This is a genomic window from Halosimplex salinum, from assembly GCF_003730195.1.
GTDB lineage: Archaea > Halobacteriota > Halobacteria > Halobacteriales > Haloarculaceae > Halosimplex > Halosimplex salinum.
This window is the reverse complement of record NZ_QWGG01000004.1, coordinates 1-57671: the sequence shown is the minus strand read 5'-3', so window position 1 is coordinate 57671 and position 57671 is coordinate 1. Positions and strand designations below refer to the sequence as shown.

The 57671-nt window shown below is 63.5% G+C and carries 48 protein-coding genes, 2 tRNA genes and 2 pseudogenes (1 of these 52 running past the window's edge); 24 read left to right on the top strand and 28 right to left on the bottom strand.

The genetic code is table 11. The annotated features are described in order from the left end of the window. The 8 genes from D1409_RS11545 to mbhE all read right to left on the bottom strand — a co-directional run. Positions 1-673, bottom strand: partial view of an SAM-dependent methyltransferase gene (locus tag D1409_RS11545; RefSeq protein ID WP_123537145.1) — the 5' portion only. The gene continues 95 nt to the left of window position 1, outside the view; 673 of the gene's 768 nt are visible here — the first part of the coding sequence; its start codon is at positions 671-673; its stop codon lies beyond the left edge, outside the window. 84 nt (positions 674-757) lie between these two features. Next, a complete protein-coding gene (gene mnhG, locus D1409_RS11540; protein WP_123537144.1) occupies positions 758-1120 on the bottom strand; it encodes a monovalent cation/H(+) antiporter subunit G in 363 nt (120 codons plus the stop codon). Further along, positions 1117-1407 carry a monovalent cation/H+ antiporter complex subunit F gene (locus tag D1409_RS11535; RefSeq protein ID WP_123537143.1) on the bottom strand — a complete coding sequence of 97 codons (291 nt, stop codon included), beginning with the start codon at positions 1405-1407 and terminating at the stop codon, positions 1117-1119. The genes mnhG and D1409_RS11535 overlap by 4 nt, the downstream gene beginning before the upstream one ends. Next, positions 1397-2050, bottom strand: coding sequence for a Na+/H+ antiporter subunit E (locus tag D1409_RS11530; protein ID WP_123537142.1), 654 nt, complete (start codon positions 2048-2050; stop codon positions 1397-1399). The genes D1409_RS11535 and D1409_RS11530 overlap by 11 nt, the downstream gene beginning before the upstream one ends. Before the next feature lie 42 nt (positions 2051-2092). Next, a complete protein-coding gene (locus tag D1409_RS11525) occupies positions 2093-3733 on the bottom strand; it encodes a complex I subunit 5 family protein (RefSeq protein ID WP_123537141.1) in 1641 nt (546 codons plus the stop codon). Then, positions 3730-4098, bottom strand: coding sequence for a sodium:proton antiporter (locus D1409_RS11520; RefSeq protein ID WP_123537140.1), 369 nt, complete (start codon positions 4096-4098; stop codon positions 3730-3732). The genes D1409_RS11525 and D1409_RS11520 overlap by 4 nt, the downstream gene beginning before the upstream one ends. Further along, complete coding sequence (locus tag D1409_RS11515; protein WP_123537139.1) at positions 4095-4571, bottom strand: MnhB domain-containing protein; 477 nt, start codon at positions 4569-4571, stop codon at positions 4095-4097. The genes D1409_RS11520 and D1409_RS11515 overlap by 4 nt, the downstream gene beginning before the upstream one ends. Further along, the gene (gene mbhE, locus D1409_RS11510; RefSeq protein ID WP_123537138.1) at positions 4568-6997 is read right to left on the bottom strand and encodes a hydrogen gas-evolving membrane-bound hydrogenase subunit E; all 2430 of its coding nucleotides are present in this window, start codon (positions 6995-6997) and stop codon (positions 4568-4570) included. The genes D1409_RS11515 and mbhE overlap by 4 nt, the downstream gene beginning before the upstream one ends. Before the next feature lie 436 nt (positions 6998-7433). On the opposite strand from mbhE, the gene D1409_RS11505 reads away from it, so the two are divergent. From D1409_RS11505 to hpt, 6 genes are all read left to right on the top strand, one after another. Next, positions 7434-7904 (top strand): type IV pilin, encoded by a 471-nt coding sequence (locus D1409_RS11505; protein WP_123537137.1) that lies wholly within the window; start codon positions 7434-7436, stop codon positions 7902-7904. Positions 7905-8189: 285 nt separating this feature from the next. Next, a complete protein-coding gene (locus tag D1409_RS11500) occupies positions 8190-8768 on the top strand; it encodes a DUF7344 domain-containing protein (RefSeq protein ID WP_123537136.1) in 579 nt (192 codons plus the stop codon). A gap of 264 nt (positions 8769-9032) precedes the next feature. Next, the gene (locus tag D1409_RS11495) at positions 9033-9605 is read left to right on the top strand and encodes a type IV pilin (protein WP_123537135.1); all 573 of its coding nucleotides are present in this window, start codon (positions 9033-9035) and stop codon (positions 9603-9605) included. 86 nt (positions 9606-9691) lie between these two features. After that, positions 9692-10180 (top strand): hypothetical protein, encoded by a 489-nt coding sequence (locus tag D1409_RS11490; protein WP_123537134.1) that lies wholly within the window; start codon positions 9692-9694, stop codon positions 10178-10180. Next, positions 10177-12132 (top strand): hypothetical protein, encoded by a 1956-nt coding sequence (locus tag D1409_RS11485; protein ID WP_123537133.1) that lies wholly within the window; start codon positions 10177-10179, stop codon positions 12130-12132. Before D1409_RS11490 ends, D1409_RS11485 begins: the two co-directional genes overlap by 4 nt. Positions 12133-12180: 48 nt before the next feature. After that, complete coding sequence (gene hpt / locus D1409_RS11480; RefSeq protein ID WP_123537132.1) at positions 12181-12750, top strand: hypoxanthine/guanine phosphoribosyltransferase; 570 nt, start codon at positions 12181-12183, stop codon at positions 12748-12750. 27 nt (positions 12751-12777) lie between these two features. Here hpt and D1409_RS11475 read toward each other — a convergent pair whose 3' ends face one another. Together D1409_RS11475 and D1409_RS11470 are read right to left on the bottom strand one after the other, a co-directional pair. Further along, a complete protein-coding gene (locus tag D1409_RS11475; RefSeq protein ID WP_235853547.1) occupies positions 12778-13020 on the bottom strand; it encodes a hypothetical protein in 243 nt (80 codons plus the stop codon). 10 nt (positions 13021-13030) lie between these two features. Further along, positions 13031-13855: a M48 family metallopeptidase gene (locus tag D1409_RS11470; protein ID WP_123537131.1), complete on the bottom strand. Its 825-nt coding sequence runs from the start codon at positions 13853-13855 to the stop codon at positions 13031-13033. A 529-nt stretch (positions 13856-14384) separates the two neighbouring features. Between D1409_RS11470 and D1409_RS11465 the strand changes: the two genes are divergently transcribed. Next, entirely contained in the window at positions 14385-14663 is a 279-nt protein-coding gene (locus D1409_RS11465) for a HalOD1 output domain-containing protein (protein WP_123537130.1), read from the top strand. A gap of 296 nt (positions 14664-14959) precedes the next feature. On the opposite strand, the gene D1409_RS11460 is transcribed toward D1409_RS11465, so the two are convergent. The 3 genes from D1409_RS11460 to D1409_RS11450 all read right to left on the bottom strand — a co-directional run bounded on the left by D1409_RS11460 (position 14960) and on the right by D1409_RS11450 (position 16391). Continuing rightward, positions 14960-15034 (bottom strand) — tRNA-Met (locus tag D1409_RS11460). Between the two features lie 69 nt (positions 15035-15103). Beyond that, positions 15104-15631, bottom strand: coding sequence for a GtrA family protein (locus D1409_RS11455; protein ID WP_123537129.1), 528 nt, complete (start codon positions 15629-15631; stop codon positions 15104-15106). Continuing rightward, a complete protein-coding gene (locus D1409_RS11450; protein ID WP_123537128.1) occupies positions 15624-16391 on the bottom strand; it encodes a glycosyltransferase in 768 nt (255 codons plus the stop codon). Before D1409_RS11450 ends, D1409_RS11455 begins: the two co-directional genes overlap by 8 nt. A 155-nt stretch (positions 16392-16546) precedes the next feature. On the opposite strand from D1409_RS11450, the gene D1409_RS11445 reads away from it, so the two are divergent. Continuing rightward, entirely contained in the window at positions 16547-18973 is a 2427-nt protein-coding gene (locus D1409_RS11445) for a DUF2298 domain-containing protein (RefSeq protein WP_123537127.1), read from the top strand. A 15-nt stretch (positions 18974-18988) separates the two neighbouring features. Here the strand turns inward: D1409_RS11445 and D1409_RS11440 are convergent, their stop codons facing one another. Beyond that, positions 18989-20032, bottom strand: coding sequence for an Mrp/NBP35 family ATP-binding protein (locus tag D1409_RS11440; protein WP_123537126.1), 1044 nt, complete (start codon positions 20030-20032; stop codon positions 18989-18991). A gap of 171 nt (positions 20033-20203) precedes the next feature. Between D1409_RS11440 and D1409_RS11435 the strand changes: the two genes are divergently transcribed. From D1409_RS11435 to D1409_RS11410, 7 genes are all read left to right on the top strand, one after another. Further along, positions 20204-21433 (top strand): PKD domain-containing protein, encoded by a 1230-nt coding sequence (locus D1409_RS11435; protein ID WP_123537125.1) that lies wholly within the window; start codon positions 20204-20206, stop codon positions 21431-21433. A 21-nt stretch (positions 21434-21454) separates the two neighbouring features. Further along, positions 21455-22267: a hypothetical protein gene (locus D1409_RS24505; RefSeq protein ID WP_164471653.1), complete on the top strand. Its 813-nt coding sequence runs from the start codon at positions 21455-21457 to the stop codon at positions 22265-22267. A gap of 97 nt (positions 22268-22364) precedes the next feature. After that, complete coding sequence (gene cofD, locus D1409_RS11430) at positions 22365-23357, top strand: 2-phospho-L-lactate transferase (protein WP_123537124.1); 993 nt, start codon at positions 22365-22367, stop codon at positions 23355-23357. Continuing rightward, a complete protein-coding gene (locus D1409_RS11425; protein ID WP_123537123.1) occupies positions 23354-24202 on the top strand; it encodes a tRNA-dihydrouridine synthase in 849 nt (282 codons plus the stop codon). Before cofD ends, D1409_RS11425 begins: the two co-directional genes overlap by 4 nt. Beyond that, on the top strand, positions 24199-25038 hold the full coding sequence (locus D1409_RS11420) for a triphosphoribosyl-dephospho-CoA synthase (protein WP_123537122.1): 840 nt from the start codon (positions 24199-24201) through the stop codon (positions 25036-25038). The genes D1409_RS11425 and D1409_RS11420 overlap by 4 nt, the downstream gene beginning before the upstream one ends. Then, a complete protein-coding gene (locus D1409_RS11415) occupies positions 25035-25631 on the top strand; it encodes a DUF447 domain-containing protein (RefSeq protein WP_123537121.1) in 597 nt (198 codons plus the stop codon). The genes D1409_RS11420 and D1409_RS11415 overlap by 4 nt, the downstream gene beginning before the upstream one ends. 430 nt (positions 25632-26061) lie before the next feature. Continuing rightward, positions 26062-27018: an AAA family ATPase gene (locus D1409_RS11410; RefSeq protein WP_123537120.1), complete on the top strand. Its 957-nt coding sequence runs from the start codon at positions 26062-26064 to the stop codon at positions 27016-27018. Between the two features lie 55 nt (positions 27019-27073). On the opposite strand, the gene D1409_RS11405 is transcribed toward D1409_RS11410, so the two are convergent. From D1409_RS11405 to D1409_RS11390, 4 genes are read right to left on the bottom strand one after another with little or no spacing between them, the layout of a single operon-like run. Next, positions 27074-28753, bottom strand: a complete 1680-nt coding sequence (locus D1409_RS11405) for a DUF7519 family protein (RefSeq protein WP_123537119.1) — start codon at positions 28751-28753, stop codon at positions 27074-27076. Beyond that, positions 28746-30218, bottom strand: a complete 1473-nt coding sequence (locus D1409_RS11400; RefSeq protein WP_123537118.1) for a DUF58 domain-containing protein — start codon at positions 30216-30218, stop codon at positions 28746-28748. The genes D1409_RS11405 and D1409_RS11400 overlap by 8 nt, the downstream gene beginning before the upstream one ends. Then, the gene (locus D1409_RS11395; RefSeq protein WP_123537117.1) at positions 30215-30880 is read right to left on the bottom strand and encodes a DUF7269 family protein; all 666 of its coding nucleotides are present in this window, start codon (positions 30878-30880) and stop codon (positions 30215-30217) included. Before D1409_RS11395 ends, D1409_RS11400 begins: the two co-directional genes overlap by 4 nt. Further along, on the bottom strand, positions 30880-33741 hold the full coding sequence (locus tag D1409_RS11390; protein ID WP_123537116.1) for a transglutaminase domain-containing protein: 2862 nt from the start codon (positions 33739-33741) through the stop codon (positions 30880-30882). Before D1409_RS11390 ends, D1409_RS11395 begins: the two co-directional genes overlap by 1 nt. A 433-nt stretch (positions 33742-34174) precedes the next feature. Here D1409_RS11390 and D1409_RS11385 point away from each other — a divergent pair. The 3 genes from D1409_RS11385 to D1409_RS11375 all read left to right on the top strand — a co-directional run bounded on the left by D1409_RS11385 (position 34175) and on the right by D1409_RS11375 (position 36325). Beyond that, positions 34175-34248, top strand: a tRNA-Phe gene (locus D1409_RS11385). Positions 34249-34492: 244 nt separating this feature from the next. Beyond that, positions 34493-35449: a winged helix-turn-helix transcriptional regulator gene (locus D1409_RS11380; protein WP_123537115.1), complete on the top strand. Its 957-nt coding sequence runs from the start codon at positions 34493-34495 to the stop codon at positions 35447-35449. Continuing rightward, positions 35450-36325: a hypothetical protein gene (locus D1409_RS11375; protein WP_123537114.1), complete on the top strand. Its 876-nt coding sequence runs from the start codon at positions 35450-35452 to the stop codon at positions 36323-36325. Positions 36326-36700: 375 nt separating this feature from the next. On the opposite strand, the gene D1409_RS11370 is transcribed toward D1409_RS11375, so the two are convergent. Continuing rightward, positions 36701-38878 (bottom strand): Eco57I restriction-modification methylase domain-containing protein, encoded by a 2178-nt coding sequence (locus D1409_RS11370; protein ID WP_235853546.1) that lies wholly within the window; start codon positions 38876-38878, stop codon positions 36701-36703. A gap of 773 nt (positions 38879-39651) precedes the next feature. On the opposite strand from D1409_RS11370, the gene D1409_RS24500 reads away from it, so the two are divergent. The 3 genes from D1409_RS24500 (at position 39652) to D1409_RS11360 (ending at position 43059) form a co-directional block, all read left to right on the top strand. Then, positions 39652-40089 (top strand): hypothetical protein, encoded by a 438-nt coding sequence (locus D1409_RS24500; protein ID WP_164471652.1) that lies wholly within the window; start codon positions 39652-39654, stop codon positions 40087-40089. 251 nt (positions 40090-40340) lie between these two features. Beyond that, positions 40341-42614 carry a phospholipase D-like domain-containing protein gene (locus D1409_RS11365; RefSeq protein ID WP_123537112.1) on the top strand — a complete coding sequence of 758 codons (2274 nt, stop codon included), beginning with the start codon at positions 40341-40343 and terminating at the stop codon, positions 42612-42614. Positions 42615-42696: 82 nt separating this feature from the next. Beyond that, positions 42697-43059: a hypothetical protein gene (locus tag D1409_RS11360; RefSeq protein WP_206425041.1), complete on the top strand. Its 363-nt coding sequence runs from the start codon at positions 42697-42699 to the stop codon at positions 43057-43059. A 206-nt stretch (positions 43060-43265) separates the two neighbouring features. Here D1409_RS11360 and D1409_RS25735 read toward each other — a convergent pair. From D1409_RS25735 to D1409_RS25225, 7 genes and pseudogenes are all read right to left on the bottom strand, one after another. Beyond that, positions 43266-43407 (bottom strand): annotated as a pseudogene (locus D1409_RS25735) (TATA-box-binding protein); the annotation flags it as partial. A 143-nt stretch (positions 43408-43550) separates the two neighbouring features. Then, complete coding sequence (locus tag D1409_RS11350) at positions 43551-45194, bottom strand: ATP-binding protein (RefSeq protein WP_123537110.1); 1644 nt, start codon at positions 45192-45194, stop codon at positions 43551-43553. Further along, on the bottom strand, positions 45194-45859 hold the full coding sequence (locus D1409_RS11345; RefSeq protein ID WP_164471651.1) for a hypothetical protein: 666 nt from the start codon (positions 45857-45859) through the stop codon (positions 45194-45196). The genes D1409_RS11350 and D1409_RS11345 overlap by 1 nt, the downstream gene beginning before the upstream one ends. A 73-nt stretch (positions 45860-45932) precedes the next feature. Next, complete coding sequence (locus D1409_RS11340; RefSeq protein WP_123537109.1) at positions 45933-47198, bottom strand: DNA double-strand break repair nuclease NurA; 1266 nt, start codon at positions 47196-47198, stop codon at positions 45933-45935. Continuing rightward, positions 47198-49909 (bottom strand): AAA family ATPase, encoded by a 2712-nt coding sequence (locus D1409_RS11335; RefSeq protein WP_123537108.1) that lies wholly within the window; start codon positions 49907-49909, stop codon positions 47198-47200. Before D1409_RS11335 ends, D1409_RS11340 begins: the two co-directional genes overlap by 1 nt. Beyond that, complete coding sequence (locus tag D1409_RS11330) at positions 49906-51423, bottom strand: metallophosphoesterase family protein (protein ID WP_123537107.1); 1518 nt, start codon at positions 51421-51423, stop codon at positions 49906-49908. The genes D1409_RS11335 and D1409_RS11330 overlap by 4 nt, the downstream gene beginning before the upstream one ends. A gap of 48 nt (positions 51424-51471) precedes the next feature. Then, positions 51472-51843 (bottom strand): hypothetical protein, encoded by a 372-nt coding sequence (locus D1409_RS25225; RefSeq protein WP_206425040.1) that lies wholly within the window; start codon positions 51841-51843, stop codon positions 51472-51474. A 70-nt stretch (positions 51844-51913) separates the two neighbouring features. Between D1409_RS25225 and D1409_RS25730 the strand changes: the two genes are divergently transcribed. Then, on the top strand, positions 51914-52126 hold the full coding sequence (locus D1409_RS25730; protein WP_123537106.1) for a KTSC domain-containing protein: 213 nt from the start codon (positions 51914-51916) through the stop codon (positions 52124-52126). A 52-nt stretch (positions 52127-52178) separates the two neighbouring features. Beyond that, a complete protein-coding gene (locus D1409_RS11315) occupies positions 52179-54065 on the top strand; it encodes an ATP-dependent nuclease (RefSeq protein ID WP_164471650.1) in 1887 nt (628 codons plus the stop codon). Positions 54066-54248: 183 nt separating this feature from the next. Here the strand turns inward: D1409_RS11315 and D1409_RS11310 are convergent, their stop codons facing one another. After that, on the bottom strand, positions 54249-55046 hold the full coding sequence (locus D1409_RS11310) for a hypothetical protein (protein WP_123537104.1): 798 nt from the start codon (positions 55044-55046) through the stop codon (positions 54249-54251). Between the two features lie 103 nt (positions 55047-55149). Between D1409_RS11310 and D1409_RS11305 the strand changes: the two genes are divergently transcribed. Beyond that, positions 55150-57279, top strand: coding sequence for a DUF262 domain-containing protein (locus tag D1409_RS11305; RefSeq protein WP_206425039.1), 2130 nt, complete (start codon positions 55150-55152; stop codon positions 57277-57279). Between the two features lie 286 nt (positions 57280-57565). Here D1409_RS11305 and D1409_RS11300 read toward each other — a convergent pair. Then, positions 57566-57671, bottom strand: a pseudogene (locus D1409_RS11300) (IS5/IS1182 family transposase); the annotation flags it as partial.

Below are 57671 nucleotides of genomic sequence, written 5' to 3'. Positions count from 1 at the left end.
CGCGGCAGGCCCGCGCCAGTTCGGCCGGGGCGTACAGGCGCAGGTCGTACACCATCTCTCCCTCGTAGTCGTACCCCTCGTCGGTCGCGGCGAACACGCGCCGCGTGGTCTCCATCCGCGCGGTCTCGGGGTCGTAGTCGACCGACTCGACGACGTATCGGTCGTCGTCTTCGGGGACGCCCGCCGGCCGGAAGTCGGCCAGCACCCCCTCGCGGTCGACGAGTTCGAGCACGAGCGCGCCGTCGTCCGCCGTCCGCTCGCGCATTCCCGCCAGCACCGCCCGGTTCGTCTCCTCGTCGTAGTAGCCGAAGGATGTCCAGAGGTTGGCGACGAGGTCGTACGCGCCCTCGCGCTCGCCGAGGTCGCGCATGTCGCCGCGCTCGAACGCGACCGAGTCGGCCACCCCGCGGTCGGCGGCGCGCTCGCGGGCCCGGTCGAGATAGGACTCGGAGATGTCGATCCCGCGGACCGCGACGCCGCGGTCGCCGAGTTCGACGGCGTGGCGGCCGATGCCGCAGGCCACGTCGAGAGCCGTCTCCGGTTCGACGCTGTGGTCGGCCAGGAGCGCGAGCAGGTCGTCCGTCTCGTCGGCCGCGTCCTCGACCCGGGCTTCGAGGTGGGGGCGAAAGACCTCCGATCGCTCCCGGTAGGCGACATCGGTCCAGTGAGTCATACCCGTGGATCGAGGGTCGCGGTGAAAAGCGACCCGGCGGTGTGTGACCGGTTGACGACCGACGAGCGAGCGACGGTCGAGTCCTCAGTCGTCGTCGCGCCGGGCGTCCTCGTCGTGCATCGGGACGGTCCCCGGCCAGTCCGCGCCTTCGCGGAACGGGACGCCCATCTTCTGGGCGGCCCGCGAGATGACGTGGGCGCCGGTGGGCGCGGTGAAGAAGAGGAAGACGATGCCGACCAGCGAGGTGAGGCCGTCACCGACCGGGCCGTAGTAGACGGTGGTCGCGAGCAACATCGAAGAGGCACCGAGCGTGGCCGCCTTGCTCGTGGCGTGCATCCGGTTGTAGACGTTCGGGAGTCGCAGGAGTCCGACGGTCCCCACGAGGAGGAAGAAACTCCCGACGACGACGAGCGCGGTCACGACGACGGCCTGGACTGTCGAGATCATTCGATGATGTCACCCTCGGTGATGAAGCGCGCGACGGCGATGGTGCTGATGAACCCGATGATGGCGAGGACGAGGCTCACCGTGACGAACAGGCCCTCGCCGGTCTGGAGCGCGAACAGGGCGGCGATGGCGACGACGTTCGTGCCGATGGTCTCCAGTCCGACCACGCGGTCGGGGACGGTCGGCCCGCGGATGACCCGGTAGCCGGCGAGGAGGGTCACGACGGAAGCGAGCACGAGGCCGCCGAGAACGGCCGTCTCCAGGAACGCGGGGACCTCACTCGCCATCGGTCCCACCTCCCGCGTCCGCCGGCTGTTCGGCGGCGTCGACCGTCGCGTCTCCGGAGCCCGTTTCGCCGTCGATGGACGGGTCGTCCGTCCCCGGCGACGCCGCGACACGGTCCGGGTCGGGGATGGGGTCACCGGGGTTGCGGTCCTCGTCGAATATCCGGAGGGCGTAGTCCTCCCAGCTCCGGATGGGGTCGACGACGGACTCGTGGTCCCGGCCGTCGATGGCGTGGACGTACAGTGTGTTGCGATCGGCGTCGTAGTCCATCGCCAGCGTCCCCGGCGTGAGCGTAATGCTGTTGGCGATGGTCGTGATGGCCAGGTCCGTCTCGACGCGCAGCGGGAGTTCGATGACGTCCGGGTTGATCGGCATCGACGGCGCGAGCACCCGGTAGGCCACGTCGACGTTCGCCGTGAGGAGCTCCCACACGAAACGCGTGAAGTAGGCGGCCACGTACGGGAGTCCGCGCAGCCGGTCCATCAGCGCCAGTTCCGGCAGGTAGAACCTGCGGAACGCGTAGGCGACGGGGAACCCGATGGCGAGGCCGATGATCGCCTCGCCGACGACATCCGCCGGCGTGACGCCGCGGACGAACAACCAGGCGACGGCGAGGCCGACACCGACGCCGATCCAGCGTCTCATGAGTCCACCTCCAGCGCGGAGCCCGAAGACGGCTCCGGTCGCTCACTCATGGGCGACCACCTCCGGGTCCACGGCGTCGACGTACCCCTCGCTGTCGAGGGCGGCCTCGGCCGCGGCCTCCGCGAAGGAGTACACCGGGTCGAAGCCGACGCCGATCGCGACGACCACCAGCGCGAGCGCGGCGACGACGCCGACGAGGACCGTCGACTGCTCGCCGCGTTCGACGGCGGGCGTGACGTCGCCCCAGAACCCCTTCGTCCACGCTCGCGAGAGGTACGCGATGGTGAATATCGCGCCGACGAGTGCACCCGCCAGCGCCAGGCCGGCGCCCGGTGCGCCGGCCGCGAGCGCCTGACCGCCCGTGTCGAAGACGAGTAACTTGCCGAAGAATCCCGACAGCGGCGGGATCCCGACTAGCGCGAGCGAGCCGACGAAGAACGACCCCGAGAGCACCGGGTAGCGCGTCGTCAGTCCGCCGAGCCGGTCGAGTTCGATGGTGTCGGCGGCGTCGAACACCGTGCCGCTGACCATGAACAGGAGCGACTTCGCGACGGCGTGGTTGAGCGAGTAGACCAGCGCCGCGATCACGCCGAGCACCTGCAGGTCGGTCGCCGCCGCCCCGAACGAGTGGTCGCCGATCGTGGCGACGACCGCCAGGGGCAGGACGATGAAGCCGACCTGGCCGATGCTGGAGTAGGCGAACACGTCGTCGAGGTTGTCGCGGCTCACGGCGCCGACGCCGCCGACGAGCATGCTCGCGAGCGCCATGAGGAAGAGGACGGGGCCGAAGAAGGCGAGGAACGACTCGCCCGAGAGGCCGGGGAGGCCGAGACCGCCGTCGACGACCCCGGCGGCGAACACCGTGAAGTAGAGGCGGACGATGGCGTAGACGCCGACCTTCTTGGTGACGCCGGCGAGGAACGCGGAGATCGGAGCCGGCGCGGCGCGGTAGGCCGGCGGCACCCAGAACTGGAACGGGACGATACCGGCCTTCAGCGCGAAGACGAGCAGGAGGATGGCCGAGAGGCCGAGTACCGGCGCGGGGTCGATGCCGAACGCCGCGGGGTCGGCGAGACGGCGGGTGATGTCGGCCATGTTGAGCGTCCCGGTCGTCGCGTAGATGCCGCCGATGGCGACCAGCATGAGTGCGCTCCCGACGAGATTGAGCACCGTGTACTGGAGCGCCGCGGCGGTCTGGCGCGGGCCGCTGTAGAAGACGACGAACACGTAACTGGGCATGAGCATCACCTCGAACCAGACGAAGAGGTTGAAGATGTCTCCGGTGAGGAAGGAGCCGGAGACGCCCAGCAGCATGAAGTGAAAGAGCGGGTGGTAGGAGACCCGCTGGCCCTCCTCGTCGACGTACGCGACCGAGAAGATCAGGATCGCGACCGTCGTGAGCGCGGCGAGCGCGAGCATGAACACGGCGAGCGCGTCGGCGACGAGCGTGATGCCGAACGGTGCGGGCCAGGCCGACAGCTGGTAGGTGAGCGTCCCGCCGGAGAGGACCCGGGTCGTCAGGACGATGACGCCGACGCCGTAGGCGCCGATACCGAGCAGACTGAGGACGCGCTGGAGGCGGTCGTACCGGCGCGTCCCGAGCGTCAGGACCGCGGTGACGAGCGCGGCGAGCATCGGCGCGACGACGACGTGCGTCGTCGACACGGCGAGGTCAGCGCTCATTCGACGGTCACCTCCGTCAGGTCGAGGGTGTTGTGTTCCTGGTAGAGCCGGTAGGTCAGGACCAGGGCGAACGCGGTCGTCCCGAAGCCGATGACGATGGCCGTCAGCACCAGGGCCTGGACCAGCGGGTCGGTCACGCAGTTGGCGCCAGCGTCGGGGACCGAGCAGGCGACCGGGTGCTCGCCGCCGTGGCCGAGGATCGGCGACTGGCCGGTGAGCCCGCCCATCGTGACGAGGTAGACGTTCGCGGCCTGACCGATGATCGAGACGCCCCAGACGACCCGGACGACGTCTCGGCGGAGGATCAGGTAGGTGCCGAGCGCGAACAGGAGCCCGAGGACCGTCGCGAGGATGACCTGGGTCATTCCGAGCCCACCTCCGCGAGGATCGTCAGGAGCGCCCCGACGACCACGGCGTACACCCCGAGGTCGAAGACGAGCGCAGAGGCGACCTCCAGTTCGTGATAGATCGGGAGCGGCTCGACGAACGCGACCGCCTGCGTGAGGAACGGGTACCCCAGTGCGATCGCGGCGATCCCGCTCCCGACCGCGACGGCGAGGCCGACCGCGAACACGGTGCCGTACTCGCGGATGATGCCGGACTCGGTCTCGTAGCGCGTCCCGGGGTTTCGATCGAGCAGTTCGGCTTCCAGGTAGTCGAGGCCGAAGATGACGTAGACGAGCGCGAAGGCCGTCACCGTCAGGACGCCGGCGATGAACCCCCCGCCGGGCAGGTTGTGCCCCTGGAAGAGCAACGCGAGAGCCGTCACCAGGATGAGCGGGACGACTAGTCGCGTCACGGTGCGTGCGATAACCGTCGGTTGTCTGTCGAGACTCACTGGATCTCACCTCGTTCTCGCATGGCGATCAGCGTGATGACCGACAGCGCGGCCATCGCGACCACGGATATCTCGCCGAGCGTGTCGAACGCACGGAAGTCGACGAGGATGACGTTGACGATGTTGCCCCCGCCCCCCGCGTCGGCGAATATCGGCCCGTGCTCTGCCGGAACACCCCCGTTCTCGACGAAGTACTGAGCGATCACGTCGTCTGGCCCCGCGGCCGTCGAGAGCAGTACCGTCACCGTCACGGTGAGGCCGACCGCGCCCGCGACGACGGCGTCGCGGGCCGCCCGGAGCCGGTTCGCAGTCCCGTAGAACGCGGGGAGCTTGTCCAGCACCAGCAGGAAGATGACGAGCACGAGCGTCTCGATGACCAGCTGGGTGAGCGCCAGGTCGGGCGCGCTCCCGAGGATGTAGAAGATGGCGACCATGAACCCGACGATCGAGAGGGTGAGGACGCCGGCGATGTGCGACGGCGCGGCGGCGACGGCGACCGCACCGACGACGGCGACCGCGAGCACGACCACGAGCGCGGGCCCGAGTCCCGCGAAGGCGAGTCCGGGGACCGCGACGCCCGCGGCGGCATAGGCGCCGAGCGTCAGTGCCGCGAGCGCGAGCGACAGCGCGAGCGCGTACGTGCGAAGGTTCCCGGTCTGGATCACGTCGATGGCCGACGAGCGGTCGAGTCCGGCCACGGTCCCGTCGTAGTACCAGTTCGGGCGGAGGTAGTCGACGTCTCGGACCGCGCGGACGCCGTCGCGGATGCCGTCGAAGAACGGGTAGGCGACCGCGCCGACGCCGATGGTGACGGCGCTCATGATCAGCCACGGCGAGACCTCGGTCGGGAGGTAGTAGGAGAAGCTGTGCTCGCCCTCGCCCGCGTGGGCGAGCGAACTCTCCATGACCGTCCCGACGAACCGTTCGAGCGGCGTGAAGTGCACGCCGAACGTGCCCGCGACGCCGCCGAGGCCGACGACCAGCGCGAGTCCACCGAGCACAACCGCGGGGACCGTCATCGCCAGCGGCGGGGCGTGGACCTCGCCGAGCGCGTCGGGCTTGTCGCCGAAGAACAGCATCAGGAACCTGATGGAGTAGAGGAACGTGAAGATGCTCCCGAAGACGGCGACGGCGGGCAGGAGCCACCAGAGGACCGAGCCTCCGTCGGCGACCGCGTGCTCTGCGGTGTAGTAGACGGCGTGGAAGAGGAACTCCTTCGAGTAGAACCCGTTGAACGGTGGGACGCCCGCCATCCCGAGTGCGGCGACGGTGGTGACGGCGGCCGTCAGCGGGAGGTCGCTCGCGAGGCCACCGAGTTCGTCGATGGCTCGAGTCCCCGCTTCGTGAGCGACGATGCCGGCCACGAGGAAGAGCGCGGCCTTGAACAGCGCGTGGTTGAGGATGTGGAAGGCACCGGTCTCGGCGCCGAGGTAGCCGGACATGCCGTAGCCGGCGACGATCAGGCCGAGGTGCGAGGCCGTCGAGTAGGCCAGCAATTCCTTGATGTCGCTGGCGGCGACGGCCAGGATGGCGGTTATCGTCATCGTCGCGAGCCCCAGGATCCCGAACACGAGCGTCCACTCGTCGGTCAGGAGCAACGGTCGGAAGCGGCCGACGAGGTAGACGCCGGCCTTGACCATCGTCGCGGAGTGGAGGAATGCGGAGACGGGCGTGGGCGCCTCCATCGCGTTGGGGAGCCAGATGTGGAAGGGGACCTGTGCGGACTTGGTCGCGGCGCCGACGCCGACGAGCAGGAGGACGGGGACGAACAGTCCCTGCGCGCGCAGCGCGCCGACCATCGTGTCGGCGTTAGCGAGGATCGACCCTTCGCCGGCGAGGCGGAACGCGGAGTCGACGGCGGGGACGCCGGTGGCGACGACGTGGAGCAGGAGGAAGCCGACGAGCATGAACAGGCCGCCGGCGACCGTGATGAGCATCGACTTGCGGGCGGCGTACTGCGAGGCGTCGGCGTCCTGGTAGTGACCGATCAGGAGGAACGAGGAGACGCTGGTCAGTTCCCAGAAGACGAACAGCGCGATCAGGTCGGCGGCGAACGCGACGCCGAGCATCGACCCCATGAACGCGAGGAGCGTCGCGTAGTACTTCACCTGGCCGGGCTCGCCGTGCATGTAGCCGCCGGAGTAGGTGAAGACGAGGACGCCGACGCCGCTGGCGAGCGTCCCGATCAGGAGCGCCAGTCCGTCGACGTAGAACGCGAGCGAGACGCCGTAGGTGGGGATCCACGGGACCGCGACGGTCCCCTGGGTGCCGAACAGGCTGGCGACGAGCGCCAGTGACGCGGCGGCGACGGCCGCGGCGAAGTAGGCGGTTCGCTCTCCGAGGACACGGTAGACCAGGGGGGCGAACGCCGCACCGAGGAACGGCAGTGCCAACAGCGCCAGCAGCGCGGACGAACTCGGTTGCACACCCGTCTTTGTAGTCAGACGCGACTTAATGCTTCCCAACTTCGGTCACGGGAACCCATCTCGTCGCCCGATCCGTCACTCAGGCCCCGTCTCTACGAGCGGTCCGTCAACTGAAGTCCGTCGAAGCGGACGGTTCGTCCTCGAACCGGTCACCGGACTCGACTGCCACGCCCGAACGGCGGCTCTCCGTCGCACCGAGGGCTGTCTCGCCGGCTCGTAACGCTCCGTTCAAGCCCGCCGATACGTCTGAAAATCAATTTTGATACGATTCAGCCGGGCCTTGAATTTACGATTTTGATAATACGGTAGTGACCCTTATGTAGCGCGCTGGGAGAGTGACGGGTGACACGCACCGACCGCCGTCGGGTCGGACCGCAGACGCGGTCCGGCGGCGAGAAAGGGGCCCGGCCCCGCGCATCGGGCGTGACGACAAACAATGCAACTCAATCAACTGTTCACGGACGACGACGCGGTGTCGCCGGTCATCGGGGTCATCCTGATGGTCGCTATCACCGTCATTCTGGCGGCAGTCATCGCGACGTTCGTCCTCGGACTCGGCGACCAGGTCAGCAACACGTCTCCGCAGGCGTCCTTCAGCTTCGAGTGGAACGGTGCTGCAGGGGAAGAAGCAGATCTGAAGATCACGCACAACGGCGGCGAGACGATCCAGGCGCAGAATCTCTACGTTCGTGGCTCCGACGGGACCGTGAGCGGTGGGACCGACGCCAGCTTCGGGCAGACGTGGGACACGTACAACAACCCGGCCGGCGCAACCTCCGAAATCCAGGCCGGTATGCAAGCGACCGTCAACAACGTCGACTCCGACGCCGAAGCGAGCCTCGTTTGGCAGGACGCGACCGGCGAGAGCTCCTCCACCCTGAAAGAGTGGACTGGCCCGACGGCCTGAGCGGGTGACCATTCGGCACCGACGCTCCGGGTTCGCGCACAGGCCGACACCCGGTCGCTGAACGGAATCGATTCATCTTTGATACTGAGGGTGCGGACACTACTATCGAACGTGATAGTCATTGACTTGTCCAGCGATTCTGTTCAGTTAGTCGTCACGAACCGCATACGACACATCGGAACGTGACAACTGCTCCGAAACAGTCTTAGCGGATGCCCAGTCTAACACACATCATCACGCGAACAGGGCGGCCGAGTCGTTGGTCGCGAGACGGAGTCAGACATCATGAGTAACGAGACGAGACGGCTTCCGGCACGGGGGGACGGCGAACTGTCCAAGGGCGAGATATTCGACGTCCTGCAGAACCAGCGGCGTCGATACGTCCTCGAGTATCTCAAGCGATACGAGGAACCGGTCGCGTTGAGCGACCTCGCCACGCAGGTCGCCGCCTGGGAGTACCAGACGCCGGTAGAGGAGGTCACGAACGAGCAGAAGAAACGCGTCTACACGACGCTCCAGCAGACCCACCTCGGTCGGATGGAGGAGGCAGGCATCGTGGAGTACGACTGCGACGAGAACCTCGTCGCGCGCACCCCGTACACGGAGGAGATGACCGTCTACCTCGAGATCGTTCCCGGCTCGGAGTTCCCGTGGCGGGAGTTCTACCTCTCGCTCGGGTCGATCAGCTGCGCGGTCGTCGCTGGACTCTGGACCGGCCTCTTCCCGCTCACGATCCTCACCCCGCTGGAGTGGGCGACCGTCATCGCCGCCGCGTTCACCGTCTCGGCCGCCTACCACACGTACTGCGGCGCGGACATGCAACTCGGCGACGACGAGTACGTCCCGGACGAGTTCGACCGCTGAGGCCACGCCGCCCGGACACTGCGAACTGACTTCGACTGTCCTCTGTCCGACAGTTCCACTCTCGCCCCCCGTCTCAACCCGCCACTGACTCCAATTTTCCGTCCTGATATTCGGAGATAACTCTCTCAAGACTGGTTTGACCGCGTTCTCGCCAGTGAACGGTGGTCGGGGTTAAGTATCGATACTGTGAGTTGTGCTGATAGCATTCCCGGCTCTCGGGCGCGGTCGACTCTCCGACAGGACCGGGATGTGGCACACACAACGATGCAACTCAAACAACTACTCGACGACGACGACGCGGTGTCGCCGGTCATCGGCGTGATCCTGATGGTCGCCATCACGGTCATCCTGGCCGCCGTCATCGCCTCGTTCGTCCTCGGTCTGGGGAATCAGACGAGTCAGGGCGCACCGACAGCGACGATCGGCATGGACTACACAGAGATCGATGAAAACAGCGGTAGCGGAATGGACAATTGGGGAGTCGTCAAAGTCTCGCACAACGGCGGCGAATCCATTTCGGAAGACGAAGTGTACGTTCGTGGAACCGGATTCAATGCGAGTGGAACACACTGTTCAGCCTCTGATGGGAACCTCTGCACTCCGCCGGGAGCCTCTGACATATTAGAGGACTACATCATCAACGAAGGTGGTAGCCAGATTCACCACATCGACAGTGGCGTCTGGAACGGCACCGCGAGCGGTGACGACAGCAAGCTAGTCTCCGGTGACCGTGCCGGTGTTTACGTCGCCTCCGACTACGAGATCAGCGTCGTCTACCAGTCCCAGGAGGGCGACACCTCCTCGACGCTCAACGAGCAGGCCGGCCCCGACGCCTGAAACCTCGGTTCTCTGCGGTTTTCCGTTTCGACGATCCGCCAGCCGCGGCCAACGGCTTTATCCCGGTCGGGGGCGGTGATTCGTCAATGAATCGGGCCAGGGTGCTCGTCTACGGCACTGCGGCGGTGATCCTCGCCGTTACCCTCGTCTCCGGCCCGGCCGTGGGCTTCGTCGATCTGACGACCCCGCGATACGACACGAGCGGCCTCGGGGAGGGCAACGCCACCGTCGACCGAATCGACGCGCCGGACTCCGTGACGCTCGAACGCGGCTACCAGTCGGAGTCGTACTACCTCACAGTCCCCGACGCGAAGATCCGACTCGCGTCGCTCTCCGGGAAACCGACCGTCGCCTACGGCGTCGATATCCCGGCCTTCGGCTACTCGCGGTCGACCACGCACTTCCTCTCCGAGGGGACCTCCGGCTGGGTCGAACTCTCGCTCCAGTCGGACACGCTCGGGAGCGATACGGTGACCGCCGACGCGTACGAGGGGACGATATCGATCGTCCTGCGCGACAGCAGCGGAAAGACCGTCCTCTACGAGGAACCAGTCACCGTCGAGGTGGTGCGATGAGCACCGGGCGAGCGTGGCGGATCGACCTCGACGCCGCGAGACACCGGGCCGGGGCCGTTCGGACGCTCCTCTGTCGCGTCGTCGTCGGAGACCGACTCGGTCTCGCGGTCTTTCTCGGCGCTCTCGTGGCGATCGGGCTCACCTGGCGGATCGGGTTTTTCATCAGCGACAGCTACACGCTCGCGAACGCGCTGGTCGCGCTCGCCGACGGCAGTCTGGTCGTCGAGGAAGCGGTGTACGGCACGCTCGAGTCTCCGGGGATGGTCGTCCACGACGGGCGATACTACGGTCGCAACTACGGGCAGGTCGCGGCCGCCCTCCCGTTGCTCTGGGCGCTCCGTGGCGTGACGACGGTCGCCGACCTCGGGCTCGTCTTCGCGGCGCTCTGGTCGCTCGTCGTCCTCTCGCTCGCCGTGCAGGTCGGGCGACTCGTCGGCCGACCGTCGCTGTGTGCGGTCGTCGGTTCGGGCGTCGCGCTCGGCGCGTTCGCGCTCAACGCCGCACTCGCCGAACCGGTCGCCGCGCGACTCCTCCCCGTCGCGGCCCTCCAGCTCGGGACGGTGCTCGCGGCCGCGCTCGTCGCGACCACCGTGTACCGACTCGGAACGCGTCTGCACGACAGACGCGTCGGCGTCGCCGCCGGCGCGACGGCGGTCGCAGCGACACCCGTCGGGTTCTGGGCCGCGATTCCGAAGCGCCACGTCACCGTCACCGCGCTCCTCCTCGGGGTCGTCTACGCGTTCTACCGGAGCCGTGCGGACCGGGACGGGGGAACCGACTCGCTGCTCACGACGGCCGGGTTCCGCGGACTGGCCTACGCGCTCGTCGGCCTGTGGACCTGGATTCACGCGGGCGAGGCGTTCGTCGTCTTCGTCGCGCTCGTCGCGGTCGACGTCCCGACGGCTCCGTCGAACGACCGCCGCACGCTCGCGGTCGTCGGTGGCGCCTTCCTCGCGTCGCTCCTCCCGTTCCTCCTGACCAACGCGGCCATCTCCGGCGACCCGTTACGAGCCCCCCGAATGCTGACTCCGGCCGCCGAAGCGACCGGCGGCTCCGCGTTCGGCGGTGGATCGGGCGGGACCGACGGCGCCGGCGGGACAGCGGGAGGAACGGCTGTCCTCCCGCCCGTGCTCGGCGGTGTCCTCGCGACGGTCGCCGACCGTCTGGCACTGCTCTTCGAGCCGTTCGTCGCCGGTGCTCGGTCCGTTTTCGCGGACCCGGAATCGCTCTACGAGACGTTCGTCCGCGCGGGGTACGACGAGTACATCGGCCGTCACGACAACGACCAGGCGATCAACCTCTCGGTCCTCGAATCCGCCCCGCTCGTCGCGGGTGTCGTCGCGATACTCGCCACCGGGGCTACCCGCGCGACCGCCGCGGTCCGCCGCGACACCCGAACGCCGCTCCGAGAGCAGTTCGTCAGTGCAGTCCGAACCGCCCGCTCCTCGCCGACCGCCGCGACCGATACGTTCGTCGCGCTCGTCGCCGTCCTGTTCGTGCTCGTCTACATGCCACGCCTGCCGCTGTTCGCCCAGGTGACGGTGCGGTATCTCCTGCCGGTGTACGTCCTCGCCGTCTACGCGCTCGTCCGGCAGGACTGGGTTCGCCGAACGCTCGGAGTCCGCGGACGGGCGGCGCTGTGGAGCTACCTCGCGGGGGTGTTCCTCGGCGCGCAACTCTTGTTCGTCGTCGTCGCCGTCTGGACGGTCGGTCGCGGTGGCGCAGTCCAGTTACACGCCGTCGCCGGGCTCGCAGTCGCCGTCGTGTTCGGGGTCACCGCGACCGCGAGCGCGCTCGACGACCGGTTCGACGGTCTGACGGCCGTCCTCAGCGGGATCACGGCCGCGCTCGGGACGAACCTGATCGCCCTCTCCGCACTCGTCTACTTCCAGTACGGCCCGTACGCGCTCCCTGCCGTCGACTGGCTCGCCGATCTGCTGGCGGCGGCCTGACGGGCGAAGCTAGTCAGGCTTTTGGCCCCTGGTTTCCATTCCCCGGGCATGAATCGTCTGAAGCAGTCGCTGCTCGATGCCCCCATCGTCGAGAAAGAGGGGTACCACTACTTCGTCCACCCGATCAGCGACGGCGTGCCGATGCTCCGGCCGGAACTGCTCCGCGAGATCGTCATCAAGATCATCCGCAAGGCGGAGCTGGAGAACGTCGACAAGATCGTCACGCCCGCCGCGATGGGGATCCACATCTCCACCGCCGTCTCGCTGATGACCGACATCCCCATCGTCGTCGTCCGCAAGCGCCAGTACGGGCTCGAAGGCGAGGTCGCGCTCTCGCAAGTCACCGGCTACTCCGAGTCCGAGATGTACGTCAACGACGTGTACGAGGGCGACCGCGTGCTCGTGCTCGACGACGTGCTCTCGACCGGCGGCACGCTCTCGGGGATCACCGGCGCGCTCGACGAGATCGGCGCCGACATCGTCGACATCGTCTGCGTCATCAAGAAAGACGACGGGCAGAACAAACTCGCCGACGCCGGCTACGAGGCCAAGACGCTCATCAACGTCGTCGTCGAGGACGGCGACGTCGTCATCGTCGACGAACAGGGCGACGGATAGCCCGCCTTCTCCGCGGTTTCGTTCGCCTCACAGCGCCGCTGCGACCGTCCAGCCGAAGTAGAGCCCGGCGAGCACGAGCGCGACGCCGACGACCTGGACGAGTCGCCGCGTCCGGTCCTCGAGGCCCGATTCGGTGCCGTACTCTCCGCCGCGGTCGCCGGGGACCCGACCCGCGGTGTGCGCGCGGACGATAGACTCCGGTGCGGCGAGCAGGACCGCGCCGAGACCGATGCCGAGCACCGCCGCGAGCAGGGTACGATAGTCGATCACGGCGACTCACTCAGTTCCGCAGGCGCTCGATGCGCTTCTCGATCGGCGGGTGCGTGGCGAACAGCCGCGCGAGGCCGCTCGTATCGCCGAAGATACACAGCGCGCTGACCTCCTGGTCGATGGCTGACTCCTGGGCGCGCTCGTTCTCGCTGCTGATCTTTTCGAGCGCGCGTGCGAGCGGTTCGCCGCCGCCGATGGCCCCCGCTGCGTCGCTGTCTGCGACGTACTCGCGATATCGCGAGATGGCCATCACGAACAGCATGACGAACAGCTGGACGATCTGGCCGACGACGAGTGCGAGGAAGAAGTCGGCGATGTCGTTGTCGCCCGTCAGCAGGACGACCCACTGGGCGACGATGGCGACGATAGACGCGATTCCCTGGCCGAGCACCATCATCACCACGTCGCGATTGCCGATGTGTGCCAGCTCGTGTGCCAGCACGCCCTCGACCTCGTCGTCGTTCAGCGTCCGGAGCAACTCCTCGGAGACGACGACCGTCCCGGCGCCTTTCCGCCCGACGGCGAAGGCGTTCGGCACGCCCATCCGGGCGATCATCAGTCGCGGCTTCTCGATCCCCATCTCGTCGGACAGCGCCTCGACCTGCCGGTGTATCTCCGGGAACCGGTCTTCCGACAGGTCTTCGGCCCCGACGCTACGGAGCGCGGCCCACTTGCCGATCTTGTACTGGACGCCCACGAAGAGGACGCTGAGGGCGATGATGATCGGGTACGGGAGCCCGAACGCGGCGTACGCCACCATCGCGGCGGCGGCGTACAGCGCGAACAGGATCGACCCGACGACCGCCATTCGCGCGACGAGACTTGGATGACGCATACGTGATGTGTCTGCTCGCCCTCCCGTAAGAACCCTCCGCATATCCGTACTCGACCGGACGCACGCGCAGCCGTTCCTGTTCTCTATCCGATCTGTCTGCGCTGCTGTCTCCCGCGCGCGAGCGAATCGCCTTCGTCACCGCTATCCCGAAACCGGAGCGACCGCCGTGCTCGATCGGCCTGGTCGGCGGCGACTGGTCCGTTTCGGCGGAGTCTCGGGCGTTCGACGCCGCCCGCCGGAGGGGTTCGTATTACAGATCGAAGACGTGTCCTACAATCTCGGCGAACCGGGGGACGGCGCCGCAACTATCCGTTTACTATCACGTGTGATGTCATGTTTACAGAATAAAGCTAATAACTCTGACAGTGGTATAGCGACTGCTAGAGACTGGAACGCGCGGAGAAGGACGCTTGGTAGGACATGTCGTGCTTCTCCCTCCGACGACAAAAGCGTTGTCCAGGACGAGTGGCGACGCCGTCCCGGAGCGGCCCACGCGTGCCGGCGTAACGCGAACCCACCCACCACACCCATGAACAGACCGAACGACGACTGCCTGACCGACGTCGTCATCGACGCTCGACCCTCGTCTACCGACGAGTTCGGAACGACCGTCGTGACGAGTATCGCCGACGAACTCGGCACCGAGCCCGAATCGCTACCGCCGATCCGGGAGCGTATCGACCCGGACCTGCTCAACCAGCTGTGCGACGCCGAGGGGTCCTCCGTGAAGACCCTCTCCTTCGAGTACCTCGGATACGAGGTCGTCGTGACCAGCGACGGCGTCATCCGACTCTGCTCGCTCGCTTGAGAACGGACGCTACGACTCACGACCCCCGCCCGACTCGGTTCACTCCTCGTTCGCACTAGTTCGGTGAAGCTCGCGAGCCGATAGTGCAGTTGTCGAGTCTTCGGTTCCGCGATGCGGTGCTCGCTGTGTAGTTCACGGCAAAATCATAGCGGGAGGTAGATTTGAACAACGCCCAGACGTGCTCGCTCACTGCGTTCGCTGCGCGAGACTGGTCTCGTTCAAATCTCCTCAGAGTATTTTCGAAGAACCCGGCTCACTCGTCGCTTCGCTCCTCGTTCGCGTTGGTTCTTCGAAAATAGCGGGAGGTAGATTTGAACTACCGATCTGCGGGTTATGAGCCCGCCGGAATCTCCTGGCTATCCCATCCCGCTATCAGTTTATACCGGGGTCCGTCAATTAAGGGTTGTGATTCGTTCGCCGTCCGTGAGTTAGTTCCACGACTACCCCTCGTGGACCTGCCAGGTGAACAAACTCTCGAAGACGTAGTTGACGACCATCCCGACCGCGACGCCGCTCCCCTTGGCGACGAGCAGCCACAGGTCGAGACCCGATAGCGTCGACTCCAGACCGACGACCCCCGCGACGGCGGCCAACACGGCCACGTCACCGAAGACGAGGTCGACGTTCAGTGGTCGGTAGATGATCCACCAGACCACGAACTGGGTGGTCACGCCACCGGCCCGGACGACGTGCGACCGCTTGAGTCGCGAGAGGAACGACTCCCGCCCACCGTCGCTGTGGTCGGCGAACGTCCAGTTCTCGTTGACGAGGAACATCACCAGAATCGCGGTCTCAACCCCCGCGAGCCAGGCGATCTCTGCGGGTGCGCCGACTACCTCGGAGAGGAACACCAGGACTGCGGTGTCACAGACCGCCCCGACGACGCCGACGGAGACGAACTTGCCGAACCGAACGCCGGAGACGAGCGACCCCAATCTCGCTCGGACGGACGGTTCGCCGTCAGTCATGCTTGTCCACCAGTGCCGTCGGGTCGTCGCGCGTCGCCGCGATGGCGTTGTGGACGCGACTGTTGCGGATCTGTTTCGCACGGTGACGCGAGGACACCAGCGCACGCGCGAGCCTGATCGAAGTCCGAACCGGCGAGACCGTCGAGCCCGGCTGGTCCTCCCAGGTGATGGGGACCTCTCGCACGTCGAGTTCCAGCGCGCCCGCCATCGCGACGAGCTCCACGTCCCAGGCGAAACCGGGCTCGTAGAGGTGCTGGCGGACGGCCTCCCACGACTCGGCGGTGATCGCCTTCGCCCCACACTGGTAGTCGTAGAGGTCGGCGTCCAGCATCCGACGGGCGAGCCAGGCGAAGCCGTCGCCGAGGAACCGGCGCGCGAACGTCTGGTGACTGGTGATCTCCGAGTGCGGGTGGCGCCGGGAGCCCACGGAGACGTCTGCCCCGCCGTCCGTGATGGCGGCGAGCACGTCGGCGAACTCCCCGGGCGCGGTGCTCCCGTCGGCGTCGACGAAGCCGAGGACGTCCGTCTCCAGCGCCTCGAATCCGGCGGTGACCGCGGCGCCCTTGCCGCGCCGATACGGCGAGACGCTGACAGCGGCGGGCAGGTCCGCGAGCGCCGTGGCGACGCGCTCGTCCGCGTCGTCGAGTTCGATCCGGATGCAGTCGGGCGCGAGTTCGGCGTCCAGCGACCGGACGTACGCGGAGAGTCGCTCCACGTCGGGCCGGAAGGCGGGGACCACGATACCGACGGACGCGCTCATTGACAGACGTGACCACCCCGCCGAGTAAAAACGGTTCGGAACGGCGAAACTCGGGGGGCCGGCGGAGCGGTCGCGGCCGCGGCGGCGGGCGGACCGTGCGCTCGGTCTCCGTCGGTCCACAAGAGGTATAGGGGCCGGAGACGGCCTCTCTGGTAATGGAGTACGGTCTGGTCGTCTGGTGGCTCGTGGCCTACCTGGCCTTCATGGCGGTGGGGATGCCGCTGGCCGCAGTACTGTTCCCGCGCCTCGCCGACCGCGGGGCGGGCGTCGCGCTCCCGGTGGCGATCGCGGTCCTCTGGATCGTCGCGTACGTCGTCGGCCACGCCTCGCTAACGGCCGGACTGTTCGTCGGCCTCGCGGTGCTCGCCGTCGCCGCCGTCGGCGCCACCTACCGCGGTGTCGAGTTCGACCGTCGACGCTACGGCGAGGCCGCAGCGGTGTTCACGCTCGCGTTCCTGTTCATGATCGCCATCCGCGCCGTCGACGCCGGCGTCCATCCCCTGATGGGCGAGAAGTTCCTCGACTTCGGCCTCCTGCAGTCGCTTCTCCGCGCCGACTCCCTCCCGCCCGAGGACATGTGGTTCGCGGGTCGCCCGGTCAAGTACTACTACGGCGGGCACCTGATCGCCGCGCTGCTGACGAAGATCACGGGGACGGAGGCCCGATTCGCCTACAACCTCGCGCTCGCCGGCTTCTTCGGGATGCTCGTCACCGCCGCCTACGGCCTGGCGGGCTCGGTCGCCGCGAGCCGCGGCGTCTCTCGCGTCCGTGCGGGCGCGTTCGGTGCCTTCTTCGTCGGCTTCGCGAGCAACGTCTCGACGCCGGTCTACTTCGTCGCCTGGCTCCTCCCAGACGGCGTCGCGTCGTTCATTGCGGGCCTGTTCGGCAAGGAACTCGGGCGAGTCGCGACCGGTGGCCCTGGTGACTTCCGATACTGGTCGGCTAGTCGCGTGATCGACGGGACGATAAACGAGTTCCCGCTGTTCGCGTGGCTGAACGGGGACATGCACGCGCACATGATGAGTACGCCGTTCGTCCTCCTCGCCGCCGCGCTCCTCTTTAGTTACTACCGCACGCCCGAGGCGGCGCGGACTCGACGGCGACTGCTCGTGCTGGGGACGGTGCCGCCGCTCGCGGGCCTCCTCGCGGTCGTCAACACGTGGTCGTTCCCGGTCGTCGGTGGACTGACCTTCCTGACGCTCGCGCTCGCCCCCTCGGACCCCGTCTCCTTGCTCCCGAGAGCGCTCGCCGAGCGAGTCCCCCGGCGCGAGGACTGGCAGCGAGAACTCGGTCGCCACGGCGTCGCTCTCGCCGGCGCAGCGGCGGTCGTCGCGCTCGGGATCGTCTGGTCGCTCCCGTTCTGGCTCGGAACCGCCAACGGCGGCGGCCGGTCGATCGCATTCCTCCCGGACAAGAGTTCGCTCGGGGGCTTGCTGTTCGCCCACGGCGCGTTCGCGCTCCTGTTCGTGATTCACCTGGCGCGTCACGCGGTCCCCCAGATCGACAGCGACCACCTCGGCGAACTGCTGGTGATGCTCGCCCTCGGCGTCCTCATCGCGTTGCTCGGTGCGTCGTCGGTCGCACTCGCCCTGTTCGGCCCCATGGTCGTCGTCGCGTGGGTCCTGCTGCGGACGCAGGCCGACGTCGTTCACCGCGCTACCTCCCGCGCGGCCGAGACAGCGAAAGGAGCGGTCACGGACGGCGGAACGGTCACTGACGGTGGAACGGCGACCGGTGCCTCTGCCGCCGAGACCCGAAGTGACGACGGGTCACGTCTCCGCGGCGTGGTCGGCTTCGAGACGCTCCTCCTGATCGCCGGGGCTGGGATCGTCGTGCTCGTCGAGTTCGTCTACGTGCAGGAGCAGGCGGGCCCGGAACGGATGAACACCGTGTTCAAGACGTACGCGGACGTGTGGATCCTCTGGGCGGTCGCCGCCGGCGCCATCCTGGCACACCTCGTCGAGAACCACTCGCCCGCGCTCGCGCTCTCGGGAGACCGCTGGGCGTCGGGGTTCCGCGTGCTCGCGGTCGCCCTCGTCGTCGCCACCGCGATGTACGGTGCCTTCGCCGTCACGAACCACATGACCGGTGATTCGCCGATCAATCGCTACGACCATCCCGACGATCCGACGCTCGACGGGTTCACCTTCGTCAACGACTCCCACCCCGAAGAGTACGCGGCGATCCGCTGGTTCGAGCGCGTGGAGGGACAACCCAACATCGCCTCCGCACCCGGGAGAGACATGTACCAGTGGACGAACCCCGTCTCGAGTCTCACCGGCGTCCCGACGCTGGCCGGGTGGGCTCACGAGGTCGGCTACCGCGGCGACGAATCCTACCGCGCCCGGGTCGACGACGTGAACACTATCTACACGGGTTCGCCCGAGGAGCGCGCCTACTATCTCGACGTGTACGAGGTGGAGTACGTCTACGTCGGATCGAACGAGCGGGAGGCCTACACGCAGGACGACCTCGCCGCGTTCGAGTCGATGTCGGGTCTCACGGTCGAGAAACGGTGGGACGGCGTCGTGGTTTACCGCGTCGACCAGGACCGACTGGAGTATCCCGGGAAGAACGGCTGACGGCGACAGTCCCGCTCAGCGAGAGTTCGAGTGGCGCCGACGGTGGACGATCCCCTGATTGTTCGCGGTGTTCCTGACGAACGAGCGCAGCGCCTCGCCCGTCTCGCTGTCCTCGTCCAGCACCATCGGTTCGCCGGTGTCGCCGCCCTCTCGGACCGCGGGGTCGAGTGGGATGTCGCCGAGGAACGGCATCTGTACGTCCTCGGCGAACGCCTCGCCGCCGCCCTCTCCGAAGATGGCGTGGTCGCTCCCGCAGTCGGGACAGCGGAAGGAACTCATGTTCTCGACGATACCCAGCACGGGCGTCTCGTGCTCGCCGAACATCTCCAGCCCCTTCCGCGCGTCGTCGATAGCGACCTCCTGAGGCGTCGTCACGATGACCGCGCCGGTGACGGGGACGCTCTGGAGGAGGGTCAACTGCGTGTCGCCGGTCCCCGGCGGCAGGTCGACGACCATGTAGTCGAGGCCACCCCACTCGACGTCCTCCCAGAGCTGGGTGAGCACCTTGTGGACCATCGGTCCGCGCCAGATGACCGGGTCGTCCTCCCCCAGCAGAAAGTCCATGCTCATCAGCTTCATGCCGTACTTTTCGGGCGGGACGAGCGTCTCCTCCGGCGTCGCCTGCGGCTGCTGGTCGGCGTCGAGCATCCGCGGCACGTTCGGGCCGTACACGTCGGCGTCGAACAGTCCGACCCGAGCGCCCAGTTGCGCCAGCCCCGCGGCGAGGTTCACCGCGACGGTGCTCTTGCCGACCCCACCCTTCCCCGAAGCGACGGCGATGACATTCTCGACGCCCGGCAGGACCGACTCCTCGGCGACGAGTCCGCTCTCGACGTCGGCTTCGAGTTCGACGGACCGTTCGAGGTCCGAGAGCGCCTCCCTGACCTTCCCGGCGATGTCCGTCTCGGTCGGCGAGTACGGTGCGCCCAGCGCCAGCGAGACGCGCACTTCGTCGTCGGTCAGTTCGACCGAGTTGACCAGCCCCAGCGAGACGATATCGTCTCCGAGATCCGGGTCCTCGACCGTCCCGAGCAGGTCGAGCACGTCGTCTTCGTCCATACCTTCGTCTCCGTCGCTCCCGGCGAAAAGGATTGTGGAGGTGGATCGCGGGTTCGACGGCGACTGTCGGTCGCTGACGCCGACCGCGGCCAGCCCCGCTCACTCTGGACAGCGAGACGTTCAGAACCACGAACATTTATAGGCGAGAGCGAGCCAGTCCCTCTTACGAGCATGTCGAGGGGGAGACAGGGGGGCCTCGCGACGGCGGCGAGTCTCGCGCTCGTCGTGAGCGCGATGCTGTCGGGGGTACCCGTCGGAGAAGCGATTGCAGCGGGCGACAACGACGCGCCGCTGGCGGACGCGGGACTGGACCAGACGGTCAGTGCCAACACGACCGTGCATCTGGACGCGACCGGCTCTCGCGACCCAGACGGGGAGATCCGCACCTACGCGTGGCGCCTGGAACAACCGGATGGCAACTACACGGCGCCGGCCTGCCAGACCTGCGGCCAAACGTCGTTCGTCGCCACCCAGACCGGGACGTACAACGCGACGATCACCGTCACCGACGACGAAGGCGCGACCCGGACGGATACGCTCCACGTCCACGTCGAACCGTCTGATGGCCCCTCTGTATCGCTCTCAGGGCCGAAGGACGTCGTCGAGGGGCGCTTCGCCGACTATTCGGCGAGCGTTTCCGCCGGTGCGACGGAACTGGCCGCGGTCGTCTGGCGCGTCGACGGCCAGTTCGAGAATCGGACGGCCGTCGCCGGCGCGAGCGCGACTACCAATCATTCGGAGGTGTTCACCAGCGATGGGACCGTCACCATCGCCGTGACAGCGGTCGACCGCCTGGGCCGCCAGCGAACGGCCCGAACGAACGTGACGGTGACTGCAGCGTCGCCGGTCAGTAGCGGCGCGGCCGCCAGTAGTGGCGAGGGATGCTCGCAGTTCGGCGAAGACGACGGGACCTACTGTGACAACGACCGAATGACCCTCGACAGCAACGGGATCACCATCTCCGACGCCGACAACGACGGGTCGGTTGAGTGGGCCGGCGTGACGCTCGACGAAGCGTTCGCTGCAAACAACGACGGCGTCACGTACGACTCGACGGACGGCGTCGCCAAGTTCGAGAGTCAGGAGGCGTACAAAGAAGCGGTCGGCGTCGATACTGTGAACGTCGACCCAACTGCTGAGGTAAACGAGAACGGTACTCTAGAGGACGGAATCCAAAGCCTTGCCCATGTGGCGACAATGTCGGATAGCTCGAACGACACTCCCAGTGAGGACGAAGGAGCGGGCCCCACCAGCTTCTTGGACATCGCTGGATTGGGTGGTTCCGATACAGGGGGTAGCGACGACAGTGGGGACGATAGTAGCGAAAGTGACGGAACTAACACAAACACTCAGAGCGGTCGCGTCCCTCCCAGTAATGGATCCCCCGGGACGGGGTTCTGAGTATCTACGGAGACAGTACAAATGCACAAAGAGAGACCATGGGCGAACGAGCGGGCAGTCAGTAGTGTTGTCGTCCTCGCGGCGGCGGTCGTTCTCATTTTCAGTATCGTCGCCGCATCTGTCGTTCTCTCAGGAGTGGATATCACACCAAGTGAGTCTCGAACGGGCCCTGAGACAACCACCCAGACGGAACATCCGGTTTCGACAGTTGTGCCCACGACAGTCAAGACGATCACTCACACAGCGACGACGACAGTTCCAACTCCGAGCCCGACAGTATCACCCACGGCGACCGCGATCCCGACACCAACTTCGGTTCCGGCAGAGTCACCGACGCCGACTCTAACTGCGACTCCAATAGGAGGTCCGAACGGCGAATTTGACGAGTTCGTCAGTGTGGTACTCGGAGAAGCGGGAGTGGACGCTGAGGTACCGTTGAGACTTCGAGGGTCAAGTATCGTGAAAGACGATGTGATGTTCCTCGTAGTAAATCTGACTGCACGATCGGAGAACGACGTCCGTCGAGCTAAAGAAGTGAACACACTCGTCACGTCGGGGTACGCACAAGCAGTTGCCCACTACGACAACGGGAATATCGACGGAAAAATCCCGAAAAAATTGCGGATTGCGGAGGTTAATAATACGGGGGCGACTCCGAAGACGCTTCACGTGAACACGTCACTGACCCGTGAGTACTACACTGGACAGATCGAGCCGACAGAGTTCACCGAGCGGTACTGGAACACAGAGCGGAATCAGACGGCAAAAGAGAAACGATTCACTCGGGAACTGGACAAGAGGGCTGGGAATGGCACAATATCAAATGAGGAGTGAAAATCACTAGTCCGATTATTGAATACGATGGTGTCGAGTTCATCGATGTGGCGGCCGGGACGCAAAGTTTTAGCCCGGGGTCACCCGTAGCCGGGGTATGGTGACGTTTCTGTCCGGCGGGACGGGCACGCCGAAGCTCCTGTCGGGCGCCGACGCAGTGTTCGAGCCCCGGGAGACGACCGTCGTCGGGAACACCGGCGACGACGTGGAACTCGGCGGCCACCTCGTCTGCCCGGACGTGGACACCGTTCTCTATCTCCGCGGCGGGCGCCTCGACCGCGAGCTGTGGTGGGGTATCGCCGACGACTCCGCGACCACTCACGAGGAACTCGTCTCGCTGGCCGACTCGGCCGGGCTCGAACCCGGTCCCCGATACCTCGACGACGACCGCCAGACCGCGGGGCGGGAGATCGCCCGCTGGCGCCGCTTCTCCGGTGTCGGCGAGTTCATGCACATCGGCGACGCCGACCGCGCCGTCCATCTCACGCGGACGAGTCTGATCGACGAGGGCCACACGCTCACGGAAGCGACGCGGACGCTCGCCGACGCCTTCGGGCTGACCGTCGACCTGCTGCCGATGAGCGACGACCCGGTGGCGACCATCGTCCACACCGCCGAGGGACCGATGCACTTCCAGGAGTTCTGGGTCGCCCGCGGCGGCGAACCAACCATCGAGAGCGTCGAGTTCCGCGGCGCCGGCGACGCGAGCGCGACGCCGGCCGTGCTCGACGCGCTCTCCGACCCCGTCGTGATCGGGCCGTCGAACCCGATCACGAGCCTCGGGCCGATGCTCGCGCTCGACGGCGTGGCCGACGCGCTGGCCGAGACGCCGGTCGTCGCCGTCTCGCCGTTCGTCGAAGACACCGTCTTCTCCGGCCCGGCCGACGACCTGCTGGAAGCCGAAGGGTACGAGGCCAGCACGGCCGGCGTCGACGAAGCGTACCCCTTCGCCGACGCGTTCGTCCTCGACGAGGACGACGGTACCGACCTCGACCGACCAGTCGTCCGCACCGACACGCGGATGGACGACGAGGAGGACGCGACCCGTGTCGCGCGGGCCGTCGCGGACGCGCTGGAGGCAGTCGAATGACCGCGGACGGGAGTGAGAGCCTCTTCGAACCCCGGCTCGCGCTCGCGAGCCTGAGCGGCGAAGCCGACGCCGAGTGGGCGCGGGCCGCCGACGAGTTCGCCGGCGCGGCCTTCCTCGGCGGAATCGCGCTCGACGAGCCCACCAGGGCGGCCGCCCGCGAGATGCTCGACCGGGACCGCGAGGAGTTCCTCCCCGACGATCCGCTCGCGTTCGTCGACGATCAGCTGGCCGCCCTCACCGACGCGCCCCTGCGGTCGGCGTACAACGTCCGTGCGAGCGAACCGGGCCCCATCCGAGAGGCCGCCACCGTCTGCGCCGACCACGGGGCGATCCTCGAAATCAACGCCCACTGCCGACAGGACGAGATGTGTGCCGCCGGCGCCGGCGAATCGCTCTTGCGGGATCCCGACCGGCTCGCCGAGTACGTCCGCGCCGCCGCCGAGACCGGTGCGACGGTGAGCGTCAAAATCAGGACCGAACTCCCCGGCGTCGACCTGCCCGCCGTCGCCACCCGTCTCGACGACGCTGGCGCGGACATGCTCCACGTCGACGCGATGGATTCGGAGGCGGTGGTGGGCGACGTGGTCGCGGCGACCGACGCGTTCGTCGTCGCCAACAACGGCGTCCGCGACGGAGCGACGGCCCGCGAGTACCTCGACTACGGCGCCGACGCCGTCAGCGTCGGCCGGCCGAGCGACGACCCGCGCGTCCTCCGCAGGGTCCGAAACGCGGTAGACGAGTGGTTCGACGGGAGCGGTGGCAACGGCGACGGCCGCGACGAGAGTCGACGCGGCGCGCCCGCGGTCGAGCCGAGAGCAACCGGGCCCGGAGGGTCCGAGTCGTGAGGAGCACCGCGCAGAACGCCGAACTCGCGCTCCTGCTGGAGGTCACCGGGACGCCGAAGCCCGGAAACGTCGACCGCCACCGGGAGTACCCGGACCTGCGGTTCGAGCACTTCCTCGCCGGCGCCGTCGGGGCGCGACCCGGACTCGAACGGGCCGCGGCAGGCGACCCGCTCGGCGAGTCGTTCCTGCACGCTATCGATGGGATGAGCGACCAGCGCGGCGGGAACACGCAATTCGGCGCGGTCCTCCTCCAGGTCCCGCTGGTCGTCGCCGCGGGTGACGACGAGCGGGCGCTCTCGCCCGACCGCGCCTCGGCCGTCGTCGAGGGGACGACCGTCGCCGACGCGGCGAACTTCTACCGGGCGTTCGAGGCGGTCGACGTGGCCGTCGACGACCCGCCCGAGGGCATGGAACCGCTGGACGTGCGCCGCGGGAGCGACGCCGTCCCCGTACTGGCGGAGCGCGAACTGACTCTGCAGGATATCATGGAGCGCTCCGCCGACCGCGACGGCGTCGCTCGCGAGTGGGTGGAGGGGTTCGAGCGGAGTTTCGCGGCCGCCGAGTCGATCCAGTCGGGGGACGGACCGGTCGCCGACCGCGCCGCCCGGACGTTCCTCGAACTACTCGCGAGCGAGGGCGACACGTTCGTCGCGACGAAGCACGACCGGGCGACCGCGGAGGCGGTCACCGAGCGGGCACAGGCGGCACTGGACGGTGAGATCGACCCGGAGGCGCTCGCCGAGGAGTTCGTCGACGAGGGTATCAACCCCGGCACGACCGCCGATATCGTCGCGGCCGGACTGTTCGTCGCGCTGGAGCGCGGGATGGACGTATGAGCGGTGATTCCGAGCAAGAGGCCAGCGGGGAGTGGCCCGTGACCCTCTCGGGAGTGACCGAATCCGTCGTCACCACGCTCGGCCCGAACGACCGCTGGAACGTCGCCGCGCTCGGCCTCCACGCCGGCGACCCCGTCACGGCGAAGACGTACGGCCGGACGCGCACCTGGCGGAACTTCCGCGAGCGCGGCGGCGGCTACGTCCAGTTCACGCGCGACCCCGTCGACTTCGTCGAGGCCGCGCTCGCGATCCGCGAGGAGGACGACGCCGTTCTCGACAGCGCCGACGCCTGGGTCGAAGTGGAGGTCGAGCGTGCCGGGAGTTCCCACGAGGGAGACACAGAGATCGTCACCTGGGACCTCGAACCGGTCGACAGCGGCGTCGAACGGCGGGTCGTTCCCACGACGAATCGCGGGTTCTACGCAGTGGTGGAGGCGACCGTGGCCGCTTCGCGACTCGACGTGGCCGGGTTCGACCGGCAGGAGTTGCTGGAGCGGCTGGCGTACTTCGAGGGCGTCGTCGAATCCTGCGGCGGCGAGCGCGAGCGTATCGCGTTCGACCGGCTCGACGACCTGGTCGACGCAGAGTGGTAGTGGACCGTCGAGTCGACGCTCGATACACGTAGACCTGACCGCGAACGCAGACGCTCGTGGTACTACGAACAGCGTGAAAGCCCCGACCCGTTCGACCGTCCGGGCCTCGCTGCGCGCACTCACTCCGTTCACGTGCTTGCTTCGTCCGGGCCGGGTCGAACGGGTCGCCCCTTTCATTCCCACCCGCATCGGCTGTGTGATCAGTCTGTGTGGGCGGGAATGAAAGGGGCCGTGCTCTGCGGGAACCCGGCCGACACAAGCACTGCAACGAGCGTAGCGAGTGAAGCGCGCAGCGAGGCCCGGGACCGCAGAGCACGGGGGCTTTCACGCTGTTAGCGGGCTCGTTCGACTCAGCGGCTGCAGTGACTCTCGTCGACTCGTCAGATCCAGAGGCCGAAAACATTTGGTCGGGCCGTCCCGGAACGCGAGTATGGATTACGACGAGGCCGGGGCCACCTGTCGGCGGATTCTCGACGCCGTCGGCGAGGCGGTCATCGCCGAGGACCGCTTCCTGGAGAGCGTCCTGACGGGCGTGCTCGCACAGGGGCACGTGCTGCTCGAGGACGTCCCCGGGACGGGGAAGACGCTGACCGCACACTCATTCGCCAGCGCGCTGGACCTGTCCTTCTCGCGCGTCCAGTTCACGCCCGACCTGCTCCCCTCCGACATCACCGGTTCGAACGTCTACAACGAGGGGTCCGGGGAGTTCGAGTTCGTCCCCGGGCCGGTGTTCGCGAACGTCGTGCTGGCCGACGAGATCAACCGCGCGCCGCCGAAGACGCAGGCCGCGCTGCTGGAGGCGATGGGGGAGGGACAGGTGACGGTCGACGGCGAGACCACCGCGCTCCCTGACCCCTTCTTCGTCATCGCGACGCAGAACCCGATCGAACAGGAGGGCACGTTCGGCCTGCCCGAGGCACAGCGCGACCGGTTCGTGTTCAAACTCGCGATGGGGTATCCGGGCTACGACGACGAGCGGACGCTCATCGACCGCCGCGCCGACCGCACGTCGCAGTCGCCGAGCGTCGACCCGGTGGTCGACCTCGAGACGGTGCGGGCGCTCCAGGCGGTGCCCGAGACCGTCTCCGTGGACGGGAAACTGCGGGACTACGTGGTGGAACTCGGCCGGGCGACGCGCGAAGACGACCGCGTCGACGTGGGCGTCTCGCCCCGCGGCGTCCAGCGACTCTTCGAGGCCGCGCGGGCCGCGGCCGTCATCGAGGGGCGAGGGTACGTCGTCCCCGAGGACGTCCGGCGCGTCGTCCACCCGACGTTCGCACACCGACTCGTGCTGACGACGGAGGCGAGCGTCCGCGGCGCCGACCCGGCGTCCGTCGTCGACGACGTGCTCGACAGCGTGGCCGTGCCGGCCGTCGACGAACGGTAGGCTCACGGGCACAGGGCGGAGCGGCGGAGCGACCGAGTGAGGGCTGACAGACCCCTCACCGGAGCGCGACGACGAGGAGGAGCAGGCCGGCGACGACGACGGCGAGGGCGAAGGGAATCGTAGTCACGTCCGTGAGCGTCGCTGCCGTGGAGACTCGGTGGACCGCGACCGCGCCGAGCGCACCGAGCGCGCCGACTGCGACGGAGGCGCCGACGTGGACGAACTCCGGGCCGGTGGTGTCGGCGCTCGGACCGATCTCACGGCCGAGCGTGGCGCCGAACTCGCCGGCGTCCCAGACGACGATGCTGGCGACGAGGCCGCCGAGGACGAGCGGTGCGCCGACGCCCGCACCGGCGGCGAAGGCGGCGGCGACGAACGTCCCGGCGGCGGCCAGCGCCGGCGCGGGCGCCGTCTCCGGGAGCGCGCCGACCGCCGACACCAGCGCGAGAGTGAGCGAGAGCAGAGCGGTCATCCCGACGAGCATCGCGGCGACGGTGACGACGACCGCGAGCGACCCGTAGAACTCGACGATCGCGCCGGACTGGCGGGAGAACGCGGTCGCGAACTCCCCGGGGAGGGCGGCCGTGACGAACTCCAGCGTCGGCGGGAGGACGGCCCCGTGAAGCGCGACGGCGAGCGCGACGACCGTCGCGCCACCGAGGAACGGCGTCAGCGCGAGCGCCACGTCCCGCGCCTCCGTCCGAACCGTTCGGCGGAGCAGGACGGTCGTCGCGACCGCGCCGCCGCCGAGGACGACGGCCCCGACGAGCAGGAGACGGAGGACGCCGCTGGCGGTCACTGCGGTGAGGAGCCCGTACACCGGCGGCGTGACGAGCGCTCGCAGGTCCGCGGGCTGGACGACGACTTCGACCAGCGTCACCGGGAGAACGAACGCGGTGACGACGGCGATCCGCCGAGCGGCGGCACGAACGGATTCGAGCGCTCGCTCGACGCGGTCGTCCGTTCGCGGCGTCGACAGCTCTTCAGCGGGGAGCGACCGGACGCCGCGAGCGACCGCTACCGCGGCCGCCCCGAGGAGCAGCGAGAAGGTGAGCAGATGCGTGCGCCCGGGGACCGGCGAGAGGAAGGCGTCGAGTACGCCGCCGAGCGCGTCGGCGGGCCCGCCGAGCACCGGCGTGTCGCCGGTCTCGCCGAGTCGGTCGAGGAGCGTCGACAGCAACACGAGCGCGGCGACCAGCAGCGGGACGACGAACGTCTTCACCGTGAGCTTCGCGTGTGCCCACGCTCGCTCCGGGTGGAGAGCGTCCGACAGCGTCGAGAGAGCGCCGACCGCGGCGACGGTCCCGCCGAGGACGACGAGCGACGCGCTGACGATCCTGAGTCCGCGCGGCCGGATCTGGTCGATCGACGCGACGGGGAACAGCGACGCGACGAGGGCGAGGAACGTGTAGCCGACCGCGAACGCGAAGCCCGCGCCGACGAACAGCGCGAGCACGCCGGCAGTCGTCGTCGCCAGCGTGCGCCACCGGTCGCGACCGACGAGCCACAGGCTCCCGGCGAACGCCGCCGCGTCGACCACCGCGACCACGACCGACAGCGTCGGCCCCACCTGCGCCATCAACGCGACCGCGGCCACCATCGACACCACGAGGACTATCGCAGCGCTCACTCGCGACGGGCGCTCGAACGCGGACGCTCCCGCGGTAGCGTCGCTCTTCGCGAGCGGACTGGACGGGCGCTCGTCCGCCTCGCCCTGGGCCGGTCGGTCAGTCATGGGGCCCCCCGGACAGGTTCGAGAGCGCCGCGGAGAGTGCGACCTCGATCGACTCCGTGCGGTCCCAGTCGACGGCCGTCGCGCCGGTCGCGGACAGGTCGGCGAGGCGGACGTCGCGTTCGCGCGCCACGACCGTCCCGCCGATGGAGTCCGAGCCGGTCCCGTCGGGACTGAGGACGGTCACCGGGTAGTCGCGCCGGCGGAGCCGCCGGACGAACGAGACGGGCCAGTCGTCGAGCAGCGGCGTCACGAAGAGGACGCGTGCCGTCCCCGGGAACTGCGAGAGCAGCATCCGAACGTCGTCGGCGCCGCCGTCCGGCGCGGGCGCCTCCGGGGGACTCGCCGCCCCGGCGGGCGCCGGCTCCGACGCGCCCTGTCCATCGGCAGTCGCACCCGTGCCCGTCGGTCGCCCTCGTCCACCGACCGAGGGAGCGTCGGTCGCCCGCCGCGTCCCGTCGCCCCGACCGCCGACGCCCGCCTCCCCGTCGGAGTCGTCGGCGACCTGTCGGACGGCCTCGAAGACGGTCCGTGCGACCGCCGTCGCGTTCGCGCGCTCGCCGTCGACCCAGGGCACTGGGCCGGCGCCGGTCGGTACCGAGGGGTCGGCCCCGTCGACGCCGAACGCCGCGAGGCTCGTCGTCACGTTCTCCTCGGCGAGCGTCTCGTAGATCCGCTCGCTCGCGTAGCCCGCGAGCGACGCCGCCGTCGGGGTCCCGGCACGGGGCCTGACTCGGCCGACCGGCCGGGCGTCGACGACCACGACCACCCGTATCGCCTGCTCTTCACGGAACGAGACGGTCGTCAGCTCCCCGGTCCTCGCGAAGCGCCGCCAGTGGATCCGGTTGATCGAGTCGCCCGGCCGGTACTCGCGAGTCGACCGGAATTCGAGGCCCTCGCCGCCGCTGTCGACGGGGTGTGTCCCCGTCCGCGCCGTCGTCACCGACCCGACGGGCGCGGCCGACACGGGGTCCAGCGAGGAGAGCGTCGTCTCGCCCGCCGCCGGAACCGTCTCCGTGACGACCCGGCCGGCCGAGAGCGGTCGCAGTCGCACGAGCGGGTCGGCGAACTGGAAGTCGCCGCGTCTGGCCACCACGTCGTACGTAACCGTCGCCGACTCGCCCGGTCGGAGCGCGAAGCAGCCCCGGGGCGTGCCCTCGACGACGGCCAGGTCGTCCGGGACACCGTCGACCACGCGGAGGTCCGGCAGCGTCGCGGCCGAGTCGTTCTCGACGGTGAGCCGGACCGTCACGGCCTCGCCGGGAGGCGGGGTCGCCGTCTCGAACGAGCGGTCGAACCTGACGGCCGCCTCCGGCGAAACCGTCGAGAGCGAGCCGTAGACGACGTACCCGAGCGGTATCACCGTCGCCGCCAGCAGGAGCGGCGACGCGTACAGCAGACCGAGCGCGACCAGCGTCGCCGCGGCGATGGCCCCGACCCGCCAGCGAGAGACGCGCTCGTAACTCACCGCTCTACACCCCCGTCCTCGCTCCCCGCGCCCAGCGTGTCCCCGAGCGCGTCGATCCCTTCGACGGTCCGCCGGATACGGCGCTCGCGTTCCGTCTCAGCGTCGAGCCACAGTCGAAGTCGCGACCAGATCGACGGGTAGGGGCCGTCGTCCTCCGAGAGGAACGCGGCCGCGGTCCGGTCGTCCGTCCACTCGCCGGCCGCGACGGCCCGGGACGCGGACTCACTGTCCCGTTCCGCGCGCGTGAAGCGCGCGACGGCGAGCGCCCGGAGGCGCTCGCGGACCTGTTCGAGCGCGCGCTCGTCTCCCGCACAGGCCCGCTCGACCGCGACGTCGAAGGCGTTCCCGGTCACCGTCCGGTCGGCCGCCGTCACCGACTCCGGCGGGTCGGCGACGACCCCGTCGAATCGCTCGCTGGCCGCCGCGTCGCCAGCGAGGAGTCGGGCGTCCGGTGACTGCAACACCGACCCGGCGAGGTAGAGCCCGACGGCGGCGCTTCCGAGGAAGAAGAGGTCGCGGGGCCCCACTCCCGAGGCAGCGCCGACGAGCGTCGCCAGCGGCTCCGTGTCCGCGACGAACGACGGCGCCACGACCGCGAGCGCGCCCAGCAGGGTCGCGAGAACGCCGACGGCGCCGACCGCGCCGCGGAGCGCCCCGCGCATCAATCACCACCCGCTCCCTGCTCTGCTCCGTTTTCTGACTCCGGTTCCGGTTCCGCCGAGCGGTCGCCGTCGTCACCGGCTTCGTCTCCGGGATTCTGTCCCGCCTCGCCGGCCGCTCGCTCGATACGGTCGATGGCCGCTTCGACCGCCGGAACGGAGTCGTCCGGCGACCGTGGCCCGTACTCGACGGCGCGGAACTCGTCCCGGAGCGTCGCGACCGCCCCCGCCGGCAGTCCGTCGGCGGCGACCGCGTGGTCGGCCAGCTGGCCCGGCGTCTTCGTCCACGGTCGCCCGACCGAGACGTGCCCGAGGAACTGCCCCCAGGCCTCCCGGATCGTCACGTGCGCCGCGTCGGACTCACCGGATTCCGCCCCCGGTTCGCCCGACTCGCCAGCAGCTGGACCGGACCGTCCGATTCCGTCCCGAAGGCGTGCCCGCCATGCCGCGATCCATCCACGGAACGCGTCTGCCGTATCCCCGTAGGAGCGCTCGCCCGTCACGAACGCGTGGAGGTGGTCGAGCGTCCGTTCCACCCGGACAGCCGCCGCGACGGCGAGGGTCACGAACGCGCGAACTATCCATCGGGTCAGCGCCTGTAGCACCGCCGCGAGCCGTCCTGGGAGCGCCCGCAATCCGACCGACTGACCGCCGAGGGCGACGGCTGCGCCCACCACCAGTCCGGCGGCGGCGACAGCGACGCCAGCGGCGTTGACCAGCGGGTTCGCGACCGTCGTCCGGGCCGTCTGACCGTCCACCGAGGCGGTGATCGACACCGACGACTCCAGCGGGATCCCCGCCCCGAGTGAACCATCGACGCCGGTCTCGCCGACCGGTTCACCGCCCACGCTGACGGGGACGCCCGCGACGGACTCGTTGCCCAGTCGGGCGGTGACCTCGACCGACGTACCGGCGACGGGCAGCGGCCACACCGGGTCCGCCGTCACGGCCAGCGAGTCGAGTCGGAGCGTCCGCTCGCCGGCGACCGGGTCGCGCACGACCGCGAGCGTCACGTTCCCCGTCGAGTCCGGGAGCGAGACCTGCGCTCGGCCTTCGTCGTTCGTCCGCGCGACCTGCTCGCCGTCGAGCGTCACGCTCGCGTTCCGGACCGGTACGCCGTCGACCGTCGCGCTGACGAGAACCGTCTCCCCGGTGCGGACGTCGCCGGAGACCGACAGCGACGCCTCCGTCTCGACCGCAAACGACCGCGTGGTGTTGTCGGCCCGGGCGTGGGCGAGCAGCACGCCAGCGTCGGGCGGCGGTACCGATTGTGGCATCGAGAGACTCGCCGCCCCGCCGTCCGGTGCCTCCGACGCTACCGTGCTCCCGCCGGTGACCGAGATCGTGAGATTTTCCGTGTAGGGCACTCGGGCGTCGACCGTCCCGTCACGGTCCGTCCGGCCCACGCCCCGTCCGTCGAACTCGACGAGCGCTCCCACGACCGGCTGGGCGCCCGCTCGCACAGTCACTTCGACGACCGCACCGGGCACCGCAGTCCGGTTCAGCGACACCTCGTAGGCGCTCGCCGGCTCCTGACCCGGCTCGGTCGGCGTTCGCGCCTCGCCGTCGTCACCCGGCCGTTCGGGCGTCGGCGGCGGCGTCGCAACCGGCCCGTCCTGGGTCGCGGCGTCGGTCCCGGAGTCCGTCTCGGTGCCGTTCTCCGCGTCCGGGTCGGGGGAGAACGTCTCCCCGGGGCTCCCGCTCTCCTGGGGCGCGTAGGTTCCGGGCGCGCCGCTGTCCTCGTAGGCCGCCTGTTCCTGCTGGAGGCGCTCGGACCCCGGCGTCGGGTCGAAGCGCACCCAGCCGACGTCCTCGAAGTACACCTCGACCCACGCGTGGGCGTTCATCCCCCGCACCTGGAAGGTGTTTGCCCCGACCTGCTGGCCCGTCGAATACCCGACGACGTAGCGGGCCGGAATCTCCTGTGAGCGCAGCATCGTCGTCATCGCCGTCGCGAAGTACTCGCAGTAGCCGGCGTCCATCTTCGTGACGAACTCGCGGGCGACGTTCTCCCCCGACGGCTCCGAGACGTTCAGCGAGTACTCCTTGTTCGTCTCCAGCCACTCCTCGATCCGGACCGCCGTCTCGTAGGGGTTGTCCGCCCCGTCGGTGACGTTGTTCGTGAACGGCCGGAGCGACACCGCGGTACTGGGCGGCAGCTCCGTGTATCTGCGCTCGATCGCGTCGGGATAGTCGCGCCCCGTCGCCCGCAGTAGCTCCGGGTCCCGCGGCGGTTTCCGGCTCACTCCGACGTAGCTCTCGCCCGCCGACAGCGACCCGTCGGCCCGCGCCAGTCCACCGTCGGTGAGTTCGAGTCCCTCGGCGTCGTCGAGACTCGTCGGCCGCCACACCGTCGGCGCCGACTGCGCCGACTGCGCGAGTTCCACCCTGTATCGCACCTGCTCGCCGTCGATCGGCGACGTGGCGTCGCTCGGCCCCGACCGCGACCACCCCTGGCCAGTGTACGTATCGTACGCACCCGTCCGCCAGTAACTGGACTCCTCGCTCCTCACCTGGAAGTGGACCGCCGTGTCCTGCGACCGGAACGGACTGCCGTCACCGTCGCCGATCGACCCGCCGACCGACGTCTCTTCCCCGACGTTCAGCGCGCCGAACCCGTTCCCGGCCCCCGCACCAGATCCGGCGGACCCGTCAGACCCGTCACCGGAACTCCCCTCCGCGCCGGGCGGGAGCGGCACCAGCGACTCCGCGGGCGCGTCTCCGAGCCCGACCGACGTCGCTGCGGGGACCAGCGCCGTCGCGAGGACCGCCGCGACCACGCAGGCCACCGCGAGCGCGACCGACCCGTACTCCCGGGTCGGGGCGTCGCCTGCGAACTCGAATCGCTCGTCGGCGTCGCTCACGGGTCAGACCGCGCAGTGGAGGCGGCGACGCGACACGGACCACTCCGAGCGATGCATTCACCGGTCCAAAGCCTGCCACGGACAAATACTTCGTGGTCAACCGCCCGGAATCGCGGGATATCGGCCGCACAGCGCGGACGACGGCCGCTTCGGACGTCGACACAGCAGAAAGGGCTTTGTGTCCCGGGGAGAGACCGGGTTGCATGATCGACGGCTCGACGTGTCCGAAGTGTAGCGGTACCGTCACTACCGAAGACGGGACGACGTACGTCTGTGGAGACTGTGGCGAGGAGTACGACGCCGCCGACCTCTTCCTCCCCTGAGCGCGCCCGAACGGCGCCGTAACGTGTGGTCAACGAACCGAACGCTCTGGGCGGGCTTTCGAAATCCTTTTTTCTCCCCTCCTCGCAGTCGGAGATGCGCACGACGGCGCGCCGCCTTAGCTCAGACTGGGAGAGCACTCGACTGAAGATCGAGCTGTCCCCGGTTCAAATCCGGGAGGCGGCATCATACTCACGGTTCAAATGCCCACGGAGCGGTGCGTGGGCGACCCCCTAGGATTTCCTCACGACCAATTCGTTAAACTCGACTCAGTACTCTTCGCATCCCGCGCGGATTCTCGTCTGTGTTCCAACTGAGAAGAGGCTGGAAGTCACAATCCTTCACCCGGGGGATTCCGACGGTATAGAGGCTGGTTGTAAACTAAAATGCGGAAACTCTTTTAACTGTTAAGACAATATAGTTTACAAGGATGCTTACGAAGGCCGGGCTCGCTATTCTAGACGTGCTGAGTTCCGGGGCGGACGCAACCGCACAAGAGCTGGCCGCAGAAACCGGGTATAGTCGCAAGCAGGTCTACCGCGTCGTTGACGACTTACTCGACAAAGGGGTACTGGACGAGTCCCGAGCGCAGCACAATCAGCGTGTCCTGCGCGCCTCTGATGATCCGATTGTCGAAGCGTACCGGGACCTGACATCGAACCTCGGGCACGTGGACTGGGCGGACCTCCTCTCACCGGCCACGATACAGGTCTGCTGGTACCTTGATGAACCACGCCGCATCACCACGATCGCTGACCGATTAGGAATTACGCGACAGGCTGTCCACAAGGCGTTATCCCCGTTGAAGAACCGAGCGATGCTCGCGCCCGCCGGCCCAGAGTACGCACTCGCCGACGACCTTCACCCCTTACTCGAATTCGCCAACACCGTCGTCAGGCATGGCCACCGCAACCGTGTTCGGCGACTCGCGCCCAGTGCCACAATTGCGTGGTGTGACCCGAAACGCGCGCTCGTCCAAGTACAAACCTCCGAAGACACGGAGAAACTCCAGAACGCCGACGACTGGGACGTGACTGGATTAGCGGAATTTCAAGCGCACGGCCTGCAGTTCTTCCTTGCAGGAGAACCCGCCTTCTGGTACGCGCCAGACGACGATCTCACCCTTGCAGACATCGTTTGCCATACACTCGTCCTCAACACTGACTCCCGACGCGTGAGCTACGCGATGCTGCTCATCGAACAGGAACGAATCGAACAGGAAACACTCACCGAGACTGCGACTTGGTACGGTCTGGACTCAATGATACCCCGGATGTATCGTCTCATAGACGAAGGCACTGACGCCGCCGATGAGATGGAGGCGGGAAGTCCCTTGCCGAGTGCTCAAGAATACGCGGCGCTGAAAGATCAGTATGGAGTCGTATAAATGACCGTCTTCAGCGGCGAGGAGGCCATCAAGACGTTTCTTGCCGAGTTTGACGAGTGGCTCTCAGAATCGGTGGACGTGTACCTCCTTGGCGGGTCTGCAATGACAGTTCGCGGGCTGAAAGACCAAACCGAAGATATCGACTTGGCCCTCGGCGTGCCAACCGAATTCGAACACGTCTATCACGCCCTTCAAGAACAAGGGTTTCAGGTGACGGGTGAGCCGACCGCGTCATTCGAAGGGGTTGGGAAAACGGTTGAGCTCTACCATCCCGACCGCGGGTTTCGGGTTGACTTGTTTGAGCAACAGGTTGTCGGGAAAGTCTGGATCACAGAGAGCATGCACGACCGGGCGGACGAGTTCTGGACAGGGGAGTATGCAACGGCGTACGTGCTCGCTGACGAGGATTTGTTCTTGTTGAAGGCAGTGTCCGGCGGTGACTTAGGGGCTGGCAGACGACGCGACATTGAGGATATGCGGACGTACGCGCAGCGTGGACTTGCCTACGAAGTGATCCTCAACGAGATTGAGGAACAGCGCCCGTTCAATACGGGGTCAATTGAAGCGACGCATATCCGTAATCAATCTCACCCGTTGTTTACTATCGAGGTGGCTGTACAGTCGCTTTCTGGGCTGCCATCCTCGTTTACGGATCGCGTGTCGGAGTTCGCAACCGAATTCGAAGTTGAGTACGGTATCTTGGAAGCGGTCGATGAGGGTCTTCGGAGTCCACGCGCGATCAGCGAACGTGTTCTTTCGAACGTCCGAGAGCTCTCCGTTGGCGACGAGGAGGCGGTGTCTGCTGGGATCGATCGTCTCGTCGAAAAGGAAATTCTTGACCGAGAAGGGGAGACTGTTCACCCCTCGTCCAACTAACTCGGTGCTTTCGAATCTCTCAGTGACGGCACTGGGATGAGGATGGCAAGCATTCGGCAGTACGTCTCTGGGTATGTACTTGTGTACGTCTCTATGTACGTACTTGTGTACGTCTCTATGTACGTACTTGTGTACATCCATGTGTACGTCCACAAGTACGTGAGTACGTACATTCTACCGAACGCCAGAATCCTCAGTGGATCTCGTGGTATTGCTTGTTCCAGAACATCCATACTCAGCCGCTATTGTGTCACCGACGCCATCATCGTAGGATTCGGGAAGTCCGATCCGGCTGAGAGTGGTATTTACCGCGACTCTCGTGAAGGAGCGTCGGGATCACCAAGCCAAGTATCTGAGTCAGAACCGAACGCTGAATCACAGGGTCTGCTGGAGTACAGCATCGATGCGATTAATGACGGACTCGCAATCATCGTCGCGCCGTGTGGTCTCTCGCAGCGTATCGAATAAGTCAGCAAGGTCAGTCGTCAACTCATCATCGATGTCGGTCACATCAATCACAGGCAGTTTTTTGAGAGCTCCCGGCCCCAATTTTTCCAAACCACCTTGCCGAGTCTGCGTGTAATTGGAAACGACGCGCTCGGCAACGCTACTATTCAAATACGCGAGCAACGCCTTCAGTTCCGTCTCGTTCAGCGTTACGTCGTAGAGTCCATCGAAATTGTGGATGTTTCGGGCCGGTGTCTCATTCAGCAGGAACGTGAATCCGTCTCCGCTCGCGTTTTGAATCAGAACCTGGGGAGAGTCTTGTCTCCTCGGCCGGTACCAGTACGGACGATCTTCGAACGTAGTCGTCTCTGATAGACCGTGCTTGCTAACGCCGTCACGCAGATATGCAAGCACATTCGCTACCCTGCCGGAGTCGTCGTCTGGTAGTACCGATGAGTCCTCAGCCATCTGCTCGGTAAATACGCGGATCGACTCCGGGATCTCTTGGATCAAGTCAGGATCGAACAACCACACGTCCTCACCGTTCCCTCGTAGTTCCTCCCAGTCTTCGTCACGGAAATCATACCCGTCGACGAGTCTTGGCCGCCGAATCAGCCGGGAAAGATGCTCGTTGGCTAATTCGAGGTCGTCAACGTCGGCCTGTGAGAGGCAGAAGAAATTGACTGCGCCAGTCGTCACGCCACGATGTACTGTGGCGAACTCGTCAAGGCGTCTGAAACTGCTCGTATCGATGTCCGTCGGGGTGAATAATGATTCCCAGTTCTTGACTGGATCGAGCTGTGTTTGTTGCACGCAGTTGATGAACCCCCAGTCGGTGCGCCCCGACTCACCCTCCTTGACTGCGTCACGAAGTTCATACCCGCTAACCGAGTCATCAACACGAATGAACCGCGTTTCGCCATCTGATTCATTCTCAGGTGTTGCTTCTAAGAATGTGATGAGGGCCGTCGTGTGAGCGTCCGGGAAGATTCGTTCACCAGCCGGGTTGAATTGGACGAACGCTTTGATCGAGAACACCTCTAGGAGGTACTGCTTGAGGGATTCTCCGTAACGTGTCGTGAGGAGGCTTTGCGGTGTGATGAAGGCTGCGCGATCCCCTGCAGAGAGGAACTGTCGTGCGTGGTAGATGAAATATGCATGGAGCGGTGAGCGTGCGCTGATTTCGCTCCCGATCGACTGTTCTATTTGCGTGTTGATTCGGTCTTTGTACGCTGCCGGGAGCGAATCGCCACTCGTGTAGGGAGGGTTGCAGATGATCGCGTCGACATCTCGCTGCAGGTCTGCTGGTGAGAGGTCGAGAAAATCAGTCGTACGCGGGTCGTGCGCCTGCCCGTACAGCGTGAGCGCGGTCGTCCCCATGAGGTTTGAGAGGGGACTCTTGTCAATGCCGTTAACGTGGGCTGGTTCTGCACTTACCTCCCACTGCGGGTGGAATGGGCTTGCTAGGACACCAGCTCCCATCCCGGGGTCAAGCACACTGTCATCGCCACCGGCTGCCCACGCCTGCATGAGCGTCCCGACGGATGGAGGCGTCCGGAATTGACCGAGTATCTGGCGGTCGTCGTTCGACGTCAGGTCTGCATAGAGCCGGCCGATGGCTTCAGCCGGCTCTCCCGACTCCAGCAACCAGTCCCGAGCATCGACGACCGGTTCGAGATCGGCGTCGTCAGCGAACCAGACAATCTCATCAAGAACGTACTCGCTGAACGCTGGATTCTCTGTCTGATCCGCTGCTCGTCGAAGTGCCTCTCGCGTATCGGTGGGCAGCGATGGCAGGTCGGCGTGCTGGTGGTGCCACTCGTAGAGTGTCGTCTTGAGAAACACGTTCAGAACAGCTTGCCGAGCGATGATCGTCCGAGTATGCGTCGTAGCCGGAGTATCAAGCCCGTGGAGTGCGCACCACTCCGTAACCTGATCCTGTAGGGACTCGGGCAGAGCAGAATCGATGGTCGCGGTAAGAGCGTCGGCTGCCGTCCGGAGCCTCTCTACAAGGGTTTCATGCGTGCTCTCGTCGAATCGGTCCGGAACAGGTTCCCAGTCACTGACGCTCAGTCTCTCAGTCCCGGTTGGAGTGATATGCGACACGACACTAGCACTCTGGGTGGCGGTGACCCGTTCGGTATCTTGAGAGTTGTAGCACTCACCAGTAGACGGTCGTAATCGACCGACGGACTTTGTTTCTGAAGTAGTGCGAGACATCGGAGTAATGCAGTTTCAGGAGCTGGTTTTTTAAAAGGGTAAGCCACTCAGGGAGTTACCGTTCTACTCACTGCACAGCTACGGCCGCACCGGACACCACGACAGACATGCTTCTTAGCCCCGTCCACGGCGATTCCAAGAGGGCCCCGTCGAATTTCCTAGAACCATAGTTCTTGTTTAGACGGCGAACAACGAGAACGATCAGCGATACCAAGCGCGCGTGAAACCGCTCTTCGATGTAATGCTTTCTCCAGAACAACGGCACTCAGCCGCTATGAGGGACACATCTTGGTTGATACGTTCTTAGGATCATACCTACAGGCACCCAATCAGAGGCACATCCGATCTGATACGGCCACAAGCACTAACGGCGGTGTGATGAGCAGCGCGCCTTTCAGAACCTGAAGAATGTTGAACGTCCGTATCCAGACTGTGCCGCTCGCATGAGTGCGGTTCTAGACGTTCCATTGAATTACCGACGCCATCACAGCAGGATTCGGAAAATCCGAGCCGGCAGAGAGTAGTACTTACTGCGGCTCTCGTCGTATTTCCCGAATCCGGGGGGCGGTGCTCTCAGCGGGCCAGGGTTTAAACCACGGTGGTTATTTTGCCGGTGTACCTGAACGGCAAGCAAATATACGCAACCGTTCAGAAGCACTATGACAGAGACACGCACAACCAACTCGGCTGACGCGGAATGGACGCATCCAATCCCGAAGGATATCGTCCTCTCCGTGGCTGACGAACACGAAATCGACGCAAAGTTGTTACATACACTTCTTGAAGAAGGAAGTTCAGTTTGGGACGGGCACAGAGAGGACCTAGAGGAAACCTTCTACGCGCTACATTTCGGACCGACCGGGTTCCGGACGTTCACAGTGGAAGGATTTCTGATCGCGTGGGGCCCGGACTATCACCCCAAATACCTCCTCCGTGACGTACATCTCCCTGACCATGCGGGAGATTACCACTGGGAAATGAGCGAAGTCCGCCTCCTCATGGCAGTAACACAAGCACATCGACGATTTGCTGGACGCTTACACGGCCGTGACAGTGATGACTGGTGCCCAGTCGTGATTCGAGGACCAAGCGAGTAATAATCTCGCTTACGCAGGGTATAGAACGATTCGAAGACTGCCTGTCTCAACTATTTCTTATAAATTTAACAATACAGGTGGCGGATCAACGACCAAATCCAGCGGTGTAGTGCCGTGGAATTCCCTTGTCTCCGGCACGGGAGGATGTCAGTCTCGCTCATCGCTGTCGAAGTGTCACCAAGTGTCGACAGCGTATGTTCTACTACCGCCCCACGGCACGGTTTTATTCGTTTCAGACCGCTGCCGTGTGTATGGACGAACTGACAGCGAATATCTCATTCGACCGATTCGCAGATATGCCGGAGTTCTACGGATCGGGGGCTGCGGAATACCGCCTGGCGATGGTGAAAGAGCGTGCTGACTTTCTCGATCTGTTCGCAGGCGCTCGTCACGTGGACGCCGTGACGTATGCGGAGACACCTGAGCTGATGGTACAGATGCTGACGGAGTACGACATCGGGTCGCTGGACGTACTTATCGGGAACGCTGAAGACTACGCCGACCAAGTGAACGAAGTGTCGACGGCGAGGTCACTCGTTCGACTTCGACAGGATGACCGACTCACGATTCGGCTGAAGAACCGGAAGACGGTCCACTCGAAGATTTACCGGATCGTTATGCCGGACGACACGGTGAAGCTCGTCCAAGGGTCGGCGAACCTCTCGCGGAACTCCTGGGAGTACCATACGAACCAAATCTCCGTCATTACGACCGATGTCGGGACCGAACTGGACGAAGAGTTCGAGCGGTTCATCGACGAGTACCGCGAAGGGTACAGCGACCAGACGCTCCTCGAAGGGCTCGTTGAGGCGCTAGAAGAAGCCGATTCGCCGGAAGAGCGGGAGAACCGCATCGAGTACTGGGTCGGAGCCGGCGACCTCGACGTGAGTGACACTGCCGCCCTGAATCAGGACGCCGTCGAGGACCTGAAAGACGTCGCCGATCAGGTCACTGCCGTCGTTGACGACCCAGAGGAGGCCGACGAGACAGTTGCATTCGTCGAAGAACCCGAGAACGCCGACCGCAACGTCATCGAGCCAGATGACTCCACGGACGAGGAAGACTCGACCGTCGCTCCGGACGAGGATGAATCACCGGACGTCGGGCTCGTCGAATCAGATCACGAAACGGGGCTGACGGACGGGCTCGACCGGCCGCGGATCCGCGCGCCCGACGAGAAGATACGAATGGGAACCAGCAAGGTGGACAAAGACACTGCCGACGAGTTCGGGTCCGGGCTCCGTGACCGCGGGGCGACCGTCGAAGACCACAGTATCACCGCGCCGCTGAGCGCGTACAATAACCAGGTCAAGGAGTCGACGGCCATCCCGACGATGTCCGTCCTTCCAGAGGCCGAGCAGGTCGTGATCGGGGAGGATGACGAGATGATTCTCGTCGCCACCGACGAGCCGACCCCCGAAGTTCTAGATCACTGCCTCGAAACCATCGAAGACTACATCGAGACCGTCCAGAACCACGGCCACACGCAATCCGAGACCGCAGTGATGGCGCAGATGTACGAGGCGTTCCTCTACGGGTTCTGGGCCCCGTTCGCCAACCAGTACGCCGAGGCCTTGTCGTCACCGTCACGAACACTAGACAACGTTCTGCAGCACCTCTACATCGAAGGAAAGAGCGACGCGGGGAAAGACAAACTCACCGAGTACATCCTGCGACTCGTCTCCGACAACACGGTCATCTCCGGTGTGGACGCAGACGACGTCGGCGTCAAAGAGGTCCGCGGCGTCCGCGAATGGGACACGTGCTTCCCGTACGCCATCATCGACGCCGAAAAAGAGAAGATCCAGCGCTGGAGCCCGATCCGAAACTACTGGGGCGACTGGACACCCACCAGCGTCGATCAGCCTTGCCTCATCTTCACGACCAACGACGCTCTCCCGAAATCCGAATTCCGGAACCGAATGAAAATCCTGAGCATGGACGTCTCATTCCCCTCCAACCCGGAGGATCCAGGCTTCCGCGAAGCACAAAAAGACCTCTCGGGCGTGCTAGAACGGCAGAACCCGATCTTCAGTTACGTGGCCCGCCGAATGCTCACCGAACAACCGTGGACCGACGGGAACGGCACTATCGAAGACGTCCGCCGTATTGTCCGCGAATTCTACGACGAAGCCGGTCGGGAGAAACCCGAGTATTTCCCCGCCGACGAACCGGCCGAGAAGACGTACGATACGGGGCGGCTGAAGTGGCAGCGCGACATTCAAGGCGGCCGTGTCACGTTCGAGTCGGAGCCGAATGCCATCACAGCTGACTTCGACCGCGAAGAGTACGAGGTCTACGACTACGAGAAACGCCTCCCCAAACGATTCATGTCCGAGAAATCGTCCACGAGCGTCTACATCGGCGCACCCGAAGAGTTCGCCGAGTGGATCGGATACTCCGTCAACGACCTCCTGAACGGAGCAGCCGAAACCGGCACAGACACCGAGCAGTCAACCACCACGGAAGACGCATCGGATACGGACAACTCCAGTGGATTCCTATCCCGGTTGTTCGGGGACTAGTCTCGTCGATTCTCTGTCCGACTCTCGCGGAAGACTACACGCGCTCCATCGCCTGCTCGGTCAGTCGGGAGAGATACGCCGGTTGGACAACTTCGACAAATTCTACGTGCTACCCCGGGACTACGCGTGGATGACCGCACAGAACCTCAACACGGAAGCAGACGTCATCGCCGCTGCCGCGACTATCTACTTCAACGACGATCTCGACGAAGCTACCACCGAAGAAGAGCTGGACTCCCTCATCACAGCGGCGAACAAGAACGATATCGATCTTGCGAAACCAGACATCATAGAGCGACTTGAAAATCGAGACGACGTCGAAGACGCCCCAGTTCCATACAGTTGGGTGCATCTCAACGAATTCCGCCTCTTCGAACTTCACAATCGATGCTTCGCTTGGTCCAGTCCAGATGGTCTACGCGATGTCGTAGATGAAGTTCCGTAACACGTTGTGCCGATTCAGCGCTGTCAGCCCGGATCAGATTCATTCCCCAGTTTCAACTATGTCAGCGACTGGAATTGACTCGACAGGCACGTTCACTGATGGTGTTGAGTCGGCTTCGATGAGTCCGAGGTCTTCCCCTCGTTCAATCACGGTCAAAATGGCATCCGTAACTGCCGGCTCATCCATCCCATCCACTGTTGCGATTACACCATTACCGAACAACACAGCGGTGGTCATTGGTTGGTCTACGTGGTAAATCAAACCGGGGAATTGTTCTGGCTCGTACTCGATATTCGCTAATCCGAGACCGATTGCGAGCGCATTAAGATTTAAATTGGATTCTAATTCGACGCATCCCGCTGTTTCACCCGTGTTCAGTTCGACACCAACATCAGTGAGCGCGTCTCGTAGCGTGCCTGGGGTAAGTCCCTCGGTAGTCATATGAATGGCACACCGAGCACCAGTGTTGTAAATCTACTGTGAGATAGTGATCAGTCTAAGCTCTGAACGCCAGTCGAATCTCCCTCCGCGAAATCAGCCGATTCGGACTGTGTCGGTTCGCGTTGTCGTTCGTCATATGCTTCGCGCCATTCTTCGATAACTGGCCTGCTTCCAGCACCGTGTGGTGTGCGTCGCTGTCGAACTTGGATCAGTGCTGGCGTGTTCATTGCGTCACCAGACACGACCGCTTGCCCTGGGGTTAAACCGGGCAACTCCCGAAGCACGTCCTCGCCAGCGGCCTCCACGGAGTTTTTGATCGCGTCCTGGTCATTCGGGTTTTTGATCTGCATCGAGATCTGGGTTCCGCACTGCGACAGTACGTCTTGATCGATTTTCGACGGACGTTGACTGATAATCCCGAGTCCGAATCCGAACTTACGGCCTTCAGACGTGATCGTTCGCATGATCCCTAGCGATGGGGCTTCACCGGAGGCTGGAGCAAAGCGGTGTCCCTCTTCGAACAAGGCGAAAATCGGATGCTCGATATCCGAATCCCGGTCTCGCACGTCATCAAGTCGCTCTCGATACATCCGCCGCAGAAGAACGGTCGTGATAAGTTGCTGGTCCCACTGATCCAACGTATCCATCTGGAGCACCGTACACTGCCCCGGATCTACAATCTCGTCCAGCGGAACGTTTTCTTCGGGATGGAAGAGATCATTCCGTTCAATCGACCGTCGGAGTCGCCACTCTAGTGCGCCGACACTCGCGTCATCATCGCCGTAGATCCGCTCCATTTCGGCAATGAGTTCGTCTATACCCCACGTCCGACTCTCTTGTCTCTGCATCGCGCGCCACGCCGTCGAAAGCCGCTCTTGCATCCGATTACTTGGGTTGTCCAAGATCGCCATCACGTCACCAATCTCAAGTTCAGAGATGCGAACTCGAAGGCGCTCCGGGTCGTAATACTCGATACTTGGTTCATACCCATCTGCACCTTGGAACGCCTCTTCACCCTGCATTTCCGCCAACGTGTCGTACTCACCGTGTGGGTCAAACACGAGCAGTGATGCACGCGAGCTCGGACGCATCATCTCCTCGATTAGGACCGACGCTGTGTAGGATTTCCCGCTCCCTGTTGAAGCGAGAATCGCTAGGTGTGTCGAAGCGAATTCTTCGATTGGAATGTGTAAATTTGTCGCCTCTGCTGGTCGATTCAACAGCCAGCCGATGTGCGCGACTCCGTCAAGTGTTGTGACATCTGTGCTGTCAGTTTCACAGCCGAGGTTCGGCAACACGGTTTCGAGTTGCTGGTGTGGTGCAATCGACAGTGGCGTCCCCGGGTCAGGCAACTGGCGAGGATTAGCGAACGTCGTCATGTTCGTATCGTAGTACCCGATGACCGTTGCTGTCAACCGGTACAACTCAGTGTCATCAGTCGGCACACCGAGCGTTGCCGCAACTGTCTCCGGCCCGACCTCCGGATCCGCAAGGAACCCTTCAGGGAGACCCCGAATCAGCTCACGGTTCGTCACGCGAGCGAACACCGATCGTGGCTCACCTTCAACCGAGACAGTGTACGTGATGAACTCACCCGTCTTGATCGACTTGTCCGACGGAGTCACGAACACGAATTCGTTCGGATCGTCACCCGGTCCAGCAACGGTGCCGACCACGTCTGATCGATCAGTCATCAGACCATCCCTCGCTGTTCCCGCGCTTGCCACTGCACGTTCTGTTCAACCACGTCTAGTACTCGCTGATTTGGATCGTCTTCCGGTAGCATCCCTCGTAACCGGTCAATCAGTGCGACGATGACCTCCGACCCGAGGTCACCAGCAATATCTAAGAGTCGATCCATGTACGCCAACTGAATCTGATCGTCGACGGTATGGAAGGAAACCGTGACCTGATCAGGACAGTGGAAGACGGTATCCTCGACTTCTAACGTCCACCGCGGCATTTGATGCGTTGGCTCTTGTATTGTCCCATCTTCGGCGATTTCTGCGGTACCGAGAAGCGCCACGCCAGCGAGCGTGGTGCGCTCTTCGATGTATCCCGGCGTGAATTGGGCCTGGTCGTCCTGCGCTAATCGCGGCCCGGTTCGTCCCTGGTCAGGATCGACTAACTGCGTGTCATAAATCACGCCCATGACTGCGTGCTCGGTTCCGTCGACAGTTTTCTTGATGAAGACGGGTTGTCCGAATTCGCGCTCGTGCAGTTCCGGTGGACGATCACAGTCTCGTTCCTTGTACACCTCGGCGACGTAATCCAGATGGCTGTTCGAGGACACGATGCTGCCAATCCGAACGCACGAATCGAGATCCGGACTGTCTCCGTCAGCCAGTGTGTCTGTCATAGCTTCGTCTCCGTACTGTCGTCTGGTCGTCGAGCGGTGCATCCTGCTGGTGCGTGTGGGGTGTGGTGGTGAATCATCGTCGTCGAAGTTCCTTGCTTAGTGCTTTGGCGTCCCATTCCAGCGGTACGTCGTTCGATTCAGCCCAGCGTTGGACGACGCGCTGGAACTGTTGGCGGTCCTGATGGTCTAACACAGCGTCACTGTCGGCCTGTTGCAGGATTTCAGGATAGCCACGTCCGATGCCTGCTTCTGCCCGCACAATATCGACGGTGTACTCGTACATCGAATCGTACCCGTCGGGACCGTTACTGCGGCACAGCCACCCGGGGAATTCGATTCGGTCGAGTCCAGCGCCTGGCGGTACGTTCAGGTACGAGAACAAGATGTCATCGCGGAATTCGTACGCTTCCCCGTTGTACGTTGTCTGCAACGCGTCGATACTCCCATCGCGTTTCGAGATGAACGGGATTGTCGTGTCCCCCCACGGGCTCATCAACTCCGTCAAGACGTGTGCATCCGGAATGACGCGATCCGTCCCGAATTCCTCGCGTAACAGGAGCCGTGTCATCTTCACGAGCTCAGTGGCGCTCGACCCGGCAACGTACCCGACCAGCGGAATCTCGTGGTGCTGACTCGCTGCAATAACTCGACTCAGCGTCGAAATGTACCGCTCTCGGGTCTCTGGCTTCAACGGATTCGCAAACGACGCGATCAACGGCCCGTCATAGAACACGACCGGCGTCTGATCGATATCACCTGCATCACGCGCATCAGCTAACTCCGAGAGTTGGTCGATGAGTAGCCGCCCTTCGTGTTCGAACCGGTGATGCCCCACGAGTTGGGAATCAACGAACCGGTAGTCACCGTCCTCTGATTCTTGTGTGACCTCGTCAGGCGTCAAGAGCCGTCCTTCGACGCCGCGGTCAAGCCGTCCCTCAGCGTGATGGTGGTTGACTGCCCATGCCGCTTGGACGTACGCGAGCGGAACGTTGAATTGCGTTGTCGGCGGGAGCTGTGACCCATCGACAGCCATCACCGGCACGTCACGAATAATATCGCGGGCCCACTCGTTGACCTCCTCGTGATTCTCCCACCCGTCACTCTCGGGGTACGGAACGATGAGACTATCCCCCTCATCGAACTCGTCTGTCGGATACGCCCCTGGGTATGACGCGTCCTGGAGCGACGCTCGAATCTCCTCGCTCGTCCACTCGTCGGGCAACCGCTGAAACGCGTCTTGATACCGCTCCACGATCCCCGTATCGTCTTCGAGATACGTCTTAATCGTGTCAACGTTCGCCTCCAATTCAGACGCGACACCGTGTTTATCGATCGGCATTAATTGACCGACACCTCCGACGTCTGCTGGTCTTTCTCGATGGTGATCGTGTAGTCAGTCATCGAATCGAACGTCTGGTCGTGACTAATGACCGTGAGTTGCTCGAAGCTATCCAGCTGTTTGAGCTGGGTGACAAGATTCCGTTTCTTTTGCCGATCGAGGTTCGCCGTCGGTTCGTCCAAGAATGCGATCCCCACGGACGCTAACTGTTCGAGAATCGCCAGTCGCACCGCAAGTGCAGCTGCCATCTTCTCCCCACCGCTCAGTGTCGAAAACGACTTTCTGACATCCGCATCGTGGACGACGATTTCGTAGTCGCTCGTCCACTCCAGCGTCTCAGCCGATGCGCCGCGAATCGACCGGAACAACTCATTCGCCCGGGATCCAATCCGATCGGTGATGATCTCCCGCATTTTCGGCCCGGCCTCACGGACGTTCTCCCGCACCCAGTCAGCGAACTGCTGGTCCGCTTTCAGTTCCTTCACCTGCTGAAGTTTCTCCTGACGCTCCTCTAGCTTCGTCTCCAACTCCTCGATCGTTTCACGAACCTCCGCCAGATTCTCCCGCTTATGCTCTAATGACCGCCGGTCACCGGCCAGTTCCTCCCGGAGTTCCTCGATGTCTGACTCCAGCGTCTCGAATCGTTCTTCATCGAACGACGCTTTCGTCTCCTCCAGTTCTGCCTTCGTCTCTTCGAGATTCGTTTCGAGGTCTGCAAGCTCGCTCTCCAGGTCTTCCACTCTCTCCTGACGCTCTTCCACTTGCGACGCTTGCTGCTCGTACTTGATATACGTTTGATGTGCCGACTCCGCCTCTTCCAGCGTTTCCTTGACCTCCGTCAACTCTTCATCCAGGCCCTCGAACTCCTCCAACTCGTCTTCGATTTCCGCCAGTACCGACTGTTCCTCCTCTAATTCCGCCCGTTTTGCCTCCAACTCATCAGGGACATCAGCATGCTCCTGAACTCGGAATTCAGCAGTCTGGTATTCGTCGTACGCCTCCTCCAAGTCATCCTGCTCGGCTTCAAGATCCGGGAGATCCGACAATTCGTCTTCCAAGTCCGCTAACTCCACCTCTGTCTCTTCCTTGTCGGCGCGCAAATCTTCGATCTCACCTTCCAACGACTCGATTTTGTCCCGATGCACAGGGAGCTTATCGACGCGCTGCTTGACCTCTCGCGCCGTGGCACGCCGCTCACGCAACGCATCAAGTTCCTCGGCGAGTTCCTCACGCTCCGTCTCGATTTCCTCGATCCGGGCTTCACGCTGCTCGATCGTCTTCGACCGGTGATCCTCGTTTAACGGACGGTCACACGTCGGGCACGGCGCATCAACATCCGTGTCACGCAACCTATCTAACTGTTCTTCGAGCCGCTCACGTTCGCTCTCCAGTTGCTTCCGACTCGCCTCTCGGTCGTTGATCTCACCGGAGAGAGCTTCCGGATCCGTCGTCCCCTCCCACTCGTCCTCTATCTCCGCAATCGTCTCTTCTTTCGCCTCGATTTCGCGCTCCTTCGATTCGATCTGCTCTGCCAACTCCTCGATCTCCACTTCGAATGCGTCTACGTCGTCTTCGCGGTCTTTCAACGACTCAATACGGTCATCGAGTTCCTCATACCGTTCTTTCGCCTCTTCACGCGCCTCCAACGTCTCCCGAGCGGTCTCCAGTTCTTCCAGATCCTCTTCCAGCTGTTCGACTTCAAATTCGATCGCCTGGATCGTGTCTTCCTGTTCGTCTCGGTCCGCGACGAGCGCGTCCCGTTCGACCTCCTGTTCCTCTAACTCATCCTGCCGCTCGCGTGCCTCCTCGTACCGACGGTGCCCTTCCCGGTTCGCCTCGCATTTCTCCTGTGCCTCTTCGGCGGCCGCGAGTTCCTCCTTCGCCGTCCCCAAATTGCTCTCTGTCGAGTCGATGTCCCCTTCCAGCGAATCAACCTCCTGGTCAAGGCGGTCGATTTCCTCTTCAACAGCTTCCAACTCTTCATACTCGTCTTCTTTCTCCGACAACTCGCCGGTTTTCCGTTCGATCCCGGCTTCAATTTCCTCAACGTCATCGGCCAACGACTCCGCTTCCGCTCGCTCGTCCGGCAACCCTTGCACCTCGCCGGTGAGCGTATCAATGTCCCTACGGAGATCCTGCTGCCGACTCTCGATTGCGTCCGGCACGTCCTTGAGCGTCTCCCACGACTCCTCGTACGCGTCCAGATTCAGGAGCGCATCGAACGTTGCCTTGCGATTTCGAGGCGTTTGCGAGAAGTCCGATAGGAATCGCGTTTGAGGTACCCCGATGCTGGAACTCCAGAGACTGCTAAGCTCGTCGCCATCTTCCACATCGAAGCGCGCACACAACCAGTCCACCAACTGCGTCTTGGAATCGATGTCCTGATCGATCCACTCGTCAGCATCGGGATCATACCGGTGCACGCCGTACTTCGACCGGCCGACGGATCGAACAACTTTGTACCGGTCCGTCCCGTTCTGTGTATCTTGCTCGAACGTGACTTCGACTGTTCCTGAACTTGCGCCTTCCCGCACGAACTCCTTGTTGTTGAACGGGAGCGAGTCGAACAACGCGAATCCGATAGCCTCCTGAACCGTCGATTTCCCCGCGCCGTTCTCACCGAGAATCGCCGTCACGCCGCCTTCGATTGGCACGACAGTCCGATCCTCATACGACTTGATGTCTTCCAACGCAACTTCCGTGATTCTCATTGCTCCACCACCTCCCCTGCCTCCGCCTCTCCGTCTGCTTCGTCGCCGTCTGTCGTGTCATCAGACGCTTCCTCGCCTGTGTCGGCATCGGCGAACGGATCTTCTTCAATGTCCAGCACGACGTCGTCTGTCAGCTCCGGGAACAACTCCTGGCGCGCCGAACTCACGGAGTCACGGATGTCCTCAACGGCTTCGCCAGCTTGAGCCATCTGATGAGCGTTCCCTAACACGTCAGCGACATCGGCTGCGTGGTCATCGTAGATCGATTCCTTCGCAATCGTCTCGAAAACGCGGTTTTCTAACGCAGCCGTGTTCAACTGCCCATCCTTGAACACTTCGTCCTCGTCAATCTCCGAGAGGAGTTGCTGCACGTTCGCCGTCCGAATCCCTGTATTCACCTGGACGTACAACGCGTCGCACGCGTCTTCCACCCACTCCGCAAGCTCATCCGTCCGGAAATCTCCACGGCTGAACTGCAACGTGCCCGTGAACCGAAGGTCGATAATCGGGTCTCGCGGCTCACCCTGTGCCGTGAACGCGTCCTGACTGCAGTATTCTGTCATCGCAGCCTGCTCATCCCGAACGTGCTCCTGAAACGCGGTTCCGAGGTCACCAGGTGACTCATGCGCGGTCACGTCGAATTCAATTCGGTAGTACGGCCGTCGCTTCGTCGGGTGATGCGCCACGTCGCACCCAACCGCGTCACCACCAGCCTCAGATTCTCCGGCGTTGAGTGTAACCGAGTAGTAGCCGTGCTCCCACTCAGCCCGTCCTTCTCGCGTGTTATGCGCTTCCGGCGACCCGGGATTGTAGATCCACTCGCCCGACTCGTACCGCTTGTGAATGTGCCCGAGCGCCAGGTAATCCACGACATCCTTCACGTCTCGCAGTTCGCCGTGGGTGACTGTCCCGCCGAGCGTCGGCACCTCATCTTCCATCCCGAAATGCGCCAGCAGCACGGTCCACGCCGGTTCCCCATGCATCTCATTCGTCTCCTTGATCCCCTTCGCCACTTGCTGGAGAGCCTGGTCTGTCTTCGCGCCGCGCCACTGCAGGCCGAACACGCGAATCGGCCCGTCTACGTCCGCGACATCGATGTCATAAAACCCTGCAGACTGCCCCGGTTCGTCCGGATCGTGCGGGTTGAGCCACGCTGTTTCGGGATCCGCATTCAGGTTGGCTTGCAAGAACACGATGTGTCCGCGCTGATGCAGGTAATTCAACCACGTCACGTCACGCGGTGTCAGGTTTTCATCGTGGTTGCCACGCGATACTAACACCGGTACCTCATCAGGTATCCGTTCGAGTTCCTGTTCGATCTGATGCAGGATCTTCGGGCGCAAATCCCGTGAGTGGAACAGGTCGCCCGGTAACAGAATCGCATCCGTCCCGCGCTCCTCAATCATCTCTTGGAACGCAGCACGCGTGGTCGATACCATATCGTCCTCGCGTTGTTTCAACCCGTACTGTCGATGGCCAAGATGCGTATCAGCGATGTGCGTAAGTGTCAGCATGATCAGTGTGTTGTGGAGGGTACTTGTTCAGCCGAGCGTGCTACCAAATCACGGGCCTGAAAGTATGTGACTACGTGTAACCGGACGACTATTAAACATCATCCAACCAGGGTGAAAGTGAAGTAAAAACGACACACAATCGTCAACCGCGCTCGTGACGCCGTCAAACAAGGCCGCAAAGACAAACTCGGCCTCTTCATGATCACCCAAAACCCCGAAGACATCGACGGCGACATCCTCAAACAAACCAACACCAACATCTTCCTCGGTCTCCGCGAAGAAGTCATCACCAAAGTCCCCTCCATCCCCCGCGGCTACGAACAAGACCTCCAAAAATACGGCAAAGGCCAAGCCGTCATCAAAGCCCCAGACGTCGAAGCCGTCGAAGTCAAAGGACTCCCCTACTGCCTCACCCAACACAGTAACTGAAGCTAGACAAATCGTTATTTAATGGATAGAACTAAATGACTATTCTGCCACATAATGCAGTATGAAACGGGCCCCCGTCTCCTCAAGTAACCTCAGTAGCGTAGGGTATGATGAGTCGAACCAAGTTCTAGAGATTGAGTTCCACGGTGGAAGAGTCTACCAGTATTTCGATGTCCCCAAACGAATCCACCAGGAACTCATGAACGCCAGTTCGCACGGGAAATACTTCCACCGGAATATCGAAGATAAATACCGATACGATCAGATCAAATAATGCGTGTCAATTTAGTCCGTGTCCAAGATCCCCGAATCGAGAGGGCGGAGCCGTGAGTGACGGACGGACTCACGTTTCACGACTCTCAGTCAAGAACATCGGGAAATTTGAAGACTTAACACTCCAGCTGACCCCGTTCACACTCTTAGTGGGTCCTAACGACGCTGGAAAAACCACTCTCTTGGAGGCATTACAGACTGTATGCGATCATTCGAAGCTGGACATTAAGCAAATCCGGCGTGATGTGACACGAGACACCGGAAGAGCACCCGACGCCTCAATCGAGGCGATCATTGAAAACCCGCCGGACGATCTGGCAGACCGTGCCAATCTTGAGGAGGGCGATGCTGCAGGGCTGAAGATCGAATGGGAAGTAACTGGAGATTCAGAAGAAGATGTCTATTTGGAGTCCCCAGACCACTATCTCAGAGAGCGGGTTCCCGAAGATGAGCGGCTCCACGAATGGGACTATTATGCGGATGGCGAAAAGGAGATTCTGGAGGATTACGATATTGAGCCAGGAAGCAACGCTGATGAGCGGGAAGAACAGTTCGAGGAATTGAAGGCTGAGATCCTCGAAAATCCTGAAGACACCTGTCTTGATTGGATCTCTTGCGGAACCAGAGAATTCGGTCGTTTAGCTCCAGCCAGTGAGCAAATCGATACCGAGGATGTAGACAGCCCAATCAAGTTACTCTCAAAACTACTCCGTCAAGAAACCAAATCGTTCCTCTATGCCGAGGATGAGGATGGTGAGAAGAGTGGAGTTGACGAACTTGTCGAAATTGAAGAGCAAGCGACGGATGCGCTTAACGAACGACTCGAAAGCCTCTCCGACAGGATGGAGCGATACCTCCCCGGTCTGGACCAGATCACAGTAGATCCTGATTGGAGTTTTGTCAACGGAGCAGATCTCTCCAACATCGTGCTTCGCCGAGATGGTGAACAGATCCCGCTTCAAGAACTGGGTGGCGGAACTAATGCCCGCTCGGCCCTCTCAATGCTTGAATGGAGCGCAGAGGCCAATAAAGGAAAAGAATCCGTCATCCGGACGATGGACGAACCGGATCACCGCCTCCATTTTGACGTCCAACGGAGGCTGATCAATCTTCTCCGGAGCGATATCTCGGGTGAAGATAGTTATCTCTCCCAGTGTATCGTCTCGACTCATAGTTTGATTATGGTTGATGGGACCCCGTTACACGAAGTAGTATATCTCCCTGAAGAAGTGGATCCGAACGACGAACGAGCGCCGCTAGTTTCGAAAGACGAAGCAGAGGCGGAGGATTTCATGGGCAACATCATGGCCGGTTTGGGACTCTCTGCCAGCTGGGTCTATCTCGAACGAGCGATGATTGTCGTAGAGGGCGCAACTGAACACAACTATATCGAAGAACTATACCACCAAGTCACCGGTAGCACCCTCGTCGAGGATGGGGTCCAAGTCTGGGACAGTCAGGGATGTGGCCATATCGTAAAAACCCTCCAGCGGCTTCAGGATAGCGGGCGAGCACGAACGTTCGTTATCCTGGATTCCGATGCAAAAGAGGAGACCCATTATGAAGATACTCTTGAAGACCACCTTGAAGATATATACGAAGTCGGAGGTTCGGAGCCAGAACTCGTCTGGATCGGTGACAAGGAACTTGAAGACACGTGGGAGAAGGACGACTTAGCCCGACTCGCTGAAGAACACTGGCCGCGTGCAGATGGCAATGACTGGGATGAAATCCATTTCCAGTCAGTAGACGGGGCAGAGAAACCGAGTGACGAAATCGTTGACACCATCCGAAGTGGCTGCGCGCAGAATATTCCAGACTGCCCCAGTGTGACTAAACCAAACATAGGGCTTAAGATGGGGAGATTAGACGATGTAGAACACCCTACCGAGATTGTCGATATTATGCAACATGTTCATGAATACTGTAGCCAGAACTGAGAGAGAAGCATAGGTTGTCTCGTCAACCGTAATACTTCGAGCTACTATCGATCCAGCCTGTGAGCGAAATCCCACCACAGCATGTCGTCCGGCTTGTTCGTCTGTGAGCGTCACCTCCGCTGCGTAATCTAGGTGCGGAGTTCTGCGGCCGCAATGATCGGCAACGGCGTCGTATAATGCCTCTTAGAAGATTGCATCGGCATCACTCTCTGTCCAGTTCGTATCGTAGCTTGAGAACACCGCGGCGTCGAAGACACAGGGGAGCACATCGGCTGTTGAACAGCCGTCTTGAACGATGTCCATGATGAAGTGGTAATACTCCGGCGTGCTGAGTCCTGACCCGGAAACGTGGTAGGGAAGATCGAAGTTCTTGTTCAGCCACTTCGTGATACGAGAATCAAGTGGAATCTCGAACCTTGTCAGACCGAGAATCTGGAGGATGTTCCGCGCTTGCTTTGACCCTACTCTGTGGAGTCCATCACCAGCGAGCCGCTCGGACAGGTAAGTCGCTGCTTCACGCTCCGTCTCCGGATCACCGGCTTTCGGCTCTCGCGTTCGTGCCTCCCGTAACAGCTCCAGTTCACTCCACAGTTCGTCCCATCCTCCAGAGTCCAGACGTTCGAGATTCGCCTCACAGGCGTCACCGATGTTGTTGTAGTACCGAATCCCCCCGTGTTCTTCGAGCGTCTCAGAAACGAATCCGCTGACGTCATCGACATCCCGACACTGATCGAGACTCACCGTCTGAATTTTGTTCTTCAGAAATTTGGACACATGACTGTCCGGTCCTGAGCGCTGCTGGGAGGTGAGTAGTGCTGCGAGATGCGCATTCCAGAACTGATCCGGAGTGATTTCGATATCGGCTTTGGACACGTTCTGTTCCCGTCGTTTCTGCACAAACGGGTCGTCTTCTTGGTTGGTGATTATCTCAAGAACGTTGTCGATCTCCTCGTCCGAGAACGTCCATTCGACCTGAGCCATATGTATCCGTCTTATGCACTGCCGAAAAATCTGTTGAGGATGTTTCAACTCCAGTAGCGTGATTCCCACAGGAACTTTCTGCCTTCTCTGAGCAATCCGGTGTATGGAATCGGGAAAGAAATCGTTAGAAGAACTGACGACAGCAGGGGTGTTCCACGTTCCGGAGTACCAGCGGTACTACTCCTGGACCGAGCCGGAGTGGGACGACCTCTGGACTGACCTCTACACGCTACCTCCGGACAAACAGCACTACTTCGGGACGATTATCATCCAGAAGACGGATGAAACGGAAAGCGGTGGGAGTACTGGTGGATACGGCTCTTCCAGAGAGAAACCGATCAACCTCCTCATCGATGGCCAACAGCGTCTCACCTCGCTTGCGCTGTTGGTGCGCTCGATGACGGAGTGTCTGGAAGATATCGCACCTGAGACGGATCACGAGGCCGAGATACTCGGCGACGTCGAAGAGATGCGCGAGACGCTTCTCATTGAGGACAACATCTACCAGCTCCAATTACTTGACGAGGAGGACAACAAGTATCTCGAATGGTTGCTCACTGGGCACGACCTTCACGAACCGGAGCGCCCGTCCCAGCGGAAGATGATCGAGGCGAAGGAATACTTCGACGAGCAACTCGATGATCTCACTGCGTCCCCTGATGTTAATCCCGTAGACGTCGCCACCAAGCTCAAGCAACTCTGGGAAACCATCCTCGAACTCGAACTGATGGTGTACGTCGTTGACGCAGCCAACCCCGAGAAGGCGACGCTCATCTTCGACAGCGTCAATGATCGTGGTCGATCACTCTCAACGTTCGACAAGACGAAGTCCTTCCTGATGCGGATGGCCTATCTCGCTGCGGACGACGAAGGCGAGGCCCAAGCGACCATTCGCCGCATTCGGCAGTCGTTCGGGGAGATGTACAATGACCACCAAACGATGCTGGAGTCACCGTACATCACCGACATCAGTGATGATGCAGTCCAGCGGTACCACTTCATCTCGTACTTCGACTGGTCGAACTCTGACGAGTACAGCGATCCTGCCTTTCTCAGCGAATTGAAAGAACACGTTCGTACGCTTCGAAGGGAGGATCCCCAGGCGTGCTTGGAATACATCCAAGACTACACTAACAGCTTAGAGCGAGGATTCAACGCGTTAGCGAAAGTACTCGACCGTACTGGTGACGACGACATCTCGACGCTTGTCCAGCGGATACATCGCCTGCGTCATGCGACGAAGTTCTACCCGTTGCTCCTCAAAGCGTGGCCGAACCTCGATGAGGATGGGAGACAGGAGCTCCTGAACGCCATTGAGACGTACATCTTCCGCGTCTACTCCATTGGCAACCATCGAAGCCACACTGGTGAGTCCAGCCTCTACGTCCGTACACGGAACCTCAGCAAGGACAGCCCTGCGGATGTCTGGGTGAGCAAAGTCGTCTCCCTGATGAACCGATACGAGGATGACTCCCAGTTCCGGCGATCATTGTCCGCTTCTGACCTCTACTCGAAAGCAAGCTCACAGGATCTCCGGTACCTCTTCTACTTCTACAACGAACACCGAGCTGACGAGAAGGGGGAACGTGGGGGCCCGACGCTCTCGGAAGCAATGAGTAACGAATACACGGTCGAACACATCTGGCCACAGAGTCCTGACGAACTCCCGATCCAGGCTGCCGACGAGTATCCTAGTCCCGAAGCTCGGTATGATGCATATGTTCACCGCCTCGGGAACCTCACGTTGGCAAGCAGATCGTGGAACTCGAAGTGGGGGAACGCTGCGTTCGAGACAAAGCGCGACGAGGGGTACGTAGAGTCGAAGCTCTGGGTGCAGTGGGACATCCAAGACAACTACGACGAGTGGTCCGTCGAAAATATCGAGGACCGCGAAGAGGCGATAACCGAGTTCGTTCTCGAAGAATGGGAGACCCCTGAGACACGTCTTGGCGGCGTTGAAGAACCTGCAGACGCCATTGACCGGCTGACGACGGAGGAACAGTTCGTCCTCAAGGCACTCCGCCAGAACACCGGCGGCGCGGTTCGCCGTGTTATCCACGGCGATGTGTGCGAACTCCCTGATTCACCGTTCAAAGAACCAAATTCGAACGGTACAGAACGAAACGAGGTAGGTTCGATTCTGAGTCGCCTCCAGAACGTTGGTCTCGCTGAACAGAACAAGCACACCTGGTCACCCACCGACGAGGCGCTTACCGTGGAGGCCCCCACCTAACGCCCGGTTTCTGCGAGCCGTCTAAACCTCGCAGTCCGAGTTTTCCTTGTGCCCGTGATCGATGTGATGGATTATCACGCGTGTCGAATATTTATTCGGCCCCAGCCAATCGCCTGTAAATGAACCGACCGCTTAGTCGTCGTTCGCCTGGCTTGCTTGGAGATCTCGGATGATCTGAGCAGCTTCTGACGCGACATAGTCGTACCCGCCTTCGATAGCCAGCCCCGCTGTTTGTCCCATCGCCTTCTCCATATGCCCTATGTAGGAGCGTGTCATAGAATCCATCTCATAGCTTCTCACAGCCCGGATCGTTTCCTCGTTCGAAGTTGGTGATTGCAACGACGAGCCGCAGACACAACGCAAGGAACACTTCTGTTCGTGCGTGGACGCGG

Coding starts and splice junctions, on each gene's coding strand:
- mnhG (WP_123537144.1), bottom strand. CDS start 1,120: ATGATCTCGACAGTCCAGGCCGTCGTCGTGACCGCGCTCGTCGTCGTC.
- D1409_RS11535 (WP_123537143.1), bottom strand. CDS start 1,407: ATGGCGAGTGAGGTCCCCGCGTTCCTGGAGACGGCCGTTCTCGGCGGC.
- D1409_RS11530 (WP_123537142.1), bottom strand. CDS start 2,050: ATGAGACGCTGGATCGGCGTCGGTGTCGGCCTCGCCGTCGCCTGGTTG.
- D1409_RS11525 (WP_123537141.1), bottom strand. CDS start 3,733: ATGAGCGCTGACCTCGCCGTGTCGACGACGCACGTCGTCGTCGCGCCG.
- D1409_RS11520 (WP_123537140.1), bottom strand. CDS start 4,098: ATGACCCAGGTCATCCTCGCGACGGTCCTCGGGCTCCTGTTCGCGCTC.
- D1409_RS11505 (WP_123537137.1), top strand. CDS start 7,434: ATGCAACTCAATCAACTGTTCACGGACGACGACGCGGTGTCGCCGGTC.
- D1409_RS11500 (WP_123537136.1), top strand. CDS start 8,190: ATGAGTAACGAGACGAGACGGCTTCCGGCACGGGGGGACGGCGAACTG.
- D1409_RS11495 (WP_123537135.1), top strand. CDS start 9,033: ATGCAACTCAAACAACTACTCGACGACGACGACGCGGTGTCGCCGGTC.
- D1409_RS11490 (WP_123537134.1), top strand. CDS start 9,692: ATGAATCGGGCCAGGGTGCTCGTCTACGGCACTGCGGCGGTGATCCTC.
- D1409_RS11485 (WP_123537133.1), top strand. CDS start 10,177: ATGAGCACCGGGCGAGCGTGGCGGATCGACCTCGACGCCGCGAGACAC.
- hpt (WP_123537132.1), top strand. CDS start 12,181: ATGAATCGTCTGAAGCAGTCGCTGCTCGATGCCCCCATCGTCGAGAAA.
- D1409_RS11470 (WP_123537131.1), bottom strand. CDS start 13,855: ATGCGTCATCCAAGTCTCGTCGCGCGAATGGCGGTCGTCGGGTCGATC.
- D1409_RS11465 (WP_123537130.1), top strand. CDS start 14,385: ATGAACAGACCGAACGACGACTGCCTGACCGACGTCGTCATCGACGCT.
- D1409_RS11455 (WP_123537129.1), bottom strand. CDS start 15,631: ATGACTGACGGCGAACCGTCCGTCCGAGCGAGATTGGGGTCGCTCGTC.
- D1409_RS11450 (WP_123537128.1), bottom strand. CDS start 16,391: ATGAGCGCGTCCGTCGGTATCGTGGTCCCCGCCTTCCGGCCCGACGTG.
- D1409_RS11445 (WP_123537127.1), top strand. CDS start 16,547: ATGGAGTACGGTCTGGTCGTCTGGTGGCTCGTGGCCTACCTGGCCTTC.
- D1409_RS11440 (WP_123537126.1), bottom strand. CDS start 20,032: ATGGACGAAGACGACGTGCTCGACCTGCTCGGGACGGTCGAGGACCCG.
- D1409_RS11435 (WP_123537125.1), top strand. CDS start 20,204: ATGTCGAGGGGGAGACAGGGGGGCCTCGCGACGGCGGCGAGTCTCGCG.
- D1409_RS24505 (WP_164471653.1), top strand. CDS start 21,455: ATGCACAAAGAGAGACCATGGGCGAACGAGCGGGCAGTCAGTAGTGTT.
- cofD (WP_123537124.1), top strand. CDS start 22,365: ATGGTGACGTTTCTGTCCGGCGGGACGGGCACGCCGAAGCTCCTGTCG.
- D1409_RS11425 (WP_123537123.1), top strand. CDS start 23,354: ATGACCGCGGACGGGAGTGAGAGCCTCTTCGAACCCCGGCTCGCGCTC.
- D1409_RS11415 (WP_123537121.1), top strand. CDS start 25,035: ATGAGCGGTGATTCCGAGCAAGAGGCCAGCGGGGAGTGGCCCGTGACC.
- D1409_RS11410 (WP_123537120.1), top strand. CDS start 26,062: ATGGATTACGACGAGGCCGGGGCCACCTGTCGGCGGATTCTCGACGCC.
- D1409_RS11405 (WP_123537119.1), bottom strand. CDS start 28,753: ATGACTGACCGACCGGCCCAGGGCGAGGCGGACGAGCGCCCGTCCAGT.
- D1409_RS11395 (WP_123537117.1), bottom strand. CDS start 30,880: ATGCGCGGGGCGCTCCGCGGCGCGGTCGGCGCCGTCGGCGTTCTCGCG.
- D1409_RS11380 (WP_123537115.1), top strand. CDS start 34,493: ATGCTTACGAAGGCCGGGCTCGCTATTCTAGACGTGCTGAGTTCCGGG.
- D1409_RS11375 (WP_123537114.1), top strand. CDS start 35,450: ATGACCGTCTTCAGCGGCGAGGAGGCCATCAAGACGTTTCTTGCCGAG.
- D1409_RS24500 (WP_164471652.1), top strand. CDS start 39,652: ATGACAGAGACACGCACAACCAACTCGGCTGACGCGGAATGGACGCAT.
- D1409_RS11365 (WP_123537112.1), top strand. CDS start 40,341: ATGGACGAACTGACAGCGAATATCTCATTCGACCGATTCGCAGATATG.
- D1409_RS11350 (WP_123537110.1), bottom strand. CDS start 45,194: ATGACTGATCGATCAGACGTGGTCGGCACCGTTGCTGGACCGGGTGAC.
- D1409_RS11345 (WP_164471651.1), bottom strand. CDS start 45,859: ATGACAGACACACTGGCTGACGGAGACAGTCCGGATCTCGATTCGTGC.
- D1409_RS11340 (WP_123537109.1), bottom strand. CDS start 47,198: ATGCCGATCGATAAACACGGTGTCGCGTCTGAATTGGAGGCGAACGTT.
- D1409_RS11335 (WP_123537108.1), bottom strand. CDS start 49,909: ATGAGAATCACGGAAGTTGCGTTGGAAGACATCAAGTCGTATGAGGAT.
- D1409_RS11330 (WP_123537107.1), bottom strand. CDS start 51,423: ATGCTGACACTTACGCACATCGCTGATACGCATCTTGGCCATCGACAG.
- D1409_RS25730 (WP_123537106.1), top strand. CDS start 51,914: ATGAAACGGGCCCCCGTCTCCTCAAGTAACCTCAGTAGCGTAGGGTAT.
- D1409_RS11310 (WP_123537104.1), bottom strand. CDS start 55,046: ATGGCTCAGGTCGAATGGACGTTCTCGGACGAGGAGATCGACAACGTT.
- D1409_RS11305 (WP_206425039.1), top strand. CDS start 55,150: ATGGAATCGGGAAAGAAATCGTTAGAAGAACTGACGACAGCAGGGGTG.